This is a genomic window from Cupriavidus sp. FW305-27 (assembly GCF_058787995.1).
The window spans coordinates 56,125-113,795 of sequence record NZ_JBYTAG010000013.1; the positions used below are offsets into that span (position 1 = coordinate 56,125).

The following is a 57,671-nucleotide window of genomic DNA, read 5'->3' on the forward strand; positions in this document are numbered from 1 at the left end:
CGTACGGCATGAACGAGATCAGCATGCTGCAGCGGCTGCAGGCGCCCTCCTGGGCGCATCCGTTCGGCACCGACAACCTTGGCCGCGACATGCTGTCGCGCTGCCTGTACGGCGCGCAGCTGTCGGTGGTGATCGGCCTGAGCGCGGCCACGCTGGCCACGGCGATCTCGGTGCTGCTCGGCATCCTGACCGGCTACCTCGGCGGCAAGCTGGACCTGATCGTGCAGCGCATGGTCGATGCCTGGATGAGCTTCCCGGACCTCGTGATCCTGATCGTGGTGGTCTCGGTGCTGGGCCCGGGCAGCTGGCAGATCGTCTGCACGCTGGGGCTGCTGCTTGGCATCGGCGGCTCGCGCATCGTGCGCAGCGCGGTGGTCTCGGTGCGCGAGAACATGTATGTCCACGCCGCGCAGTCGATGGGCGCGTCCACCACGCGCATCCTGTGGCGCCATATCCTGCCCAATGTGCTGCCCCCGGTGATCGTGCTGTTCACCACCCGGGTCGGCACGGCAATCCTGGCGGAATCGGGCCTGTCCTTCCTGGGCCTGGGCGTGCCGCCGCCCGCGCCGACCTGGGGCGGCATGCTGTCCGGCGATGGGCGCACCTTCATGTTCCAGGGCCCCTGGCTGGCGCTGGCGCCGGGCATCTGCCTCACCATCGTGGTCTACGCGATCAACATCTACGGCGACGCCCTGCGCGACCTGCTGGACCCGCGCATGCGCGGCACACGCTAGCACCTGTCCCGAATTGCAGTCCCCTGCCGCTAGCGCGGTGGGGCACGGAATCTCCCGGCGGCGATGCCGCCGGGCCAACGGCAGTCGACCACGGAGGGCTTCGGTTTGAACACACAGGCATCCTCGATGTTGGCGGGCGTGGTGCTCGCATTGTGCGCGGCCACGGCCAACGCGCAGAGCGACGCGCCCAAATACGGCGGCACGCTGGAGATCGGCTCGGTCTACCCGACCATCTCGGCACTGTCATGGGACCTCGCCGACTGGAACTGGAAGCAGAACTACGACACCGGCCAGGTCTACGAGCAGCTGTTCGTGGCCGACCTGTCCAAGTCCAGGCGCCTCGGCGGCAAGTACAGCTTCCAGGCCGACGCGTGGCTGCCCGAGGACGCCATCCGCGGCGAACTGGCCGAAAGCTGGAAGTGGCTCGATCCGCAGACGCTGGAAGTCAGGCTGCGCAAGGGCGTCAGGTTCCCGGCCAAGCCCGGCGTGATGGAAGAGCGCGAACTGGTGGCGGACGACGTGGTCTTCAGCTACACGCGCCAGGCCGAAAGCGCGAAGAAGATCCCCACCTATTTCGACCACCTGGCCAAGGTGGAAGCGAAGGACAAGCATACGGTGCTGTTCCGCTTCAGCAAGTACAACGCCGAGTGGGACTACCGCTTCGGCTGGGGCTACTACTCCGGCATCATGCCGAAGGAGGTGGCCACCGCCGGCGCCGGCAACTGGAAGCACGTCAATGGCAGCGGCCCGTTCCAGCTGACCCAGTTCGTGCAGGGCAACGCCAGCACCTATACGCGCAACGCCTTGTACTGGGATACCGAGAAGGTGGGCAGCAAGGATTTCAAGCTGCCCTTCGTCGACAAGATGGTACTGCGCACCATCAAGGATGAAGCCACGCGCAACACCATGCTGCGCACGGGCAAGCTCGACGTCATGGAAGGCATACGCTGGACCTCGGTGGAAGAGCTGAAGAAGAGCGCGCCGCAGCTGCAGTGGTCGCGCTGGCTGTCCTTCACCGGGCAATACCTGGCCATGCGCGTGGACACCAAGCCCTTCAACGATATCCGCGTGCGCCGCGCGCTCAACATGGCGGTCAACAAGCAGGAGATCGTCAAGCAGTACTACGGCGGCAACGCGGAGCTGTTTGCCTATCCGCAGCACCCGGACTACGAGGGCTACTTCGAGCCGCTCAGCGCCATGCCTGAGAACGTGAAGGAGCTCTTCACCTACAACCCCGACAAGGCCCGCAAGCTGCTGGCCGAGGCCGGCTACCCCAAGGGCTTCAAGTTCAAGGTGCAGGTATGCGCCTGCGCGCCGGACCATATGGAGCTGCTGCCGCTGATTGCCGCGTACCTGGAACAGGTCAATGTGCGCATCGAGATCCAGCCGATGGAGTACGGCGCATTCCTGTCCGCGATGACGACGCGGACCAATGCGCCCGGCTACATGATGGCCAACGGCCATACCAATCCCACCACCACGATCCGCAAGAGCTTCGTGCCGGGACAGGTATGGAACGCCGCGCAGTGGGGCAACGACGCTTACACGAAGCGGGTCGAAGCCGCCTTTGAGCTGCGCGATCTCGGCAAGCGGCAGGAAGCGCTGCGCGGGCTGACGCGCGACATCCTGGCCGAGGCGCCTTATATCTGGCTGCCCACGCCCTACATGTACACCGCCTGGTGGCCATGGGTGCGCAACTACGGCGGCGAGCTGCGCGCGGGCGCGGTGCGGCCCGGGCCGATCTATGCACGCATGTGGATCGACCAGGACATGAAGAAGAAGCTTGGCTTCTGAGCCGCGCCACCCGAGGAGACACGCATGACGCAGCCCATCCTGCAGGTCAGGGACCTCACCACGCGCTTTCGCACCGATCGCGGCGTGGTGACCGCGGTCGACCAGGTCTCGTTCGACGTGGCCCCGGGCGAGACCCTGGCCATCGTCGGCGAATCCGGCTCGGGCAAGAGCGTGACGGCGCTGTCGATACTGGGCCTGATCCCCGCCCCGGGCGGTTCGATCGACTCCGGCGAGATCGTGTTCGAGGGCCAGGACTTGCTCAGGCTCGGCCCCCGCGGCATGCGTGCCATCCGCGGCAACCGGATCGCGATGATCTTCCAGGAGCCGATGTCGTCGATGAACCCGGCGCTCACCATCGGCAAGCAGATTGCCGAGCCCATCCACCTGCATCGCGGACTGCCCTGGAAGACCGCGCTGGGGATGGCCGGCGAGCTGCTCGGCAAGGTCCAGATCCCCGAGCCCCAGAGCCGGCTTTCAGCCTATCCGCACCAGTTTTCGGGCGGCATGCGGCAGCGCGCGATGATTGCCATGGCGCTGGCCTGCGAGCCGCGGCTGATCATCGCCGACGAGCCCACCACCGCGCTCGACGTCACCGTGCAGGCCCAGATCCTGGACCTGCTGAAGGACCTGGCCGAGCGCATGGGCACGGCACTGATCCTGATCACGCATGACCTGGGCGTGGTGGCGCGCTATGCCGACCGGGTTGCCGTGATGTACGGCGGCAGGCTGGTGGAAACCGCCTCCGCCGAGGCCCTGTACCGGCAGCCCGCCCACCCCTACACACGCGGGCTGATGGCCTCCGTGCCGCGCATTGACGGCGACACCCGGGAGCCGCTGGTTCCCATCGAAGGCCAGCCGCCCGACCTGACTGCGCTGGGCCCGGGCTGCGCCTTCCTGCCGCGCTGCAAGCAGGCGATCGACCAGTGCCGCAGCGCCCGGCCGCCGTTGCTCGGCGTGCCGGACGCGGCCACGCGGCAGCTTTCCGACCAACATTTCAAGGCGTGCTTCCTCCATGAACTCCATTGAAGCGATAGCGGAGCCGGCAACGGGCAACGGCGGTGTGCAGGCGGGCATGCAGCATGACGTGCGGGCCGACGTGCAGAGTGGCGATGAGATCCTGCGCATCGACGACCTCAAGGTGCATTTCCCGGTCACGCGCGGCGTGCTGCTCAAGCGCCAGGTGGGCTCGGTCAGGGCGGTCGACGGCGTGTCATTCACGCTGCGCCGTGGCGAGACCCTGGGCCTGGTCGGCGAAAGCGGCTGCGGCAAGTCCACCACCGGGCTTGCCATCCTCAAGATGCTGGCCGCCAGCGCCGGACGCATCGCCTTCCGCGGCGCCGACCTGGCCAGCTTCACGCGGGCGCAGGAGCAGCAATTCCGGCGCAGCGTGCAGATGGTCTACCAGGATCCCTTCGGCTCCCTGAACCCGCGCATGAAGGTCAGCGACATCATCAGCGAACCGCTGGAGGTGCATGATTTCCCCGGCGGTCGCAGCGCCCGCCGCGCGCGCGTGGCGGAGTTGCTGGACATGGTCGGGCTGCTGCCCTATATGGCGGACCGCTACCCGCACGAGTTCTCCGGCGGGCAGCGCCAGCGCATCGGCATCGCCCGCGCGCTGGCGCTCGGGCCCAGCGTCATCGTCTGCGATGAGCCGGTGTCGGCGCTCGACGTGTCGATCCAGGCGCAGGTGGTCAACGTGCTGATGTCGCTGCAGCGGCGGCTTGGCCTGTCCTACCTGTTCATCGCGCACGACCTGGCCGTGGTGCGGCATATCAGCGACCGCATCGCGGTGATGTACCTGGGCCGCATCGTCGAGATCGCGAGCCGCGAGGCGCTCTACGCCCGCCCCCGCCATCCCTACACCCAGGCGCTGCTGTCGGCGGTGCCGGTGGCCAGCGTGGAAGGCGAGCGCAGCCGCAAGCGCATCGTGCTGCAGGGCGAGGTGCCGAGCCCGATGAATCCGCCGTCGGGATGCCGCTTCCATACCCGCTGCCCGGTGGCGATGGCGCGTTGCCGCAGCGAAGACCCGGCGCTGCTGGCGCAGCCGGATGGCCAGATGGTGGCCTGCCACCTCTACACTTGAGCGTGTGCTAGCGCTCAGGGCTCCGAGAGGATCCCCATCAGCAACGGCCGCACGAACAGGTCAGCGGCGTTGTCCGCATGGGCATCGCGCACCCAGCGGGACAACTCCACCGCGGCATTGATCATGCCGTTGACCTGCAGCGCGGCAATGGACTGGTCCAGTGCCCGGATCGAGCCATCCTGCATGCCCAGCACCAGGAAGCGCACGATCCGCGCCGACAGCCGGCTCATGGTCAGCATCTTCTCCTTGCGCATGTCCTCGGGCAGCGCGCCATAGATGGTCAGGCGCAGCAGCGGCCCCTGGCTGGAGAACTGGTATTGCACCAGCGCCCGCGACACCGCGCACAGCTTGTCCCAGCCAGTGCCCGGGCCGTTCTCCACCAGCGTCTGGGTATTGCGGATCACTGCAAACATGCGGTCGACGCAGGCCGAGATCAGGTCGTCCTTGTTCTCGTTGTGGTGATAGAACGCGCCCTTGGTCAGGTTCAGCCGCGCCGAGATGCGGTCGGCCGACGCGCCGCGATAGCCCTGCTCGTTGAGCAGCTCGGTCGCGGCGCGCAGGAACGCCTCCTGCGTGGTCTCGGGCCTGTCCGGCGCAGGCAGCAGCGCGGATACGTCCATCTGCGCATGCCAGCGGGCCGACGGCGCGGCAATGCCGTGCAGCAGCACGTCGACCACGGTCTGCGCCACCTTCGGATAGTCCTCGGGCTCATAGCGCTCCACCCACGACATCGCGCCGGTCGCCAGCGACAGCAGCAGGTGAGCGCGCGCGCTCAGCGCACTGCGCTGCGCCGGATCGGCCGGCGGGCGCTCGCGCAGCAGCTGGCGGATGCGGCGGAACATGTCGGTGTAGGCGTCGAATGCGATATCGGCATGGCTGTCCGGCAGCGCCCGGATCTCGCGAAAACTCATCAGTTCAGGCCGCTCGCCGGTGGCGGTGCGCGCCAGGCGCTCGAAGAACAGCGCGATGAAGGCCTTTACCCGTTCGCGCGGCGCCGGCTGCTGCTGGGCCGCACTGGCGATGTCCACCATCTCGCCGATGGCGCGCAGCAGGCACGCCACCACCAGGTCTTCCTTCTTGCGGTAGTAGTACGTGATGCTGTTGGTGCTCAGGCCCACGTCCTCCGCCACATCCGACAAGGTGGTGCCCCGTACGCCCTGGTGATTGAAGCGCCGCGCGGCGGCGTCCAGGATGGCCTCGCGCTTTTCGACATAGCGGCGGGTCAGGCGGGCTTGCGCGGGGTCCTTGGACATGGCTGGGGGATGTGGTCGCGCAATATTGCGAGTGGACGTGGTGAGGCGGCACAGTGCCTGCGCGGATTATAGCGGGCGCCCCGCTCCCTGCCCGCCAATGCAAAAGCCCGCCAGTGACGGCGGGCTCGTGCTTGCTGCTTGCCGGCGTCAGTTCACCCGCCGGTTCATCCCTTCCCAGAACGGCTCGCGCAGCTTGCGCCGCAGCAGCTTGCCCGATGGGTTGCGCGGCAACGCCTCGACAAACTCGATGCTCTTGGGCACCTTGAAGCCCGCCAGCCGCTGGCGCGTCCACGCGATGATGCCGGCCTGGTCCGGCGCCTGTCCCGGCTTGAGCACGACGATGGCCTTGACCGCCTCGCCCCACTTCTCGTCCGGCACACCAACCACCGCCACGTCGGCCACCTGCGGGTGGCCGTAGATCGCGCTTTCGACCTCGGCCGGATAGACGTTCTCGCCGCCGCTGATGATCATGTCCTTGACGCGGTCATGGATGTACAGGTAGCCCTCGGCATCCAAGTAGCCCGCGTCGCCGGTGCGCAGCCAGCCTTCGGCGTCGATGGTGCGCGCGGTCTCTTCGGGCTGCTTCCAGTAGCCGGCCATGTTGTGCTGCGAGCGCACCACGAGCTCGCCGACCTCGCCGGGCGCGAGCTGGCGGCCTTCATAGTCGACCACCTTGATCTCCACGCCAGGCAGCGGCTTGCCCGCGGCACGCATGCGCGGCACTTCCTCGGTGGTGTGGTCCTCGGGCGGCAGCGCCACGATGGTGCCGGTGGTCTCGGTCATGCCGTACTGCTGCACGAAGCCGCAGCCGAACACCTCGATGCCCTCGCGCAGCAGCGCCGCGGGAATCGGCGCGGCGCCGTACAGCAGGTACTTCAGGCGCGAGTAGTCCACCTGGCGCGCGCGCGGGTCGCGCAGCACGATCTGCATCGCGGCCGGCACCAGGAACAGCTTGCTGATGCGTTCCTTCTCGATAAAGTCGAGCACCGCGCGCGGATCGAACTCGCGCGCGACCACGCCCTTGGCACCGGACAGCAGGTTGCGCAGGCCCCAGCCGGAGCCGCCGATATGCGCCACCGGCATCGCCACCAGCGAAACATCGTCGGCGACCCAGTGCGACCAGAGCAGGTTCTCGCGCTCGCTGACTTCGGTGCCGATGGTCAGGTTGCGGTGCGTGAGCATCGCGCCCTTGGGCCGGCCGGTGGTGCCGGATGTGTACAGCTGCAGCAGCACGTCATGCGCGGCTGGCTGGTGCGCGGGCGGCGTGTCCGGCTGCGCGTCGCGCCAATCGGTGTAGCACTGCCACTCGCCTTGCCCGGCGCACGGCTCCATCACCACCACCTTGCGCACCATCGGCAGCGCGGGCAGCAGGTTCCGGACCATTGCCGCCGATTCCGCCCCGACGAAGAGCACCACGGCATCGCAATGGCCGAGGATGAATTCCACCTCGGGCGGCGCCAGGCGCCAGCTGGCCGGCGTCATCACCGCGCCGATCTTGGACGCGCCAAGCAGCAGCTCGAAATAGTGGTCGCTGTTCTTGCCGATATAGCCAATGCGCTCGCCGACCCCGGCGCCTTCAGCCAGCAGGGCCTGGGCCACGCGATTGGTGTTCCGCTCGAACCCGGCATAGGTGGTCTGCCGGCCTTCGAACGCATACGCCACCGCCTCGGGCCGCAGGCGCGCGAAGTGGCGTACCGCGTGGGGCAGTGTCGTCAGATAGCTGAAGTCCATCCGCGTCTCCTGATTTTGAGAGTGTCCGGACCAGCGGTGCGCGGGGCCCGGACACGACGATGTGCTGGCGCTACGCTCAGCGCGGCGCCATGCGGATGGCGCCGTCGAGGCGCACCGACTCGCCGTTGAAATAGCCGTTGCGACACATCTCGACGGCCAGCGAGGCGAACTCTTCCGGCTGCCCCAGGCGCTTGGGGAACGGCACCGAAGCCGCCAGCGCGGCCTTGACGTTCTCTGCCGCGCCCTGCAGCAGCGGGGTATTGAAGATGCCCGGCAGGATGGTGTTGACGCGAATGCCTTCGCCCGCCAGGTCGCGCGCGATCGGCAGCGTCATGCCGACCACGCCGGCCTTCGATGCCGAGTACGCGGCCTGGCCCATCTGGCCGTCCTGCGCCGCCACCGACGCGGTATTGATGATCACGCCGCGCTCGCCGCCGGCGCTGTCCAGCGTCAGCATGCCCGCGGCCGAGCGCGCGATGCAGCGGAAGGTGCCGATCAGGTTGATCTGGATGATGCGCTCGAAGGCATCGGTCGGGAAATGCTTGATCTGGTCCGGCGCTTCCTTGGAACGCGAGGCGGTCTTGATGGCGTTGCCGGTGCCGGCGCAGTTGACCAGGATGCGTTCCTGGCCGATGGCGGCGCGCGCCCTGGCAAAGCCGGCCTCGACCTCGGCCTCTGAGGTGACGTTGACCTGGCAGAACACGCCGCCCAGTTCACGCGCCAGCGCTTCGCCCTTCTCCACGTTGAGGTCGAACAGCGCCACGCGCACGCCCTGCGCTGCCAGCGCACGTGCCGTCGCCGCGCCCAGGCCCGAAGCGCCCCCCGTCACCACTGCCGATACCGATGCATTGAGTTCCATATGTATTTCCCTTGTCTCTTGTTCCTGGCCCGGCCGGATCCAGCGCGGCCCCGCGGTCTGATAAAGCCGGCAGGCGCAAGAATCGCCTGTACCGGAGTGGGGTCGAGATTCGTGGATCGGCCGTTGCCACGCATCGTCCGAAGCGACGAATGAGGATGGCGCGGGCCTGCGGCGCGCTCCGGCACCCGGCGCGACCGATGCGCTACAGTGACGCGATCGACGGCCATTCCGGCGCCGCCCGGCACCGGCAACCGACTACGGACCATGCACAAACCCGAACACCACGCCCCCACCCCTGCGCCCCGCTGGCATGCCGCCTTGCAGCCGGTGCTGCGTGCGCTCGCCATGCTGGCCGCGCTGTTGACGCTGCTGTGCGCCATCCCGGCGCACGCCACCCCGGCCGGCTCCCTCGCGGCACTGCTGGGCAAGGCGGAGAAACCCGCGGCGCCGGCCAGCGCACCCGCCGCCAGCGTGCCGCTGGCGCAGTCGCTGGACCAGGTGATCGCCACGCTGCAGAACGACGGCGAGCGGCGCGCCCTGGTGGGCCAGCTGCAAACCATGCGCCAGGGGCTGGGTGCCTCCGGGGCCGCGCCGGCCTCCGCCGCGACAGCCCCAGCCGGCGCCTCCGCGCCCGGCCTGATCGGTGCCGTCGCTGAAGTGCTGGACGAGGTCGATTCCCATCTGCGCGAGGATCGCGGCCCGTGGCAGTTCTGGCGCTGGCGCACGCGCTTCGCGGGCGAGGAATGGCACGCCGCGCTCACCCACAACGGCATCGGCACGACGCTGGCCTCGCTGCGTGAATTCGCGCTGGTGCTGGCAGTCTGGGCGGTGAGCGGCGGGGCCTTGTGGGAGATCGGCCACCGCATCCGGCGCCGGCGCGCGGGCAAACCCACGCGCGCCGAGCGCGGCAAGCTGCCCGAGCTGCCATCGTGGGTCGACGTCGGCGTCTTCATGCTGCGCCATATCGGGCCGTGGGTGGTGGCATTCGGGCTGACGTTGCTGCTGGCCCAACACATGTTTGCCCAATCGCCAGCCAGCGTCGCCGCCGTGCTGGTGGCGTATGCGATCGTGGCCGGTGCGATCGCGGCAGCGGTGTGCCAGGTCATCTTCACGCTGTTCCGCACCGCGCACCGGCAGCTGGCGGTGCGGCAACTGCTGGCGCACTCACCGTGGCTGCTGTTCTGCACAGGGGCGCTGGCAGCACTGGGCGACGGCGCCACCGACAGCCGCGTGATCGCCGTGCTCGGCACCAACCTGTGCGCGCTGGTGGCCACCGTGGCCAATATCGCCGCGGCCCTGGGCATCGGCGCGTTCGCGCTGTGTTTCCGCCGGCAGATTGGCCAGCTGATCGGGCTGCGGCCGCTGGCCTTCCGCCAGGCGCGCCCGGCCGTGACCGACCTGCTGCGGCTGGCCGGCCAGGCCTGGCACCTGCCGGTGCTGGCAGTGGTGGTGGCATCGGTGGTCGGCACCATCCTGGCCACCGGCAATGCGGATGTGTTCCTGCGCCGCACGGTGGCGTCGGTGGCGCTGTTCCTCGCCGGGCTGCTACTGACGATGGTGGTGGGGCACTCGCCCAAGGCCACCGCGCGCGCGCCGCGCATCCGCGACCGCCGCCGCTCGGCCTACCTGCAGCGCTTCGGGCGCTTTGCGCTGGCGCTGGTGCGCGTGCTGATCTGGGCGGTCTTCATCGAGATGGTGATGCGCGTCTGGGGCACGTCGCTGGTGCGCCTGGCCGAGTCGTCCGCCGCGGGCCGCCATCTCACCGAGACGGTCTTCAGCGTCACCAGCACCGTGCTGCTGGCCTGGCTGGTCTGGCTGCTGATCGACACCGCCATCATGCAATCACTGTCGCCGGCGCACGGGCGCGGCGCGCAGCCCAGCCTGCGGGCCAAGACCATCCTGCCGCTGGTGCGCAACGCCTCGTTCATCGGCCTGCTGGTGATCACGGTGATCGCGGTGCTGGCCAACCTGGGCGTCAACGTGACGCCGCTGCTGGCCGGCGCGGGCGTGGTCGGCCTGGCCATCGGCTTCGGCGCGCAAAGCCTGGTGCAGGACCTGATCACGGGGCTGTTCATCGTGGTCGAGGACTCCATCGCCATCGGCGACTCGATCGAGCTGCCGGACCACGCCGGCGTGGTCGAAGCCATGACCATCCGCACGGTCAAGCTGCGCGACGGCCGCGGCGCGCTGCACACGCTGCCGTACAGCCAGATCAAGGCAGTCAAGAACCTGTCGCGCGGCTATGGCTACGCGGTGTTCAACATCGGCATCACCTACCAGAGCGACCTGGACCAGGCGCTGGAGCTGATCCGCACCACCGGCGCCGAACTGGCGCGTGACCATCGCTACGCGCGCAACCTGATGTCGGGGCTGGACGTCCTGGGGCTGGACCGGTTCGACCCGAACGGCCCGGTGGTGATGGCACAGTTCAAGACCCGGCCGCTGATGCAGGCCGAGATCACGCGCGCCTTCAATGCGCGGCTCAAGCGCAATTTCGACGCCAACGACATCCGCATGGCATCGCCGAGCCTGACGATCCAGGTGGATGGCGGCGCGGCGCAACTGCTGGATCCGGAAACCGCCAACGAAAAAGCCACCCAACGGGCGGCTGATCCGACAATTCAGGGACAGTAGCAACGCGGTTGGCGCGGGCGTTCCCCTTCACGACGGAGGCGGCGCCTGCCACGGATTGAGCACCTGCAGCCCGGCCGCTTCAAAGGGCGACACGTCCCGTGTCGCGACCATCATGCCGTTGGCCGCGGCAATCGCGGCGATGTAGCCATCCGGCGCGGGAAGGCCGCGGCCACGGCTTCTGGCGGCAACGGCGAGTTCCGCATAGTGCCGGGCCGCATTCGTGTCGAACGGCAAGATGCGCCCTTCGAACAGCGTCACCAGGCCGTCCAGCGCAGCGGCCAGCATGGCGCGGCGCCTGTCCGCCGGCAGCGCGCCGATGCCGAACAGCAGTTCGGCCAGCGTCACACTGGACAGGTACAAGGTCTCGGCGGCCTGGTCGTTGAGCCAGCCGCGCACGGCGTCGGCCGGTTCCGGCTTCATGGCCTCGGAAATAACGTTGGTATCCAGGACGATCATTCAAACCTCACCGGCTCGGCCGCTGCCTTGTCCTTGCCCTGCCCGATCGCTTCAACGTCCGCATTCGACAGGCCGATCTCGCGGCCAAGCATCGCCAGCGCATCGCCCAGGCGCACGCGCTTCTGCGGCATCACCGCGCTGGCCAGGATCTGACGCACCTCAGCCTCGGTACTGCGTCCGTTCCGGGCGGCACGGACCCGCAGCGCACGATGCACGTCGTCGGGCACATTTCTAACGGTCAGGATCGGCATGATTGCCCTCATTAATGCAGTCAATGACTGCATTATTATGCCAACGCTGTCACCCAAGCAAGTACTGTGCTCTTGCTGCGTTGAACCTGTGGCACAAGCGCCAACAGAATCGTGGCGCATGTGGAACGTCGCGCACTATTTCAGTGCTGAAAATTCCTTTTTTTCCGGGGCGCTACCATCGCGCTGCGGCATGATCACGTCCCTGCCTGGCCTGGCGGGGAGTTACGCCGTGCAATCCGTATTTTCCCCCCCGATACGGGGGATAAAACAAACAACATTGTTTGGCATGATTGCGTTACGGCGGACATGACGGGACAATGCGCGCCGCCAGCAGCATCCGTATCGGCGCAGATGCAGAACGCCAGAACGGAACCGATAACACAAAAAGATGTAGCCACTTGCCGTGGCACAGAGCAATAGGCGTTTGCCACCGGGGGGATCTGAACATGGGCGAACACCCGACTACGGACGAGGACTTCCATCGTCTGGTCGACTCAATCTACGAGTCCGCGCTGGACGTTGCGGCCATGCCCGCCGCCCTCGACCTCTTTTCCCGATACACCTGCACAGGCAGCCCGCGTTACCTGATCTGGGACAAGCTGGCCGGCCACGCCCGCCTTGGCGTGACCCCGCACGGCTGCTTCACCAGCGGCGCCAGCATGCCCGACTGGCTGCCCGGTCCGCTCGACCTGCCCCATGCGGGCGCTTGCTGCGCCCCCAATGACGCCCCCGCGCTGGCCTGCGACGGTGCCGCCGCGCTGGTGGCCTCGCACCATGGCGGCATGGCGGATGCGGCCACGGCTGCGCTGGCCTGCAGCGGACTGGAACAAGGCATCCGCCTGATCGAGAACGCCGAGGTTTGCGTGCTGATGAGCGGCACCAGCGCGGGCAGCATCAGCGTGGGCCAGCGCGAGCGGCGCCTGGCCCACGTGATGCCGCACTGGGTGCGCGCGGCACGGATGCAGCAGCGCAACTTCGAGCTGAGCGGACTGGCCAGCCTGGGACTGGCCGGGCTGGATACGCTGGACTTCGGCGTGATGGTGCTGCAGGCCGACCTGCGCGTGCGCTATGCCAACAGCTGGGCCGAGGCGCTGGTGCAGGCCGACGGCCACCTGTCGCTGCAGGGCGGCGTGCTGCGCGCCCACAGCGAGACCCTGCAGGCGGTGCTGCGCAAGCTGCTTGACGGTGCCATGCGCGCGCGCGGCACTGAGGCGGCCTCCGGCTCGTGGATGCACATCACCTCCGGCGGACAGCCGGTGCCGATCATCGTCACGCCGCTGGTGTCGCGCCAGCCGGTGGAGGGCCCGTGGCAGCTGCCGGCCGCGATGATGCTGTTCGGCAACTCGGAATCGCGCTCGGTGCTGGATGCCGGCGTGCTGACCTCGCTGTTCGGGCTGTCGCGCAAGGAGAGCATTATCGCGGTCCGCCTGGCTGCCGGCGAAACCCTCAACGAGATTGCCGAGCGCGAATTTCTCTCTCCCCACACCGTGCGCGTGCATATCCGCGACACGCTGCGCAAGACCGGCACGCATCGCCAGTCAGAGCTGGTGCGGCTGCTGCACCTGCTGCCGGGCGTGAACCTGGAGCGCGCCAGCGTGACCCCGGCTGTGCGGCCGCGCGCGCCGCGCCCGCGCGCCGCCTGAGGCGCCGCACCACCCCGCATCAGTTCACTGCCGCCTGCGCCGCCGCCAGGAAGCGCTGCACCTGGCGGTCGCCGTCATCGGGCCGCGCCGCCAGCGCAATGCCGATGCGCCCGGCCGGCCGCGGGCTGGACAATGGCAGGAAGCGCACGCGCCGGTTGGCGTAGCGCGCCGCCACGCTCGGCACCAGGGCCACGCCAAGCCCGCTCTCGACCAGGCTGACCTGGGTCTGCACCTGCACCGCCTCCTGCGTGACACGCGGCACAAAGCCCGCCTGCTGGCACAGCAGCATTGCCACCGCGTGCAGGTTGGGCACCTGCGCCGCCGGATACATGATGAAGGGCTCGTCCGCAAGCGCGCGCAGCGGGATGGCGTCTGCGCCTGCCAGCGGACTGTCAGCCGGGACTGCCGCGACAAAGACGTCGTTTTCCAGCGGCGTCAGCGAATAGTTGCCGGTGTTCAGGATCGGAAAGCGCACCAGGCCGGCGTCGATCTGGTGCTTTTCCAGGCGGTCCAGGATCGCGGCGGTGGTGGATTCATGCAGGATCAGCTCGATGCCGGGATGCGCCGCGCGGAACGCCGGGATCAGCTTGGGCAGCAGCGCATACGTCGCCGAGCCGATAAAGCCGATGCGCAGCGCGCCGCGCTCGCCCTGCCCCGCGGCGATCGCGGCGGCACGTGCCTGCTGCGCATGGAACAGTGCACGGCGCGCATCGTGCAGCGCAGCCTCGCCCGCCTGCGTCAGCCTCACCCCGCGCGAGGTGCGCACGAACAGCGCCGTGCCAAGCTGGTCCTCGAGCTTGCGGATGGAAATGGAAAGCGGCGGCTGCGCCATGTGCAGGCGTTCAGCGGCGCGGTGGAAGTTGCCCGTCTCGGCCAGGGCGACGAACTGCTGCAGCTGGCGGAAGTCCATGGCTCGTTAATATCCTGTGAATATCGATTTCTAAAAAACTAATATTAGACCAAGCCTCGCCTGCTGATCTACCCTGTGCCCCACAGTCAACAAGATCGGAGACAACATGCTGCCGCTTGCAGGCATCCGCGTGGTCGACCTGTCCACCGTGGTGATGGGGCCGTATGCCAGCCAGTGGCTGGCCGACCTTGGCGCCGAGGTGATCAAGGTCGAGCCGCCCGAAGGCGATTCCACGCGCCGCACCGGCCCCGCCGCCGAGCCCGGCATGGCGGCCATTTTCCTGGGCGTGAACCGCAGCAAGCGCAGCGTGGTGCTGGACCTGAAGCAGCCGGCCGCGCAGGCCGCGCTGGACCGCGTGCTGGCCGGCGCCGACGTGCTGATGCACAGCATGCGCCCGCAAAAGCTGGCCGCACTGGGGCTGGCACCCGACGACGTGCGGGCGCGCCACCCGGAGCTGGTCTTTGTCAGCCTGCTCGGCTTTGCCGAGGAAGGCCCCTATGGCGGCCGCCCGGCGTACGACGACATCATCCAGGGCCTGTCGGGCAATGCCGCCCTGATGGCGGCGCAAACCGGCGACAGCCGCTACTTCCCTACCATCGCCGCGGACAAGACCAGCGGGCTGGTGGCCGCGCTGTCGGTCTGCGCGGCGCTGGCCGGGCGCGCGCGGCGCAATGCCGATGGCGGCAGCGGCCACGGCACGCTGGTCGAAGTGCCGATGTTCGAATCCATGGTCGCCTTCAACCTGGTCGAGCACTTCTACGGCCGCCATTTCGAGCCGCCGCGCGGCCCCAGCGGCTATCCGCGCGTGCTGGCACCGCTGCGCCGCCCGTACCGCAGCGCCGACGGCTATGTCTGCATGATGCCGTACACCGACGCGCACTGGTGCGACTTCTTCCACGCCGCCGGGCGCCCCGAGCTGGCCGCCGATGCGCGCTTTGCCGACATCGCGGCACGCACGCGGCATATCGAGACGCTGTACGAGCTCACCGGCGAAATCGTGCACGGACAGACCACCGCGCACTGGGTTGAGCTGTGCGAACGCCTGCAGATCCCGGTGGCGCGCATCAATGAACTCGACGACCTGCCGGCCGATCCGCACCTGGCCGCCACTGGCTTCTTCGAAACCGTCGAAGACCCGGCCATGGGCACGCTGCGTTTTCCCGGCGCGCCGGTGCGTTTCGACAGCCAGCGCGCGCCGCTGGGCATCCCGCCGCGGCTGGGCGAGCACACCGCGAGCGTGCTGGCCCAGGCGGGACTGTCCGCAGAAGCGATCGCGCAATTGCAACTAAGCGGTGCCGCACGCTGCGCACCCGCCAAGGAGACACCATGAAGCATGCAGAACTGCCCCGCCTCGGCCAGGGCTTCTACTGGCAGGACCTGCAGGAGGGCCAGGCCTTCCGCACCTTCGCCCGTACCGTGACCGAGACCGACCTGGTCAATTTCATCTCCGTCACCGGCATGGTCGAGGCCATCTTCATCGAAGCCGGCTATGACGGTGGCGCCATCCAGGGCCGGCCGGTGCCGGCGGCGCTGACCTACACGCTGATCGAGGGCTTCATCCTGCAGACCATGATCCAGGGCACCGGGCTGGCCATGCTGGAACTCACGCAGCAGATCCACGCCCCGGTGGTGGTGGGCGACACCATCCACGCCACCGTGACCGTGACCGGCATCCGCCCCACTTCGCGCAACGGCCGGGCGGTGGTGGATTCGCGCATCGAGGTGTTCAACCAGCGCGGGGAGCAGGTCATGACCTACACCGCGCGCCGGTTGCTGGCGGGACGCTGAACCCACGGCGGCATCCGCCGCGTGGCTGCATGGATGGAGGAGACAAGCACATGAAGGCAAAGACTTTCATCACGACACTGGCTGCCGCGGCAGCCATCGTATTGCCGGCGATGCTGGCGCAGCCGGCGGCGGCGGCCGATGCCGCCTACCCGTCGCACCCGATCCGCATGGTGGTGCCGTTCCCGCCGGGCGGCCCGACCGACCTGGTGTCGCGCGTGATCGCACGGCGCATGAGCAAGACGCTCGGCCAGCAGGTGCTGGTCGACAACCGGCCCGGCGCCAACGGCAATATCGGCGCGGAGATCGTCGCCAAGGCGCCGGCCGACGGCTATACGGTGCTGTACAACACCTCGTCGATCGCGCTGAGCCCGGCGCTCTACCGCAAGCTCAGCTACGACGTGAAACGCGATTTCGCGCCGGTGGCGCTGACGGCAATGGTGCCGCTGGTGCTGGAGGTCAACGCGCAGCTGCCGGTACAGAACGTGAAAGAGTTCATCCAGTACCTGAAGGCCAACCCCGACAAGCTCACCTACGGCTCGGCCGGCAACGGCAACGTGACGCACCTGGCGGCCTTCATGTTCCTGCAGGCCAACGGTCTGTCGGCGGTGCATGCGCCCTACAAGGGCAGCGCGCCGGCACTGACCGACCTGGCCAGCGGACAGGTGCAGTTCATGGCCGACACCATCAATTCATCGCTGCCCTTCATCCGCGACAAGCGCATGCGCGCGCTGGCCGTCACCAGCACCACGCGCAGCGCCCAGTTGCCGGACGTGCCCACCCTTGCCGAAACCGTGCAGCCGGGCTTCGAGGTCGGCGCCTGGCAGGGCATGATGGTGCCGGCCAGGACACCGGCCGAGATCGTGCGCAAGCTCAATGCCGCCGCCACCAAGGCGCTGGCCCACCCCGAGACGCGCGCAAGCCTGGCCGCGCAGGGGGCGGAGCCGCGCGGATCGACCCCGGAGGCCTACGCCGCCTACCTCAGCGCGGAAATGACGCGCTGGCAGAAGGTCGTGAAGGATTCAGGCGCGACGCTGGACTGAGACCGCTGGCACCAGCCAATACCAGACACAGGATTTCACCGTGACCGCATTGCTTTCCACTTTCGGCCTGACCTCCCTGCCGCCGCACGCCGTGGCGTTCCGCGGCGAGGTGCGGGCCTTTCTCGATGAACACCTGCCCGCGCTGCCGCCGGAAACGCGCGCGCGCTCGTGGATGGGCTTTGACGCCGCCTTCAGCCGGGCGCTGGCCGCGCGCGGCTGGGTCGGCATCACACTGCCGGCGCAGTTCGGCGGTGCGGGCCTGGACCCGTTTTCGCGTTTCGTGCTGGTGGAAGAACTGCTGGCCTGCGGCGCGCCGGTGTCGGCGCACTGGATCGCCGACCGCCAGAGCGGCCCGCTGATCCTGCGCTACGGTAACGACGCGCAGAAGGCGCGCTACCTGCCCGCGATCAGCCGCGGCGAGGCCTTCTTCTGCATCGGCATGAGCGAGCCCAACTCCGGCTCGGACCTGGCCAGCGTGGCCACGCGCGCGGTGCGCCAGGCGGACGGCAGCTGGCGCCTGAACGGCCGCAAGATCTGGACTACCAATGCCGACCGCTGCCACTTCATGATCGCGCTGGTGCGCACCTCGGGCATGCCGCAGGACCGGCAGGCCGGACTGTCGCAGTTCATCGTCGATCTGCACGCACCGGGCGTGACGGTGCGGCCGATCCACGACCTGGCGGGCGACGCGCACTTCTCCGAAGTCACCTTCGACGACGCGGCGCTGGCCCCGGACGCGCTGGTCGGCCAGGAAGGCAGCGGCTGGGAGCAGGTCAACGCCGAGCTGGCGTTCGAGCGCAGCGGCCCGGAGCGCCTCTACTCCAGCGTGGTGCTGCTCGACACCTGGCTCGACGCCATGCGCCGGCTGCCGCCGGCACGCCGCGACACGGTGACCGCGGGCCGGCTCGCCGGCCACCTGGCGGTGCTGCGCGCCATGTCGCTGGCCGTCACGTCGCGGCTGGCCGCCGGTGAAAGCCCGGTGGTGGAGGCCGCGCTGGTGAAGGACCTGGGCACGACCTTCGAGCAGTCGATCCCCGCGCTGGTGGAAGCCGCGCTCGGTGATGAACCCGCCCTGGCGGCCGATGGGGCGCTGTACCGCACCCTGGCCTATGTCACGCAGATCGCGCCGTCGTACTCGCTGCGCGGCGGCACCCGCGAAATCCTGCGCGGCATGATCGCGCGCGGGCTCGGCCTGCGCTGAATCCGCCCCCGTCGACCGCCATCCTGAACGAGATACCCCATGCATAACGCCTATTCCGACGCCCTCGACGCGCTGCTGCGCGACTGCTGCCCACCCGCCACCGTGCGCGCGCTGGAACAGCAGGCCGACCCGCAGCCGCTGTGGCAAGCGCTGCTGGAAAGCGGCTTTGCCGATTGCCTGCTGCCCGAATCAGCCGGCGGTGCCGCGCTGCCGCTGCGCGAGCTGGCGCCGGTGCTCTTTGCCACCGGCCGCCACGCCTTGCCGTTGCCGCTGGCGCAGACCATCTTTGCGCGCGCGCTGCTGCAGGCGCATGGCATCGCCCTGCCCGCCGGCCCGGTCGCACTCGCCGGCTTTGAAGACGGCGCCGGCGCGGCGCTGGTGGCCGACGCCCGCCATGCGCAGTGGTTCCTGCTGCAGGACGGCGAGCGTTGCCTGCTGCTGTCGGCGGCCGATGCCCGCGCCGAAGCGACCGGCGCCCATCACGACCTGACGCTGCGCGTGCCGCGCCCTGACGCCTCGGCGCCAGCGGCGTTTTCACTGCCCGCCGGCACCCTGCGCACGCTGGGCGCCTGCCTGCACACGGCGCAGCTGGCCGGCGCGCTGTCGCACGTGCTCGACCTGACCCTGCAGTACGCCAACGACCGCCAGCAGTTCGGGCGCGCCATCGGCAAGTTCCAGGCGATCCAGCACCAGGTCAGCGAGATGGCCGAGCATGTCGCCGCCGCACGCGTGGCCGCACAGCTGGCCTGCGACAGCGGCACCGGCACGCCCGACCGGCTGCGCGCGGCCATCGGCAAGCTGCGCGCCAGCGACGCGGTCACGCCGGTGGCCGCCATCGCTCACGCCGTGCACGGCGCCATCGGGATCACTGAGGAATACGACCTGCAACTCTATACGCGCCGGCTGCATGCGTGGCGCGTGGCGGACGGGTCAGAGCGCTGGTGGAGCCGGATGCTGGGCGAGCAGGTATGCGCCAGCGCCGGCCGCAACGCGGTGGAGCTGGTGCGCGAATGGTGCGAGCCCGCGCCCGCCGCCTGAGCGGCCGGGCCTAACCCCGGCAATCGCGGGATCAGGCGGCCAGGCTGAGGCCGCCGCCGTGCGGGCGGCGGTGGCGCCGCTCCGGCTTGCACTCATATTTCAGCTCGGTGCGGCCGTCCTCGTAGGCGACCTCGAGCCGCACGGTGAAGCCCCACAGCCGGGTCACGTGCCGGATCACCTCGTCGAAGTTGTGCGCCAGCGGCCGGCGGTCGTTCTGCAGGTGCCGCAGCGTCAGCGAGCGGTCGCCGCCCACGTCGACATTGGTGACCTGGATATTGGGCTCCATGCTGGAGAGGTCATATTGCGCCGCCATCAGCTGGCGGATCGCGCGGTAGCCTTCATCGTTGTGGATCGCGGTGACGCGCAGCTTGCCTTCGCGGTCATCGTCCAGCACCGAGAACAGCTTCAGCTCGCGGATCACGCGCGGCGACAGGAACTGCAGCAGGAAGCTCTCGTCCTTGAAGTTGCGCATGGCAAAGTCCAGCGTCTTGCGCCAGTCGCTGCCGGCAAACTCCGGGGCCCAGCGGTAGTCCTCTTCGGTCGGGTTCTCGCACATGCGGCGCAGGTCCTGGAACATCAGGAAACCGACCGTGTAGGGATTCATGCCGCTGTAATAGGGGCTGTTGTACGGCGGTTGGTAAATCACGTTGGTATGCGCCTGCAGCAGCTCCATCATGAACGCATCGTTGACCAGCTTTTCCTCGTACAGCTGGTTGATGATGGTGTAGTGCCAGAACGTGGCCCAGCCTTCGTTCATGACCTTGGTCTGGCGCTGCGGATAGAAATACTGCGCGATCTTGCGCACGATGCGCACGATCTCGCGCTGCCACGAGGCCAGCTTGGGCGCGTTCTTCTCGATGAAGTACAGCAGATTCTCCTGCGGCTCGGGCGGGAAGATGATTTCCCCCTCGGACGCCTCGTCCTCCGACGCCAGCGCATGCGGCCGGTGCTTGGGCAGGGTGCGCCACAGGTCGTTGACCTGCATCTGCAGGTAGTTCTCGCGATCGGCCTGGCGCGCCTTTTCCTCGGTGATGGACAGCTTCTTGGGCCGCTTGTAGCGGTCCACGCCATAGTTCTGCAAGGCGTGGCAAGAGTCCAGCAGCAGTTCAACCTCACGCTCGCCGTAACGCTGCTCGCACTCGGCCACGTAGTTCTTGGCAAACAGCAGGTAATCCACGATGGCGTCCGCGTTGGTCCAGGTGCGGAACAGGTAGTTGCCCTTGAAGAAGGAGTTGTGGCCGTAGCAGGCGTGCGCGATCGTCAGCGCCTGCATCGGCATGGTGTTCTCCTCCATCAGGTAGGCGATGCAGGGATTGGAGTTGATGACGATCTCGTAGGCCAGCCCCATGTGGCCGCGCTGGTAGCTGCGCTCGGACGCCAGGAAGTGCTTGCCGTAGGACCAGTGGCTGTAGCCGACCGGCAGCCCCGCCGACGCGTAGGCGTCGAGCATCTGCTCGGCGGTGATGATCTCGATCTGGTTGGGATAGGTATCCAGCCCGAATTCGCCGGCGATGCGGGCGATCTCGCGGTCATACCGTTTGATCAGCTCGAAGGTCCATTCCGAACCCGTGGAGAGATAAGCCATCTTCGCCCCTTGTTGCCCGGGCAAGGCGCCAGACCCGTCCGGCGCGCACGGCATCGCCGCGCCGCGTGGTCCGCGTTGCCTCGCCATTTGCCTTCACTGTGGCCCCCCGCGAGGAAGGCCAGGATCGGCGCCAACCTATGCTGCGCGCTTCTGGAACAGGTCGTGCAGCACCGGGTAGATCTCGTCCGCACCGATGATGCGCTGCATCGCAAAGTGATCGAACTGTCCCTTGACCGTCAGATACTCTTCCCAGAGGTTCTGCGGCTCTTCCGATGCGACTTCAACATATGCATAGTACTGGACCAGCGGCAGGATCGAATCGCGCAGCAGGCGTCCGCACAACTCGGAATCACCGGCCCAGTTATCGCCGTCTGACGCCTGCGCGCAGTAGATATTCCACTGGCTGGGCGGATAGCGGTCGTGGATCACTTCCACCATCAGCTTCAGCGCACTGGATACCACGGTACCACCGGACTCGCGCGAGTGGAAGAAGTCTTCCTCATCGACTTCCTTCGCCACCGTGTGATGGCGAATGAACACCACGTCGATGCGCTCGTAGTTGCGCTTCAGGAACAGGTACAGCAGCATGAAGAAGCGCTTGGCCAGGTCCTTGCGGCTCTCGTCCATCGAGCCGGACACGTCCATCAGGCAGAACATCACCGCCTGGGCCTGGGGGCGCTTCTTCAGCACGCGGTTGTTGTAGCGCAGGTCGAGCTTCTCGATAAACGGCACGCGGTCGATGCAGGCACGCAGGTGCCGCATCTTCTCCATCAGCTCGAGCGTGCCTTCGGCGTAGGGGCCGTCCTTTTCCAGCGCCTCGCTGTAGTCCAGCTCCAGCTCGCGCAGGCGCTTCTGGTAAGGGCTGGACAAGGCGATGCGCCGCCCCAGCGAACTGCGCATGGTGCGCAGGATCGACAGGTTGGACGGCGTGCCGTCGATGGAAAAGCCGGCGCGCACCTTGCGCACCTCGGCGATCTTGGCGAGGTGGCGCTTGGCCAGGTCCGGCAGCGCCATGTCCTCGAAGAAGAAGTTCAGGAAATCCTCGCGCGACAGCGTGAAGACGAAATCGTCTTCGCCTTCGCCGCTGTCGCTGGCGCGCGAACCGGTCCCGCCACCGCCCTGCTGCTGGCGGTCGAAGGAATCACCCTTGACGAATTTCTTGTTGCCAGGGTGAATCCACTCGCGCCGCCCGCCCGGGCCGTGGTGGAAGATCGGTTCGGAGATGTCCTTGACCGGAATGGACACCTGGCCGCTCTGCTCGATGTCCATGATCTTCCGGCCGGACACCGCCTTTGCCACCGCTTGCCGGATCTGCTCGCGGTAGCGCTTGATGAAACGTTGCTGGTTGACGGCACTCTTGTTGCCGCCGTTCTCGCGCCGATCGATGACCGTAGCCATATGTTGCCCTCGTTGAGAGACCTGTTCCGCGGCGCCGTTACGATGACTTTCTTACGCGCAGATACCACTCCACCAGAAGTCTCACTTGCTTGGGCGTGTACCCCTTCTCGACCATGCGGTTGACGAAGTTCTCGTGCTTATCCTGGTCTTCGCGCGAAGACTTGGCATTGAACGAGATCACCGGCAGCAGGTCCTCCGTGGTGGAGAACATGCGCTTCTCGATCACCATCCGCAGCTTTTCATAGCTGGTCCAGACCGGATTCTTGCCACTGTTGTTGGCCCGCGCCCGCAGCACGAAGTTGACGATCTCGTTGCGGAAGTCCTTCGGGTTCGAGATACCCGCGGGCTTTTCCACTTTCTCAAGCTCGTCGTTCAGCGCGTTGCGGTCGAGGATCTCGCCGGTATTGGGATCGCGGTACTCCTGGTCCTGGATCCACAGGTCGGCGAACACCACATAGCGGTCGAAGATGTTCTGCCCATACTCCGAATACGACTCCAGGTAGGCGGTCTGGATCTCCTTGCCGATGAACTCCACGAACGGAGTGGTCAGGTACTCCTTGATGTACGACAGCAGCTTGGCTTCCTGCTCCGGCGGGAACTGCTCGCGCTCGATCTGCTGTTCGAGCACGTACAGCAGGTGCACCGGGTTGGCCGCCACTTCGGTGTTGTCGAAGTTGAAGACCTTGGACAGAACCTTGAACGCAAAGCGCGTCGACAGCCCGTTCATGCCTTCGTCGATGCCGGCGTAGTCGCGGTATTCCTGGTACGACTTCGCTTTCGGATCCACGTCCTTCAGGCTTTCGCCGTCATAGACGCGCATCTTCGAGAAGACATTGGAGTTCTCGGGCTCCTTGATGCGCGTAAGCACCGCGAACTGCGCCATCATCTTCAGCGTGTTGGGCGCGCACGGCGCGGCCGACAGCGAACTGCTGCGCAAGAGCTTGTCGTAGATCTTCACCTCGTCGGACACGCGCAGCACGTACGGCACCTTGACGATATAGATCCGGTCCAGGAAAGCCTCGTTGTTCTTGTCCGACTTGAAGGTCGTCCACTCGGCCTCGTTCGAGTGCGCCAGGATGATGCCGTCGAACGGGATCGCGCCGAAGCCTTCGGTGCCCTTGTAGTTGCCTTCCTGTGTTGCCGTCAGCAGCGGGTGCAGGACCTTGATCGGCGCCTTGAACATTTCAACGAACTCGAGCAGGCCGCGGTTGGCCAGGCAGAGCCCGCCGGAATAGGAGTACGCGTCCGGATCGTCCTGCGGAAAATCTTCCAGCTTGCGGATGTCGACCTTGCCGACCAGCGAGGAAATATCCTGGTTGTTTTCGTCGCCAGGCTCGGTCTTCGAGATCGCAATCTGCGACAGCACCGAAGGGCGCAGCTTGACCACCCGGAACCTGGTGATATCGCCGTTGAACTCGTGCAGGCGCTTGACCGCCCATGGCGAGGCAATGGTGTTCAGATACCGGACCGGAATGCCGTAGTCCTCTTCCAGGATCTTGCCGTCCTCCTCTGGCGCGAACAGCCCCAGCGGCGACTCATGGATCGGCGAACCCTTGAGCGCGTAGATGGGGATCTCCTCCATCAGCGCCTTGAGCTTTTCAGCGAGCGAGGACTTGCCACCACCCGGAGGCCCGAGCAGGTAGAGGATCTGCTTGCGCTCTTCCAGGCCCTGCGCCGCGTGCTTGAAGAACGAGACGATCTGTTCGATCGTGTCCTCCATGCCATAGAAGTCGCGGAAGGCCGGATAGATGCGGATGACCTTGTTGAAGAACAGGCGGGACAGCCTGGGGTCATGGTGGGTATCCACCAGCTCAGGCTGGCCGATGGCGGCAAGCATGCGCTCTGCAGCAGTCGCGTAGGCAGTCGGATCCTTCTTGCAGATCTCCAGGTACTCCTGGATGCTGTATTCCTCTTCCTTGCGAGCTTCGAAGCGCGTAGCGTAATGGCCAAAAATGTCCATACCTCACTCCCGTCAGAGTTCACGTCCGAGGCGTGCTACCCCTAAGGCTTCGCGCAACGTTCGCGGCACACCACCCCGGCCTGGCGACCTGTCATGTTGCGAAGTCTTTACTTCATCATAGTCAAATAACGGCGATGGTGGAATCCGAGTTGACAAATCTCGCATCGATGCAACGTCTGTTTCGTTGCTGCATTTTCTGCATGAATTCGCTTCAGCTTTTGGCTGCATTCCGCTCGGGCCTTGCCCCCGCACGCGACGGGCCATTGACCATGCTTGTGAAACACCTTACACCTTTCCCGCCATCCGTGCACATCCGGTTTTGTAACCATACGCACGAAGGCCGGCACTGGTGTCGGCTTTCGTTTTTCCGCATTTTCTTACGCGTTTGCGCGCACTAGCACGCGCACACTGCTGATAGCAGGCGCGTCAAAGCGTGCGCGCGACCAGCTCCTTCATGATCTCGTTGGAGCCGCCGAAGATCTTGCTCACGCGTGCATTCGCATACATACGCGCGATCGGGTATTCAAGCATGTAGCCGTAGCCGCCGTGCAACTGCAGGCACTCGTCGATGACCTGGCAGTTCTGCTGCGTGCACCACCACTTGGCCATGGCGGCCGTGGCAGCGTCGAGCTTGCCGTCCATCAGGCGCAGCATGCAATCGTCGACGAAGGTCGCGGCAATGGTGGCGACCGTCTTGCACTCCGCCAGCTTGAAGCGCGTGTTCTGCAGATCGGCCAGCGGCTGGCCAAACACCTTGCGCTCGCGCACGTATTCGGTGGTCAGCTCGATGGCGCGCTGCATGGTCGCCACGGCCCCGAGCGCAATGATCATGCGCTCTTGCGGCAGCTGCTGCATAAGCTGGTAGAAACCCTGACCTTCCTGCGTGCCCAGCAGGTTGTCGCACGGCACCAGCACGTCGTCGAAGAAGAGCTCGGCGGTGTCTTGCCCTTTCTGCCCGATCTTCTCGAGAATGCGGCCACGACGGAAACCCGGCAGGTCGCGCGTCTCCACCATGACCAGCGACACGCCGCGCGAACCGGCTTCCGGATCGGTCTTGGCCACCACGCAGACCAGGTCGGCGTGATACCCGTTCGTGATGAAGGTCTTTGCACCGTTTATGCGATAGCAGTCTCCGTTTTCGGTCTGTTCGCGCACCGCGCGGGTGCGTATCGCTTTGAGGTCGGAACCGGCGCCAGGTTCCGACATGGCAATGGCCGCCACCATTTCGCCGCTGGCCATTTGCGGCAGCCATTTCTTCTTCTGCGCTTCCGTGCCGTAGTTGAGCAGGTAATGTGCCACGATGCCGCTGTGCACATTATTGCCAAGGCTGGTGCAGACGGCGCGCGACATTTCCTGGGTGATGACGGCCTCGTGGGCAAAGGTGCCGCCACCGCCGCCGTATTCCTCGGGGATGCTGGCGCACAGCAGCCCGATCTGGCCGGCGCGGCGCCAGACCTCGCGGTCGATATAGCCCTGGTCGGCCCAGCGGGCCTCGTTGGGCGCCAGTTCGCGCTCGATGAAGCGGCGCACGGTTTCCTGGAACATCCCCAGGTCTTCGGTCATCCAGGGGGTCTGGCGTACGGCAGGCGCCGTGTGCTGGTCGTGGGATCCCATATGGTGTGCTGGTATCAGGGTAAACGAGAAAATGAACAGGCGACCGGTACTGTCCGGCCAGCACCCGCCTGTATACGTAAACGACAGACTGGCGAGGCAGCCGGATGCTGCGGGGCAGCATGACCGGCGCCGCCGCTCAGTCCGGCCAGCGGTAGCGCAGCGGCTGCTTGGCCATGAAGCGGTCGGCAGCCTCGCGGCGATAGGCAGTGGAGAAGGCAATGCCCTGCCCGTCCGCTTCCATCGCCAGCATGGTGTGCAGGTCCTGGTTCAGCGAGGCGTTCAGCGCCTGCTTGGTCAGGCCCACCGCCACCGGCGAGGCCTCGGTGAAGGCCTGCGCCAGCGTCCGCGCACGTTCCTGCAGGCTGTCCGCCGGCACGATTTCCATGACGATGCCAAGGTCTTGCGCGGCCTGGGCGTTCAGCTCGCGCATCGAGAACATCAGCGCCTTGGCCCGCTGCAGGCCGATCATCCGCGGCAGCGTGTAGAACACGCCACAGTCGGGGACCAGCCCCATGCGCAGGAACGGGAGCCCGAAGCGCGCGCGCGGCGTGGCCAGGATGATGTCGGCCGTCAGCGCCAGGCTGAAGCCCGCGCCATAGGCCGCGCCGTCCACCGCGGCGATGACCGGCACGTCGAGCTGGATCAGGTCTTCCAGCCAGCCGTGCACCTTGTGCAGGCGCTTGCGGCCCTGCTCGGCATTGATCTCGACCTGCATCGAGCTGATGTCGCCGCCCGACGAGAAATCGGTGCCGGCGGCGGTCAGGATCAGCGCGCGCACGCTGTCGTCGGCGCGTACCCGGCGAATCACTTCGCCGATCTCGTCGCGCATCGGCAAGGACAGCGCGTTCTTGCGCGCCGGCGAGTCCAGCGTCAGCGTGGCGATGCCGTCCTCGACGGCGAAGCGGATGGTTTCCATCGGTAGGCTCCGGGAGGCGGGTTTCAGTCGAGCTGGATATTGGCGTCGCGCACGATCTTGGCCCACTTGGGTGTGTCGCCGGCGACCACGGCCGCCAGTTCCTGCGGCGTGGACCCGACCGGCTGCAGGCCCATGCCGGCCAGCTTCTGCGTCACTTCGGGCAGGCGCACGATGCGCGCGGTCTCTGCCGCCAGCTTCGCCGTCACATCCTTGGGCGCATTGGCCGGCAGGAACAGCCCGTACCAGCCGTTGGGCTCGAACCCCGGCAGGCCCAGTTCAGTGAAGGTCGCCACATTGGGCAGCGCCTTGTAGCGCTGGGTGCCGGTGATGCCGAGGATCTTGAACTTGTTGCTGCCCAGGTAGGCGTTGGCCGAGGTCACGTCGACAAAGGCGCTGTCCACCTGGCCGCCGAGCAGGTCGCTCATCAGCGGCGCCGCCCCCTTGTAAGGGATATGCGCGAGCTCGATGCCTGCCTGCTGCTTGAGCAGCTCGCCGTGCAGGTGCGACGAGGTGCCGTTGCCGTAGGAGCCATAGCTGAGCTTGCCCGCCTTGGCCAGCGCCAGGAACTCGCGCATATTGCTGGCGGGCACGCGGTTGGGCACCACGAACAGGTCGGACGACTTGGCGATCTGCGAGACCGGCGTGAAGTCCCTGGCCACGTCGTATGGCGTGCGCTTGTACAGGGCCGGCGCCTGGATCAGGGCCGTGATCGCCAGCAGGATGGTGTAGCCGTCGGCCGGCGCCTTGGCGACGGTGTCGTTGCCCAGCATGCCGCTGGCGCCGGGCTTGTTTTCGACCACCACCGGCTGGCCCAGGCTTTCGGCCAGGCGCTGGCCGATCAGGCGGCCCACGGTGTCGGTGCCGCCGCCGGCCGGGTACGGCACGATCATGCGGATCGGCTTGCTCGGATACGATTGCTGCGCGAAGGCGCTGCCCGCGCCGCCGAGGATGGCCGCGCCGGCCAGGGTGCCGGCCTGTGCCAGCCAGTTGCGTCTGCTTTGCTGCATGCTGTCTCTCTTTGCTGAATTCGCCGCTGGTGTCAGGCGCTCGGGTGGTCCGCCTGCATCTCGCGCTCCTGCAGGGCGCGCCACAGGATCTTGCCGGTGGCCGACTTGGGCAACGCGTCGACCACGTCGACGATGCGCGGCACCTTATACGCGGCCATATGCTCGCGGCACCAGGCCATGATGCGTTCGGGGTCGGCGTCGGCCGTGCCGCGTGCTTCCGGGCGCAGCGCCACCACGGCCTTGACGGTCTCGCCGCGGCGCTGGTCGCGGGCGGCGATCACGCAGGCTTCGTGGATGGCCGGGTGCCCGTACAGCAGGTTCTCCACCTCGGCCGGCCAGACCTTGTAGCCGGACGCGTTGATCATGCGCTTGAGGCGGTCGCGCATGAAGAAGTAGCCTTGCTCGTCCATGAAGCCGAGGTCGCCGGTGCGCAGGAAGCGCTTGCCGCCGATCTCGATGAAGGTGGCAGCGTTGGCTTCCGGGTTGTTCCAGTAGCCCAGCATCACCTGGCCGCCGTGGACCACGATCTCGCCGGTCTCGCCGCAAGGCAGTTCCTGCAGCGTCTCGGGATCGACCACGCGTGCGTCCACGCCGAAGGTGGCGATGCCCAGGCATTCGCGCTTGGGCTGGTTGCGCGGGTTGGACAGGATGAAGGCCGCGGTCTCGGTCATGCCGTAGGCCTCGACGTAGGGCAGGCCGAAGCGTTCCTGCAGCATATTGGCCACCGCTTCGGGCATGGCCGCGCCGCCGCCGCCGACGTAGGCCAGGCTCGACAGGTCGCGCGCGTCGATTCCCGGCTGCGAGAAGAAGTCCACCATCATCGCCGGCGGCGCCCCCCAGACCGAGACGCGGTAGCGCTCGAGCAGGTCCGCGGCCAGCGCGCGGTCCCAGCGCGGCATCAGCACCACGGTGGCGCCCAGGTAGAGCGGCGAGTTCATGCAGTTCTGCATGCCCAGCAGGTGGAACATCGGCGCCACGGCCAGCACCACGGATTCGGGCGTGGCGCCGCGCCAGATCACCGCACCGGCCGCCGCGGTCATCAGCGTGCCGTGGCTATGCATGCAGCCCTTGGGATGGCCGGTGGTGCCGGAGGTATAGGCCAGCATGCACAGCGTGTCGTAGCCGGCCTGGTGCGGCAGCGGCCGGTGCCCGGCGGCGCTGGCCGCGTCCCAGGCCACCGGCATGGCGCCGGAGGGCGCGGCCTGCGGCGCGGGCGGCGCTTCGCGCAGCCAGGCCGGCACCGCCAGGCCGCCGTCGTCGCGCAGCATGCCGGCGTAGTCGTGCAGGATCACATGGCGCAGCGCCGGGCCGTGCAGCGGTGCCACGCGCTGGTACAGCTCGCTGCCGGCAAAGGCGGCCACCGCGCCGCTGTCCTGGACCACGTGGGCAAGTTCGGCCTCCAGCCACATCGGGTTGGCCGGGACCACCACGCCTTCGGCGCGCAGGATCGCGTAGTAGGCAATGATGAACTGCGGGCAGTTCTGGCTGAACAGCAGCACCCGGTCGCCCGGCTCGATGCCGCAGGCCTGCTGCAGGTAGCCGGCCATCCGTTCGATCTCGTCCTGCAGCTGGCCGTAGGAAATCGCGGTGCCGAAATACTGGATCGCGGTCTTGTCCGGATAGCGGTGCGCCGCCGCCTCGACGTTATAAAACAGGCTGGTGCGAGGCGTATGCAGCGTGGCCGGCAGGCCGGGCGGCCAGGCGGGGGAGCGGAACGGCTCGCGGGTACTTGTAGCAGGCTTCATATGCAGCAATCGATGCAGGTCAAACGGGAATGGCTTAATCCAGGCGGATGTTCCTGGTGCGGATCACCTTGCCCCAGCGGACATAGTCGGCCTGGATGGTCTGGGCAAACGCGTCCGGCGTGCTGCCGGTCAGGATCACGCCAAGCTCGTTCATGCGCTTGCGCACGTCGGGCTGGGCCAGCACGCGGTTGACGTCCGCCGAGAACTTCTCAACGATCGGCCGCGGCGTGGCGGCCGGCAGCAGCAGCCCGAACCAGCCCATCGCATCCATGCCTTCAATGCCGGCTTCGCGGAAAGTCGGCACATCCGGCAGTTGCGGCGCGCGCGCGGGGCCAGTCACCGCGAGGGCGCGCAGGCGGCCGGTGGCGACGTGGGGCTTGGCGCCCATCACCGAGATCACCGCCGCCGGCACCTGGCCGCCCAGCAGGTCGTTCAGCTCCGGAGCCTCGCCCTTGTATGAGACATGGAGCATGTCGATCTTGGCGGCCTCGTTGAAGACCTCGCCGTACAGGTGGCCGCTCGAGCCGGCCCCGAACGAACCGTAGGAGAACTGCTTCGGCTTGGCGCGAACCTGCGCGATGAAGTCTTTCAGGTTGGTGGCAGGCACCGCATTGCTGTTGACGGCGAACACCAGGTTGGTCGTGCCGAGCTCGGACACCGCGGCGAAATCCTTCACCGGGTCATAGGGCGCCCGGGCATACAGGCTTGGCGCCTGCACCAGCGGCGTGATCGTCAGCAGCGCGGTGTAGCCGTCGGCCTCGGCACGGGCGACCACCTCGGCGCCGAGCATGCCGCTCGCACCCGGGCGGTTTTCCACCACCACCGGGCGCTTCCAGGCCTTGCCCAGCCCTTCGGCAATGGCGCGGGCCAGCACATCGGTGGCGCCACCTGCCGGGAAGGGCACGACCATGCGCACGGTGCGCGCCGGGAATTCGCTCTGCGCGAGCGCGGCGCCCGCCCCCAGCATCCCGGCGGCAACGCCGCTCCACGCCAGCAATCCGGCCCCAAAGCGCCACAGCGCACTACGACGATCTGCCTGCATGTGTTGTTGTCTCCATTGTTTTTCCTGAGGCGGGGAACGGGTGGTTGCCCCGTTTCTGGTCCCGTCCGGGCCGGTGCGCCGGCCTTGTATCGGTATCAGCCGGAGAGTGCGCGATGCTGCGGTGCGTGGACAATGACCAGACAAGCCAAAATGATTGGCCGAATCGCTCAGATGGAAGGCAGCCTTTGGCAAATCCCGATTGTGCGGTGCGGCCGCGGCTTGCTAAGGTGCCGGGACGATGTGGCGAAACGTCCTGGAACGCCCGCGGAGCCAGCCGTTCCGCGGTGCCGGCGCCGACGCGCCACCGTGATGAGGAGACCCATGCATACCGCTGTCCTGTCATCGCCGCACCCGCCCGTGCCAGGCAAGCTGCACCTCGCCGGCAGCGCACTGCCGCCGGCGCCCGGGCACGGCCGTGTCCCGGGCCGCACCGAGGCCCCGGCCGGCACGGCGCCGCAGGCCTCGGCGCGCCACACCATTGCGATCCAGCATGTGGATCACATCCTGCTGGGCCCGCGCCGGCTGGGCCACGACATTGCCGCGCTGCTGCGCCGGGCCGGGATTTCGCCGGCGCTGCTGGCCTCGCCCAATGCGCGCGTCACCCAGGGCCAGTACGCGGCGCTGATCCGCACGCTGCGCCGCGTCATGCGCGATGAACTATGGGGGCTGCTGGACCGGCCCGTGACCCCGGGCGTGTTTGCGCAGGCGTGCCGCAACCTGATCCATTGCGCCACGCTGGAAGACGCCATCCGAGCCGGCTTGCGGCTGTACCGGCTCCATATCGACGCCTTCGCGCCACGCCTGCATGTCAGCGCCGACGGCAAGGCCGCCTCCGTGGTGCTGCATCCCCGTGCGCCGGCCTCGGCCTGCCGCAGCTTTGCCGAATCGACTTTCGTGTTCCATGCCTACGCGCTGCTCAGCTGGCTGGTGGCCGGCCATATCCCGCTGGCGCGGGTCGACCTGAGCGCGGCGCCGTCGCAGGGCGGCCCCGAGACCGAGCGCGTCTTCAAGGCCGCCGTGCATTACGGCCAGCCTGTCTCCGTGCTGCATTTCGATGGCGCCAGCCTGCGCATGCCGGTGATGCAGGACGCCGCCAGCCTGCGCGAGTTCCTGCGCGAGACGCCGCGCAACCTGCTGATCCGCTACCGCGACAACAGCTGCCTGGCCGAGCGCATCCGGCAGCACTTGCGCTCCCACCTGGATGACGAACTGCCGTCGCTGGAGCAGATGGCGCAGATGCTGCGGCTCACGCCCCAGACCCTGCGCCGCCGGCTGCGCGACGAGGGCAGCGGCTACCAGAGCATCAAGGACAGCCTGCGCCGCGACGTGGCCATCGGCATGATGGAGCGCCCCGGCATGACGCTGCAGGACGTGGCGCTGCGGCTTGGCTTCTCAGAACCGAGCACGTTCCACCGGGCCTTCAAGAAATGGACGGGCGTGGCGCCGGGAGAGTATCGGATGCGGGGATTGCGGGGAGAGGCTTTGCCGCGCTGATGCGGGCCGGGTCAGGATCTCCGGTGGCCGGCGGCTGAAGCATGGCTGCCGGCTTGCCCGGCACCGTCCCCCCGCTACCTCTGTCCCACCGGCGGCGCTGCCCGCTGCCCTACCTGCACCATCCCCGTCTGGGGCGGCGGCACCTGCAGGGTCGCCAATAGCAAGCCCATGCCGGCAAGGATGCGGTACTGGCTGGCCAGTTCGTTGTACTTGCCGGTCACGTAGGCCGTGCTGGCGCTGAAGTACTCGTTCTCGGCATTCAGCAGGTCAAGCAGGCTGCGCTGCCCAATCCGGAATTGCTTGCCGTAGCTGACGCGCGTGGCATCGCTGGCCTCCACGTATTGCTTGAGGCTCACCAGACGGTCCTTCGCCGTCAGGTGGGCGTTATAGGCCTGCGATACGGCCTCCTGCACCTGTCTGCGCAGACGGTCCAGATTCTGCTCTGCTTCCTGGACCTGGTAGCCGGCCTCGTTGATGCGCGCCTTGTCGGCGTTGCCGCGAAACAGGTTGTAGCGCACGCGCAGCATCACGCTGCGCTCGTCGGTGGTGCCGAGCACGCGGTCGCGGTCGCGCGCCACGCCGACCTCGAGATCCAGCCTTGGCCACAACGCGGCCTTGGCCAGCGAACGCCCGGCCTGGGCTTCGGCGATATCGGCCTGCCCGGCACCCAGCGCGGGGTGATTGGCGTTTGCCACCTGCTGCGCCTCCCGTTCGGTGGCAGGCAGCAGCGTCGACAGCGAGTCCGGCCTGGACAAGACCTCCGGCGGCGCGCCGACCACGCGTAAATAGGCTGTCATGGCGTCCTGCAAGCTGCCCTGCTCCGCCCGCAGGCTGGCCTTGGCCAGCGCCAGGCGGCTTTCGACCTGATAGAGATCGGCGCGGCGCAGCACCCCGTTGTCGGCGCCAAGCCGGATCTGGTCATAGATGTGCTGGTGCGCTTCCAGATTGGCCAGGCCGATGGCCACGGTTTCCTGACGCCGCAGGACCTCCACATAAACGCCGACCGTGCGCAGCGCGATGTCTTCGGCAGTCGCGCCGACCCGATAGGCCGCGCCGTCGATCCGTGCGCCCTGGCGCTCCACATCGCTGCTGGTGGCAAAGCCGTCGAACAGCATCTGCGAGATCGTCACGCCGGCGGCGTGGCTGGCATAGGAAGAGTCGGACAGGCCCATCAGCCGGGTGCTGTGGCTGTCCAGGCGTACGCGACCGGTGGCGGCATTGACATCGACCCGCGGCAGGTAACCGGCGCGCGCCTGCGTCAGCCCCTCGTCCGCGGCCAGCCGGCGGCTGCCCGCCGCCAGCACTTCGGGATTGGTATGCACGGCTTGCTCGACTGCCTGGCGCAGCGCCTGGGCTGCCGCGTGATGCGGCACCACCATGGCGGCCCATAGCAGTACATGTGCCAGCCGGCACCATGTCGTGGTCATGCTTCCCCCGCTCGGGCGCACCCGCTGCCGCGCATCGCGCTGGCCGGCGCCTGCGCGATACGGGAAGCGGTGCGCTACCCGTTTATTATGGTTTTCAACTGCGCCGGATTCCGGCTTTACTGCCGCCCTGCATTTCCCTCTCTGAATCCGCCACCGATCGCCCGCCTCAGGCGGTGTGGAGATTGCCGTTGCTCAACAGCGTGTTGAGATCGAGCCCGACCACGCCCTGCAGCACCGCCACGTCCTGGAATGCAGCCGCCGTGCCACTGCCGTCACGATCCAGGCTGACCACGGTGTTGCCACCCACCTCCGAAAGGCGGACGAACTGCGCCGCATTGGCAGGGTTCACGCCAACACCGGAAAGCAGATCGGAAAGATCCAGCACATCGCCACCGGAAGCCACGGGAGCCGCACCGAAGTCGGTGATGGTGTCGACCGAAGCGGGGTCCGCGCGCAGAAAGCGAAAGGTGTCGCTGCCATTGCCGCCGGTCAGTGTGTCGGCGCCGGCGCCGCCGGTCAACACGTCGTTGCCGGCGCCTCCGACCAACACGTCGTTGCCCGCGCCGCCACGCAGCACGTCGTTGCCGGCAGAGCCGGTGAGGTTGTCGTTGAAGGCGGAGCCGATGACGCCTTCCATGTTGCTGTAGCTGTCGGCACCGAGGCCAGTCACGCCCGGGCCTGCCGTGGTGGGGCTGCCGCTCTGCGTCAGCGTGAACACAACCCCGCCGGTGGCATCGGAGAAATCAAGCAGGTCGATGCCGTCGCCGCCGTTGATGGTGTCATCGCCCGCGCCACCGCGAATGACGTCGTTGGCGGAGCTGCCGGTCAGCGTGTCGACAAACGCCGAGCCGATCACGCCCTCCATGTTCGCGTAGCTGTCGGTACCTAGTCCGGGCGTCGCGCCCACAAGCACCTTGACGAGGGTGCTACTTTGGATCAACGTGAAGGAGACCGCGCCGGTGGCATCGGAGAAATCCAGCATATCTATGCCCACCCCCCCGTCGATGGTGTCGTTGTCGGCGCCACCTCTCAAGACGTCGTCGCCGATCCCGCCGTTGAGGGTGTCGTTGTCGGCGCCCCCTCTCAAGACGTCGTCGCCGTTCCCGCCGTTGAGGATGTCGGTACCACGTCCGCCAATGAAGATGTCACCCGCAACGGCACCAGTCATGCTGTCGGGATTGCTGCCACCCTCCAGATAGGAAGCCTGGTAGCTGGCCTGATCAAGCGAAAAGCCGTTTTTGTCCACGACATTGACGGTCACCGTCGCCGTGCTGCTGCCACCTGCCCCGTCTTCGACGGTATAGCTGAAGGTTGCCACCCCCTTGCTGTTGGGACTGTCGAACGCGACGAAGCTGTAATTGCTTTCGGTGACAAGCCTCAGGCCGGAAAGCGTGCTTGAGGTCAGACTGAGCGGGTTTATGGACAAGGCCCGCCCGTCGATATCGACGTCGTTGCCGAGCAGCGCGCTCACCGGAATCAGGATGTTGTCGGTGTTAGTCGAAACATAGACAACGTCCTCGGCTGCCACCGGCGCGTCATTGACGGGATTGACCGTAATCGCCACCGTATCGGTATCGACCAAAGCGCCATCGCTGGTCTGGATCTGCACCGACGCGGCGCCCGCATAATCCTTCTCGCCAAGGAAGCTCATTCCATTCAGCGCAGCATTGATTGCCGCATCGCTGCCCGTGAATGTCATGGTGCTGTCCGCGGTGCCGTCGCCCGACAGGAACTGCAGCCCGGCAACGCCATTCAGCGTGATCGCGCCGTGGCTTGCGCTCAGCGTCACGGTGTGGCTCGCGTTGTCCACGTCAGAGATGCTGAGTGCATTGCCGCTGGCCGTACGGAACACCAATGGCGTATCTTCGTTGACCACCTGCGCAAGGGGAACGGCATTCACCGCAGCATCGTTGGCACCTGTGATGTTGACGGTGATCGCCTGGGTGGCACTGAGATCGGCCGACTGTACGGACAGCGAGTCGGTCACATGCTGGCCCGCGGCGAGGGACTGCGCCTTGCTGTTGTCCAGCGTGTAGGTCCAGGCGCCGGTGCCGCTATCGAAGGTGAAGGCGCCGTATTGGCCGACCAGGCTCGCTGGCGGCACGGCGGCAAAGTGCGCATCGCCGGTATCGACATCGTTGACCGTCAACGTGCCGCGGGCGGAGGGGTCGCCGGGAATGGCATTTCCTGCCCCGCCGGCTTCGGTCACTGAGGTGTCCTCGCTGGCTGAAGCCGTGATCGTAGCGTAGTCGTTTGCGCCGGTGATGTTGACGGTGATGGTCTGCTGCGCCGTGTGGTCGGCCGAAGCCACCGTCAGCGAATCACTGACCTGCTGGCCCGCGATCAGCGCATCGGCCATGGTGTTGTCCAGCGTATAGGTCCAGGCGCCGGTGTTGCTGTCGAAGGCGAAGGTGCCGTACTGCCCGACCAGGCTGTCCGGCGCCACCGCGGCGAAGTGCGCTTCACCGGCATCGACGTCAGTAACCGTCAGCTTGCCGCTGGCGGAGGCGTCGCCGAGGTCGGTGTTGCCTGCGCCGCCGGCTTCGGTGACCGCCTTGTCCTCACTGGCCGAGGCCGAGATGGTGGCGTGGTCGTTGGCACCGGTGATGTCGACCTTGATGGTCTGCTGCGCGCTCTGGTCGGCGGAGGACACCGTCAGCGAATCGCTGACCTGCTGGCCCGCGATCAGCACATCGGCCTTGGTGTTGTCGAGCGTGTAGCTCCAGGCGCCGGTGTTGCTGTCGAAGCTGAAGGTGCCGTACTGTCCTGCCAGACTCTCCGGCGGCACTGCGGCAAAGTGCGCTTCACCGGTATCGACGTCAGTGACCGTCAGCTTGCCGCTGGCGGATGCGTCGCCGAGGTCGGTGTTGCCTGCGCCGCCAGCCTCGGTTACCGCCTTGTCTTCGCTGTCCGAGGCCGTGATCGTGGCTCCATCGTTGGCACCAGTAATCCGGATGCTCAGCGATGAAGCCGCGCTGGCCTGCCCGTCGGACACCTCATAGTTGAACGTGTCCTGGACTTGCTGGCCCTGCCGCAATGCCTGCACCTGGCCATTGCCGTTGTCCAGCTCATAGCTGTAGCTGCCGTCGGCGTGGAGCGTCAGCGTGCCGTACTGGCCGGCATAAGTGCCGGGATTGGCCACGGCCAGCACGTTCCCCGCATCGACGTCGCTGTCGTTCGACAGCACATTGCCGGTGATCGGGTTCGGAGAGTTGTTCTCGCCGATCGCGTGGGTATCGGCCACTGCCGTTGGCGCATGGTTGTCGTAGCCAGCGAAGTCCGACTTGGTCAGTTCGTGCAGGCCGTTGAGCTTGATGACCATTTCCGCCGTGGCGGGATTGCCGTCGACATCCACGTAGACATAGGTATTGCCCCCCGATTGCTGGAACCAGGCTCCGTGGGCCGTGGGCTGGCGGCCACCCCATTCAAAGCCAGTGTCGCCCAGCACGGGCCGCAAGTCGAGGTGGTCCACGCCGCGCTGGAAGTCGGTGATCACATCCATGCCGGCCGCGGTGGAGTCGGAGACGGCGTTATAGACAAAGACGTCGGCGCCGCTGCCGCCGCTCAGGGTGTCGCCGCCTGCCCCGCCGGCGATCTTGTCGTTGCCGCCTTCACCGTAGATGGTGTCCTTGCCGCTGCCACCGGCAATGATGTCGTCGCCGCCCAGGGCGGCATTGTTGCCGTTGTCCCCGTAGATCAGGTCGTCGCCGTTGCCGCCATAGATGCGGTCGTTACCCGGCCGGGCTGACTCATGGCCGGCACCGAGCAGGTAGTCGGCGTAGCTGTCATAGCCGTCGCCATACAGCGTATCGCCGCCATTGTCGCCGGTGTAAAGCGCCGACGAGCCGTCGATGCTGCCGATCACGTCATCGCCGCCGCCGCCATAGACCGCGTCGGTGCCGTTGCCACCCGACAAGTTGTCATTGCCGAGCCCGCCGAAGACCCGGTCCTTGCCGTTGGCGCCCAGCAGCGTGTCGTCGCCGCTGCCGCCTTCGACGATATCGTCGCCGTTGCCGGCATCGACATAGTCGTTGCCATCGCCGGCGCTGACGTAGTCATTGCCATTGCCGCTCAGGATGGTGTCGGCGGACGTGGTGCCGCTGATGCTGTCGCTGCCGTTGCTACCTGTCAGGGTTGCCATGATCACTCTCCGTCCTGAATGCCAGCCTGCTGGCCATGCCTTGCTTGTTGTCGTCGTGGGCAAACCGCCCGCTCTTATCGTTCCCGGAACGCCAGTTCCCTGGTCTTGATGATGGGCTTGAGCAGGTAATGGAGCACCGTCTTCTGCCCGGTCAGCACATCGACCGTCGCCACCATGCCGGGCAGGATGGGCACCTGCACGGCACTGCCGCCTGGCCGGTTGTCGCGCGTGCGCACGCGCACCAGGTAGTAGCTTTCCGGGCGCTCGCCCGGGCGCTCCGGTGTCAGCGTATCGGCGCTGATATGCTCCACGGTGCCGGCAAAGCCGCCATAGATCGAAAAGTCATAGGCCGACAGCTTGACCACCGCCGGCTGGCCGGGCCGCAGGAAGGCAATGTCGGCAGGCCGCACGCGCGCCTCTACCAGCAGCGTGTCTTCCAGCGGGACGATCTCCAGCAGATCCATGCCGGGCTGCACCACGCCGCCAACGGTATTGATCTTGATCTGCTTGATGACGCCCGCAAGCGGGGCGCGTACCAGGGTACGGTCGACGCGGTCCTGCAGCGCGGTGTTGGTGGCGCTCTGCGCGGCCTGTTCGGCCTTGGCCTGGTTGAGCTCTTTCATGGCCTCGGCACGATAATGCGTGCCCAGTTCGTCGGCTTTTTGCTGGCTCTCGCGGTAGGCGGCCTCCAGGCGCGGCATGGCGAGCCGCGCGGCCTCGAGCTCGCCTTTCAGGTCATTGGCCTGGCGCTCCAGCCGCAGCAGGTCGACCTCGGACACGACGCCCTGCGCCATCATCGGGCGCATCATGGCCAGCTCCTGTGCCACCAGCCGATGGCTCTGCCGCAGTTGCTGCTCGCGCGAGCGCTTCTCGGTCAGCTCCTGCCGCCGCTGCTCGGACTGCTGGCACAGCACGGCGAGATTGGCATCGAACGCGCGCTTGCGTGACTCGAACAGCGCGCGCTCCTCGGACACGAAGCGGCGGCCCTCGGCATCGGCCGGCGCGCTCGCCACGAACGCCGTGCCGTCGGCCTCGGCGCTCAGGCGCGCAATGCGTGCCACCAGCGCATCGTCCCTGGTGCGGCCTTCCTGGTATGAAGCCGTGAAGCGGGTATCGTCGATGCGCATCAGCGGCTGGTCCTTGTTCACCACCTGCCCCGGTCGCACCATGATCTCGGCGATGATCCCGCCTTCGAGGTTCTGCACCACCTGCACCTGGCTCGACGGGATCACCTTGCCCTCGCCCACGGCCACCTCGTCCACCCGCGCCAGCGCGGCCCAGGCCAGCGCCACCAGCACGAAGACCAGGGCGGACCAGAGGATCCAGCGCGTGAAATAGCGCGGTTGCGCCATCGTGGCCGCATCGCGCTCGCACATGAAGGCGGTGTCGTCGGCACGTGGCCTCAGCGCGGCGATCAGGCGCCGCACTGGCCCCATGCGTTGCGGATCAGGCTGAAGCGACATGGAGCTTCCTCCCCGCGAGCGCGTTCAGGACTTCGGCCTTGGGACCATCGGCGACGATACGGCCCTGGTCCATCACGATCAGGCGATCGACCAGGCTGAGCAGCGAGCCGCGATGCGTGACCAGGATCAGCGTGCGCCCGCCCAGCGCTAAGGCCAGGCGCGCCTTGAACTGCTCCTCGGTGCGGTTGTCCATGGCGCTGCTGGGTTCGTCGAGCAGCAGCAGCGGCGGCTGCAGCAACTCGGCACGGGCAATGGCAATGGCCTGGCGCTGGCCGCCCGACAGGCCTTCGCCGCGCTCTCCCAGGCGCAAGTCATAGCCGTCCGGCAGGCGATCGACAAAGTCGCTCACGCCGCCCAGGCGCGCCGCGCGCAGCACCGCTTCGTCGTCGGTGTACGGGGCGCCCATCACGATGTTGTCGCGCAGCGTCCCGCTGAACAGCATCACGTCCTGCGGCACATAGCCGATGTCGCGCCGCAACGCGGCCGGGTCCAGCTGGCGCACCTCCGCGCCGTCGACCAGCACGGTGCCGGCATCCGGTGCGTACAGGCCAAGGATCAGCTTCTCGATGGTGGTCTTGCCTGAGCCGATGCGGCCTATCAGGCCAACCCGCTCGCCGCTGGCAATGCGGAACGAGACCCCATCCAGTGCCGCGATGTCGCGGCCCGGATAGCGAAAGCTGACCTGCCGGAACTCGATCTCGCCGCGCAGCGGCGGACGGTGCAGGAAATGCTTGCCGGGCGGGCGCTCGACGGGCAGCGCCATCATGCGGTCGATACCGGCCAGCGCGGTGCGCGCCTGGTGATAGCGGGTGGTCAGCCCCACCACTTGCGACAGCGGCGCCAGCGCGCGGCCGGCAAGGATGGTGCAGGCAATCAGGCCGCCCGTGGTCAGCCGGTCGTCGGCGATCAGGTAGACGCCGATCACCACCACCACCAGCGTGGCGGCCTGCTGGGCGAACAGCGAGAAGTTGATCACGCAGGCGGAGAGCAGCCGCGCGCGCAGCCCCAGTTGCGCCATCTGCCCGACCACCTGCTCCCATTTGCGCTGGGCGGCACCTTCGGCACCGCTGGTCTTGACGGTCTCCAGCCCCACCAGGGTTTCGACCAGTGCGGCCTGGCGCTGGGCCGCGCAGGCGCTGCTGGCGCGCACCGCGCGCGACAGCGGTCCCTGCAGCAGCAGGCTGGTGCCGATCACCAGCGGCACCGCCAGCAGCGGCACCCAGGCCAGCGGGCCACCGACCCAGAACATGGCCGCAATGAAGACCGCGGCGAACGGAAGGTCGACCAGGGTCGTGATGGTGGCCGAGGTCAGGAACTCGCGCACCGACTCGAATTCATGCAGCTGGCTGCTCAGGCTGCCCACCGACGCCGGCCGCGCCTTCATCTCGATGCCCAGCACCTTCTCGAACACCGTCGCGGAGACCGTGACATCGATGCGCCGGCCCGCTACGTCGACAAAATAGCCCCGCAGCGTGCGCATCACCAGCTCGAAGCCAAGCACCAGGCCCACACCGATGGCCAGCGCCCACAGCGTTTCCAGCGCATGGTTCGGCACCACACGGTCATAGACGTTCATGGTGAACAGCGGCATGACCAGCGCGAACAGGCTGAGCAGCAGCGAGGCAACCAGCACCTCGCCATAGAGCGGCCACGACTGGCGCATCACGCCCCAGAACCATCCATGTGGCGACGTCGGCCCGGCATCGTCCGCCGCCTCGAAGCGGTGCGCGGGCCGGACAAAGATGGCATGGCCGGTGTACCGGGCCAGCAGGTCTTCCTGGCGGACCGGCTGCTCGCCGTCGCCCCACTCCGGCTGCGAGACCAGCAGCATGCCCACGTCGCCACGGCGCAGCATTACGCAGGCCTCGCCCTGGTCGAGCAGCAGGATGGCGGGCAGCACCAGGTCCGGGATGTCGCCCAGCGGGCGCTTGACCAGCCGGGCCGACATGCCCGCGCGTGCGGCCGCGCGTGGAAACAAGGCAGGGGTCAGGCGCTCCGCCTCCAGCGGCAGGCCCGCAATCAGGGCTTCGGCCGCGACTGGCCGCTGGAAGCGCCGGGCCAGCCAGAGCAGGCACGCCAGCAGCGGATCATCGGGGCGCGCGTGCCGACCTGCCGGATCCGGCAGGTTCCAGCCGGTGTCCTCGATGTTCCTTGCGGGCGCGGCGGCGGCATGCATGGCAACGGCCCCCGCCCTTCAGAGCGGCGCGTGGCGAGTGACCCGCCCTTGCGCACATAGCGTTGCACGGCCTGCGCATACCGCGCCCCCTGCGCAATGCATGTGCTCGTTGCATCCAGCCATGGTTTCCCCCCGGTCCCATTGGTTCGACGTTTCCGGGAAGAATATGTGAAGGGGCCCTGCGCGCCCATACTGCGGATGGATCAGATGGCGCAACAAAAGGACCGGGCGGGGTCATCCTTTTGGCGTTTCACGCAAGAAACAGAACCAAGACGAGCACCGCCATGACCGCCTTACTCAAGCTGGATTTCACCCTCGAAGCGCGCCTGGAGCTTGACACCCGCCAGTTCCAGCGTCACCGACACCGGCAAGTGCTCGTTGCCGGCGATGGTACCGTCGGCCATGGCCCTGGCTATCGCCTGTTCGATCTCGCGCTGTGAGCTGACGCCGACCACCTTCAGGAACTTGCGGATGCTGAGGTTGAAGGTCTCTTCGTTCATGGCTGTCTCCTGTGGGGAACCCGGGAATCACGGTTCGGGCCGCTACCCAGACAGCCTAGGCGATGGGGGGACTTTGTGCAGAGGCCTGGTGATCCGCCCGGAAGCAGGCAGTGCCCGGCAGTTGCCTGCCAGGCATCCGTCACCAATCAGACCACGCCTTGCTCGCGCAGCCTGGCGATGCGCTCGGCCGACATACCCAGCACCGATTCCAGCACCTGTTCGGTATGCTCGCCCAGCCGCGGCGGCGGTGCGTCGTATTGCACCGGGGTTGCCGACAGCCGCAACGGGCTCTTGACGGTCGGGCACAGGCTGCCGTCGTCGCGCACCAGGTCGACCTGCAGCTCGCGATGCCGCACCTGCGGGTCTTCCAGCACCTGGCCGTAGTCGTTGATCGGCCCGCACGGGATGCCCTGCGCTTCCAGCGCCTGCACCCAGTGCGCCGTCGGCCGCGTGCGCATATGCGCCTCGAGCAGCGGCACCAGCGTGTCGCGATGGATGATGCGGCCGGGGCCGGTGGCAAAGCGCTCGTCGGCGGCCAGGTCGGGACGCTCGACGCCGCGGCAATACGCCTGCCACTGCCCGTCGTTACCGGCCGCCACGATCATGTAGCCGTCGGCGGTGGCGAACACATGGTAGGGCACCATATTGGCGTGCGCATTGCCGTAGCGCGGCATGGCCTTGCCGGTCACGCGCTGGGCGATGATCGGCGTGGCGCCGACCGCCACCACCGCATCGAGCAGCGCCATGTCGATATGCTGGCCCTCGCCGGTGCGCTCGGCATGGCGCAACGCGGCCAGCACGGCCACGGTGGCATACATGCCGGTAAGCATGTCGACCACCGCCACGCCCACCTTCTGCGGCCCGCCGCCGGGCAGGTCGTCGCGCTCGCCGGTGACGCTCATCAGGCCGCCCAGGCCCTGGAAGATGAAGTCATAGCCGGGCTTGTGCGCGCTCGGCCCGGTCTGGCCGTAGCCCGTGATCGAGCAGTAGACGATGGACGGGTTGACCGCCTTGAGGCTGTCATAGTCCAGCCCGTAGCGCTTCAGGTCGCCGACCTTGTAGTTCTCCAGCACGATCTGCGACTTGGCCACCAGTTCGCGCACAATCTCCTGCCCTTGCGGGCTGGCGATATCGAGCGTCACCGACTGCTTGCCGCGGTTGGCGCCGGCAAAGTAGGTGGCGTCGCGCGACGGCTGCCCGTCCGCACCGGGCAGCCAGGGCGGCCCCCACGAACGGGTGTCGTCGCCCGCGCCGGGCCGCTCCACCTTGATGACTTCGGCGCCCAGGTCCGCCAGGTTCTGCGCGCACCAGGGACCGGCCAGGATGCGCGACAGGTCCAGCACCCGCACGCCGGCAAGCGCGCCGTGCGCCGCGGCCTGGCTGCCCGCCATCAGATCGGGTCCCAGCTGATCACATCGGGCGAACGCTCCAGCTTGAAGAAGCTGTTGCGCATCGCCGGCATGGCGATCTCGCCCACGGTTTCAGGCGTCCAGCCATCGCTCATGTGCACCGAGCGCACCGGGCGCGGCTGGCTCATCAGGATGATCTCGTTGGCACGCACCGCGAAGATCTGGCCGTTGACTTCGCTGGCGGCCGGGCTGGCAAGGTAGACCGCCACCGGCGCGATCTTGCCGGCTTCCATCTTCTGCAGCTTGGCCACGCGCGCTTTCTCTTCCGGCGTTTCGGCCGGGATCGAGCTGGTCATGCGGCTCCAGGCGAACGGCGCGATGCAGTTCGAGCGCACATTGAAGCGCTGCATGTCCAGCGCGATCGACTTGGACAGCGCGGCAATGCCCAGCTTGGCCGCCGAGTAGTTGGCCTGGCCCAGGTTGCCGATCAGGCCCGAGGTCGAGGTCATGTGCACGTAGGCGCCGCTCTCCTGGTCCTTGAAGTAGCTGGCCGCGGCGCGGCTGACGAAGAAGGTGCCGTGCAGGTGCACGTCGATCACCGAGCGCCATTCTTCTTCATTCATCTTGAAGAACATGCGGTCGCGCAGGTTGCCGGCGTTGTTGACCACGGCGTCGATGCGGCCGAAGTTGTCCAGCGCGCATTGCACGATGGCATTGGCGCCGTTCCAGGTCGACACGCTGTCGGTATTGGCCACGGCCTCGCCGCCGGCGGCGCGGATTTCCTCCACCACGCGCTGAGCGGGGCCGGCGTCGCCGCCCTCGCCGGTCATCGACACGCCGAGGTCGTTGACCACCACCTTGGCGCCGGCGGCGGCCAGTGCCAGCGCAATGCCGCGCCCGATTCCACCACCTGCGCCCGTCACCAGCGCGACCTTGCCTGCCATCAAACCGCTCATTGCGTTGCTCCTCTGAATACTTTTTGTGCGGTCACCGACCGCAAACCCGGCGAAACACCCCTGCGCCGCGGGCATTCGCCCGCCGGTGCGGTCAATCCGGATGTCCACGCCGCAGTGGATACGATAAATTGACGGCCGAGACTTTGGAATTCACGAATCACAAAACTGGCCTTTGGCCTGACGGAAGCCCATGCATTACGACCTGACCGACCTCCGCCTCTTCCTGAACGTTGGCGAGACGGAGAACCTGACCCGCGCGGCCGAACGCAGCTTCCTGTCGCTGCCCGCGGCCAGCACCCGGATCAAGCAACTGGAAGAGGCGTTCCAGACACAATTGCTGATCCGCCAGGTCAAGGGGGTGCGCCTGACGCCGGCGGGCGATGCGCTGCTGCGCCACGCGCGCGAGGTCTTCCGCGAACTGGAATGCCTGCACGCCGACCTGCGGCCCTATGCCAAGGGCGTCAAGGGCCGGGTGCGGCTGCTGGCCAACACCACCGCCACCAACTCGTTCCTGGCCACCGGCGTATCGCGCTTCCTGAGCGAGAACCCGGACGTGGACATCGAGCTGGAAGAGCACCTGTCGCAGGAAATCGTCTCGGCCATCAGCGCCGGCGCCGCCGACCTGGGCATCGTGGCCGGTGAAGTCGCCACCCAGGACCTGGACGCGATGCATCTGTGCAGCGATGAGCTGATCGTGATCGCCCCCGTCAACCACCCGCTGCCGGCCTTCAAGCGGCTGCATTTCGCCGACCTGCTCGATACCTGCCGCTTTGTCGGCCTGAACCAGTTCAGCGCGATCCAGTCGTTCCTGGACCGCATCGCCGGCGGCATGGGCAAGCGCATCAGCCTGCGCATCCAGGTGGGCAGCTTCGATGCCGTATGCCGCATGGTCGAGGCCGGCGCGGGCATCGCCATCGTGCCCAACAGCTGCGCGCGCCGCTACGCCAGCCGCAAGGTGCTGCGCTTTATCCAGCTGGAAGACGAATGGGCCAAGCGCGAGCTGCGCCTGGTGCGCCGCCCGGGGCGCGAACTGCCCCAGTTTGCCGAAACCCTGATCCAGTACCTGGTCGACGCGGCGCGCGAGCCCGTGTAAATCAGGGAAGCCGCCGACCGTTCAGCCGGCGGCCAGCCCGCCGCCCTGCACCACCAGCCCCGCCAGCGGGCTCAGCGACACCGCCATCACCACCAGCAGCAGGCCCATGGCGAACACACCGGGCCAGCTGGTGCGGCCACAGCGCGCCAGCGAGTCGTGCACCAGTTCCGGTGAGAAATGGTACTCGCGCAGGTGCCGGATGGTCGCCTCGGCATGCCAGCGGTAGATCTGGTTGCCATACATGCCCAGCAGCAGCGCCATGGCATACAGCATCGGCCGGACCGCCAGCGGCATCTTCAGCCCGAACAGCGCGTGCAGCACCGGTTCGGCGCAGACGATCAGCGCATAGACCCCCACCTGCCAGTACATGCGCCGGTAGGCCATCCAGAACGGCCCCAGCAGGCACGCCGCCCAGTTCCACGACATGCCGCCGCGTGCCTCTGCCAGGGACCAGCGCTGGCTGTAGTACGCATAACGCGGCCCCACGAATGCGGCCAGCGCCGCATCGTCACGGATCGATGATTTCATGGCTGCCTCCCCCTGCTCTGCCACGGCCGCGCCTGTGGATCGCGGCGCAACCTGTGCCACAGCATAGGGCGCAGCGCGCGCGGGCAGCGTGCGCTGGCGCGCATTACTGTGGGAAATGACGCAAATTGGCGGGCAAGCGAACAGACCGGCGCACGCCGGGCGGCACGGCGTGCCGGATGCACCGGGCGCGGGTGCGCTATTTCCAGCGCTGCAGGACCTGCAGGATGACCAGCGTGAAAATGGTGGCGATCACCGCGGTGGTATCGCGACCCAGGCCGGCAGCCACGCCGATGGCCGCGACCATCCAGATGCTGGCCGCGGTGGTCAGGCCCTGGATGTGAGCTTCGTCGCTGTGCTTCAGGATCGCGCCGGCGCCAAGGAAGCCGATGCCGGCAATCAGCCCCTGCAGCACGCGGCTGATGTCGGCCAGCGGCGTCCCTGCCTGCAGCGGCACCAGCACGAACAGCGCCGAGCCCAGCGCCACCAGCATATGGGTGCGCAGCCCCGCTGCCTTGCCGGAGGCCTCGCGCTGATAGCCGATCAGGCCGCCCAGCAACACTGCCATGAACAGGCGTGCCAGGATGCGGGTGGCCTCGCCAGCGTCCGGCACATCGGCGAACTCGGCGCGCAAGACACTGTAGATCTCGGACCAGACCCCGTCCATGGCTCGTCTCCGGGTGCTTGGGTACAGACCTGAGCGTAGCACGGGATGGCCTGCCGGCAACCGGGCCGGCGGGCCCCAAGGCGCTCGCGCCACACCGCGCGGGCCGTCCGCCAGGCGCTTGCGGCTGCGTCCTACACCGCAAGCGGAAGCTCGCCGACAGTGCCGCCATGACGGCATTCCTATATTGGAATCACCGATTACCGTCATCGACAGGAGTTGCACCATGCCCTATATCCTTGCCTGGCTACTTGGCGTCCCGGCCTTCATCCTGGTCCTGATCTGGCTCTTCATGCACTGATTCCCAGGCCCGGCCTGCCAGCCATCCCCGCGCAAGAGGCCGCTGCGCCGGCCTCTTGCGCAACTGCGGGCGCCCCGGCGCCGCATGCAGCTTCCGGCCCCCCCCCGCTTCCGGCCCACCTAAGCCGCTCTTTCGCAAATCCGAATTTCAGCGTGCCGGGGGCTCGGGAATAATGGCCCCATTCAATCCGAGCGGGGCTACCCCATGCACGCACATCAGGATCCAGACCAGCTCTACCCCGAAATCCGCGAAGCGGTGCGCGACCTCTGTGCCGGCTTCGATTCGGCGTACTGGCAACGGGTGGAAGAGCAGAACGCCTTTCCTGAGACCTTTGTCCAGGCTCTGACCCAGGCGGGCTGGCTGTCAGCGCTGATCCCCGAAGCCTATGGCGGCTCGGGCCTGTCGCTGACAGCCGCCTCGGTCATCATGGAGGAAATCAACCGCAGCGGCGGCAATTCCGGCGCCTGCCACGGCCAGATGTACGTAATGGGCTGCCTGCTGCGCCACGGCTCGGAAGCGCAGAAACAGCGCTGGCTGCCGGGCATCGCCTCGGGCGAGCTGCGCATGCAGTCGATGGCCGTGACCGAGCCCACCACCGGCACCGACACCACCAAGCTCAAGACCACCGCGGTGCGCCAGGGCGACAAGTACATCGTCAATGGCCAGAAGGTATGGATTTCGCGCGTGCAGCATTCGGACCTGATGCTGCTGCTGGCACGCACCACGCCGCTGGACCAGGTCAAGCGCAAGTCCGAGGGCCTGTCGGTGTTTGTGGTGGACCTGCGTGATGCCATCGGCAAGGGCCTGACGGTCAAGCCGATCCGCAACATGGTCAACCACGAGACCAACGAGCTGTTTTTCGACAACCTCGAAGTCCCCGCCGGAAACCTGATCGGCGAGGAAGGCAAGGGCCTGAAGTACATCCTTGATGGCCTCAACGCCGAGCGCATCCTGATCGCCGCCGAGTGCATCGGCGACGGCTACTGGTTTGTCGAGCGCGCCAGCAACTATGCGCGCGACCGCATCGTGTTCGACCGCCCCATCGGCCAGAACCAGGCCGTGCAGTTCCCGATCGCGCGCTCCTACATCAATGTCGAGGCCGCCAGCTTGATGCGCTACAAGGCCGCGCAATTGTTCGACGCCGGCAAGCCATGCGGCAAGGAAGCCAATATCTCCAAGCTGCTGGCCGCCGACGCGTCGTGGGAAGCGGCCAACGTCTGCCTGCAGACGCACGGCGGCTTCGGCTTTGCCGCCGAGTACGACATCGAACGCAAATTCCGCGAGACGCGCCTGTACCAGGTGGCGCCGATCTCGACCAACCTGATCCTGTCCTACGTGGCCGAGCATGTGCTCGAGCTGCCGCGTTCGTTCTAAGGCCCTACATGTCCCATTCCCCCAAAGGCATCCGTCCGCTCGACGGCATCCACGTGGTCTCGCTCGAGCACGCCGTGGCCGCTCCCTTCGCCACGCGCCAGCTGGCCGACCTGGGCGCGCGCGTGATCAAGGTCGAGCGCCCCGGCGCGGGCGACTTTGCCCGCGGCTATGACGAGACCGTGCATGGCCAGGCCTCGCACTTCGTCTGGCTCAACCGCGGCAAGGAAAGCCTGACGCTGGACCTGAAGCAGGAAGCCGCGCAGAAGGTGCTGCACCAGTTGCTGGCCGATGCCGACGTGCTGGTGCAGAACCTGGCCCCCGGCGCCGCCGCGCGCATGGGCCTGGACTTCGACACCCTGCACGCCCGCTACGGCAAGCTGATCGTGTGCGATATCTCGGGCTATGGCGATGCCGGCCCCTATCGCGACAAGAAGGCCTATGACCTGCTGATCCAGGCCGCCGCCGGCCTGATCGGCATCACCGGCGGCCCCGACGAGCCCTCGCGCGCGGGTATCTCGATTGCCGACATCGCCGCCGGCATGTACGCCTACACCGGCATCCTGTCGGCGCTGCTGCAGCGCGGGCGCACCGGCGAGGGCGTGCGCGTGGAAGTCACCATGCTCGAAGCACTGTCTGAATGGATGGGCTACGCACTCTACTTCGGCCACTACGGCGGCACGCCGCCGGCGCGCTTCGGCGCCTCGCACCCGGCCATCGCCCCGTACGGCGTGCACCGCACCGGCGACGGCGGCAGCGTGATCTTCGGCCTGCAGAACGAGCGCGAATGGCGTGCCTTCTGCGAGAAGGTGCTGGAGCAGCCCGAGCTGCTGCAGGACGAGCGCTTCGCCACCAACTCAGGCCGCGTCAAGAACCGCCCCGCGATGACCACAATCATCGAGCAGCGCTTTGCCGCGATGACCGTGTCGCAGGCGGAGGCGCTGCTTGACGCCGCCCAGATCGCCAACGCGCCGATGAACGATATCGAAGCCGTCTGGAACCACCCGCAGCTGGCCGCCCGCAACCGCTGGCGCGAAGTCGCGGTGCCCGGGGGCACCATCGGCGCACTGCTGCCGCCGGCCAACCTGTCGGGCGTGGAGCCGGTGATGGGCGATGTGCCCGCGCTGGGCGCGCACAGCCGCCAGATCCTGGCCGAGCTAGGCTACGCCGACAGCGACATCGCCGCGCTGGCGGACCAGCAGACCATCTGAGCCAATGCCGGCGCCCGGGAAGACCGGGCGCTTTTTCCTTTTCCCGCAAGCCCCTACTCAATCTCCGGAGCCGGCATGAGCCAACCCGCAGACAACACCTACCCGACCCGCCAGCTGTGCGACTTCCTGGCCGACCTCAAGCTGGCCGACGTGCCCGCGCCCGTGATCGAGCGCACCAAGGACCTGTTCCTGGACTGGATCGCCTCGGCCATCGCCGGCAAGGATGCCCCCGCCGTGCGCAAGCTGCAGGAGTTCGCCGCGGCCATGGGCCCGGCGCAAGGCGGCGCCGAAGTGCTGGTGGACCGCCGCCGCACCTCGCCCTACTTTGCCGCGCTGATCAACGGCGCCTCCTCGCACGTGGTCGAGCAGGACGACGTGCACAACAGCTCGGTGCTGCACCCCGCCGCGGTGGTGTTCCCTGCCGTGGTGGCAGCCGCGCAGGCCGAGGGCAAGACCGGCGCCGAAGTGCTGCTGGCTTCGATCGCCGGTTATGAGGCCGGCATCCGCATCGGCGAATTCATGGGCCGTTCGCACTACCGCGTGTTCCACACCACCGGCACGGTGGGCACGCTGGCCGCCGCCGCGGCTGTGGCCAAGCTCTACGGCCTGGATGCCGAAGGCATCAACCAGGCACTGGGCTCGGCCGGCACGCAGGCCGCGGGCCTGTGGGAATTCCTGCGCGACGCCGCCGACTCCAAGCAGCTGCATACCGCCAAGGCCGCGGCCGATGGACTGCAGTCAGCCTGGCTCGCGCGCGCCGGCTTCACCGGCGCGAAGCAGATCCTGGAAGGCGCACAGGGCATGGCCGCCGGCATGTCCAGCGATGCCAACCCCGCCTGCCTGACCGACGGCCTGGGCACGCGCTGGGCCACCGCCGAGACCTCGTTCAAGTTCTTCGCCTCATGCCGCCACACGCACCCGGCCGCCGATGCGCTCAAGGCTCTGATGCAGCGCGAAGGCATCGGCGCCGACCAGGTCGCCAGCGTCACCACGCACGTGCACCAGGGCGCCATCGACGTGCTCGGCCCGGTGGTCAACCCCACCACCATCCACCAGGCCAAGTTCTCGATGGGCACGGTGCTGGGGCTGGTGGCCGTGCACGGCCATGCGGGTCTGGGCGAGTTCGAGCAGCATGCGCTGCAGGACCCGAAGGTGACCGCCTTCCGCGGCAAGGTCGGCATGGAACTGGATGCCGAGATCAACGCCGCCTACCCTCGCCAGTGGATCGGCCGCGTTACCGTCACGACCACCGACGGCCGCACACTGGCGGCGCGGGTCGACGTGCCCAAGGGCGATCCCGACAACACCCTGTCGCGCCCGGAACTGGAAGCGAAGGCGCTGCAGCTGGGCGCGTTCCGCCACGGCGCGAGCGAGGCCGAGATGCGCGCCATCATCCAGCGCGTGTGGGCGCTGGAGCAGGCCCCGAACGTCAACGACTGGCTGCCCGCCGCAGGCTGAGGACCAAGACATGTCCACTGCAGTCACCTACCTGTTCGTGCCGGGCGACCGGCCGGAACGCTTCGACAAGGCCGCTGCCGCCGGCCCCGATGTGATGATCCTGGACCTCGAGGACGCGGTCCATCCGGACGCCAAGCCCGCCGCGCGCGCAGCCATCGCCGCGTGGCTGGCCGGACTGCCCGCGGCCAATGCCTTTGTCCGCATCAACGACAGCGCCTCGCCGTCCTTTGCCGCCGACCTGGCCTGGCTGCGCGCGCTGCCCCCGGGTACCGCGCTGGCAGGCCTGCTGGTGCCCAAGGCAGAAGATGCCGCCGCGCTGGCCACCATCGCGCAGGCCCTGCACGCGATCAACCCGCAGGGCGAACTGGTCGCGATCATCGAAACCGCGCTGGGCCTGCATCAGATCGACGCCGTGGCCACCGCCACCGGCGTGGCACGTCTTGCCTTCGGCTCGCTCGACTATGCGGTCGACCTGGGCTGCAGCCATACGCGCGATGCGCTCGCCTTTGCACGCGCGCGCATCGTGCTGGCCTCACGCGTGGCCGGGCTGCCGCCGCCGGTCGACGGCGTGACCACCGCACTGAAAGACGAAGCCGTGCTGGCCAGCGACGTTGCCTATGCGCGCGAACTCGGCTTTGCCGGCAAGCTCTGCATCCACCCGGCCCAGCTGGGCGCGGCGCGCGCAGGCTTCCTGCCCAGCCCCGAGCAGCTCGACTGGGCCCGCCGCGTGCTGGAAGCTACCGCCAGCGGCAGCCATGCAGTGCAGGTCGATGGCAAGATGGTCGACCGGCCCGTGATCGAGCAGGCCCGCCGGCTGCTGGCACTGGCGCAATAACCCGCCTTCCGGCCACTTTCACGCATTACAAGGCTTACTGTCATGACTGACGCCACTCCTGAACTCGAACGCCTGCGCGGCTGGATCGGCCGCAGCGAATCGCGCACCGAAACGCTGTCGCCGGAACCGGTGATCGGCCTCGCCGCCACCTTCGACCTCGACCCCGAGGCCGTCGCCGCCGGCCCGCTGCCGCCGCTGTGGCACTGGCTCTACTTCCTGCCGCGCGCGCCGCAGCGTGAACTGGGACGCGACGGCCATCCCACCCTCGGCGGCTTCATGCCGCCGGTGCCGCTGCCGCGCCGCATGTGGGCCGGCAGCGAACTGAGCTTCAGCCATCCGCTGCATATCGGCGATACCGTCACGCGCACCTCCACCATCAAGGACGTGCAGTACAAGACCGGGCGCACCGGTGAACTGTGGTTTGTCGCCGTCGATCACGAGCTGACCGTCAACGGCAAGACCGCGGTCAACGAGCGCCACGATATCGTCTACCGCGCCATGCCCGACCCGTCCAGGCCGCAGCCGCCGCGCCCGCGCCTGGAGCAGGCCGCGCAGTGGCAGCGCACGCTGCAGGCAGATCCGGTGATGCTGTTCCGCTACTCGGCACTGACCTTCAACGGCCACCGCATCCACTATGACCGCCAGTACACGCGCGAGGTCGAGGGCTACCCCGGCCTGGTGGTGCACGGGCCGATGCAGGCCATGCTGATGCTGGACCTGGTGGCGCGCGAGCAACCGCAGGCGCGCGTGCGCCGCTTTGGCTTCCGCGGCCTGGCGCCGCTGTTCGACCAGGACACCATCATCGTTGGCGGCGCGGCTGATCCGGCGCAGGCTGGGCGGCTGGTGCTGTGGACGGGGGACGATGCCGGCGGGCAGGCGATGCAGGGGTGGGCGGAAGTGGAAAGTTAAGAGCCTGAAGCCTTATCTGCTCCGCTGGTTTGCTCCCCTCTCCCGCTTGCGGGAGAGGGGGCACACAAACGGTCGGTCAAGTCCTGCGGTGCCCACAATTGACACCAGCGGGACCTGCCATCTCAGTGAATCAGCGACCGACCGCGATTGGTTACCCGACCATCGCCTCCTCAATTCCCTCCGCGACTTCTTCTACCCTGTCGGCCAGCAATCCAAGGGAGGCCCGGCAGAGCGCTCGCAAGGCTCCAACGTAACCGGCTGCAAGGCTACGCTCCCCTCTTCCTGTGCGTCACATTCGCTGTGCGTAACCAACGTCAGTACGCAGGCCGTGCCTCGCGCAACCGCATCGGCTTGATCCAAGAGATTCAATAGCAAGAGTTGCCGAGGAACAGGCAGCGCGTCCTCACGCGCTGCGCGGCGGGTTTCGGGACTGAACCGCGAAAGGGAATCATCGAGTCGGGGCGGGGTGAAGGCGTCGGGTTCAATGCCGGATTGGGACATTGCTGACCTCCATAGCGTAGAAGAGGAGGTAACGTTGATCGGGTTCTCACTCCCGGCTCCTGCTGTATTAGCAGCCCATCCAGTCTAGAGAACCCTGCCGTTCACAATCAAGGCGCAGATTGTGAAGGATCGATACGCTAAGTTGAGCGTCAGTTGCCGACATCCACAGAGCGGAGAACTCCACGCCTTGGCGAAGGCACGCATCACGGCTCACAGGCGATGCCTTGATGGCATTCAAGAAGGTATTTCGGCAGATTTGTGGTGGTGGCTCTTGGAGAGGCCCCGGTTTCGCCCCTAAAGGGGCGAGTCGCTTTCTGTCGCTCGGACAGAAAGTGACCCGCCCAGCAGGGCGGAACAGGGCCGTCGACCTACAACAACATCGAACCAGCCCCCAAGCCCCTCCCCCCTCAATCCGCCTGAATCTTCGCCGCCTTCACCACCCCACCCCAAAGCGCCAGCTCCCGCTGAATCCGATCTCCCAGCGCCTTCGGCGTGCTGATATTCACGTCATACCCCCCAGCCGTCATCCGTTGCCGGAAAGCAGCATCCTCCCCAACCGCCTTCTGCGCCTTGACCAGCTTGTCGACCACATCAGCCGGCAGCTTCTGCGGCCCCACCAGCGCATACCAGCCGGTCAGGTCATAGTCCTTCTGCCCCGACTCGATCATGGTCGGCACGTTCGGCAGCGCCGGGTTGCGGGTCTTCGACGTGACCGCCAGCGCCCGCACCTTGCCGCCATTGATATGCCCGATGGCCGTGCCGGTAATATCGAACATGAACGTGACCTTGCCGCTCATCACGTCAGCCATGGCCGGCGCATTGCCCTTGTACGGCACATGCAGCATCTTCACGCTGTTCATTTGAGCCAGCAATTCCGCGGACAGGTGGTTCGATGCCCCAATGCCGGCCGAGCCGAACGAGACCCCCTCAGGATGCTTGCGCGCATAGTCGACCAGCTCGCCCACGTTCTTCGCCGGGAAGTCCTTGTTCACCAGCAGCACGTTGGTGTAATCGGTGATCAGGCCGATGTAGGTAAAGTCCTTGACCGGATTGAAATTGACCGAGTGCTGGATCAGCGGCGTCATGGTCATGGTCGGGCTGGCGACGAAATACAGCGTGTAGCCGTCCGGCGCCGCCTTGGCGGTCATGTCGGCGGCGATCGCGCCGCTGGCGCCCGCGCGGTTATCCACCACCACCGGCTGCTTGAGCACGCGCCCGAGTTGCTCGGCATAGATGCGCGCGGCTGTGTCGACCGGGCCGCCGGGCGCGTAACCCACCAGCAGCTTGATCGGCCGCGACGGGTAGGCGTCGGCGGCCCACGCCGCGCCCTGCAGCAGCAGCGTGGCGGTCAGGGCTGCCAGTGTCGTCCATGTCTTCATTATTGTCTCCTCCAGGTATGGCTGATATTGCCCGGGGCCGGCGGGCCCGGCGGGCGCTTAATCGAGCATGGCGCGCAGCGGCTGCTTGAGCAGCTTGCCGCTCGCCGTGGTCGGAATCACGTCGACGGTGCGGACCTCGGCCGGGCGCTTGTACGGGGCCAGGCTCTCGCGCAGGTAGGTGTCCAGCGCCTTGCGGTCAAGCTCGGCGCCGTCCTGCATTTCAATGAAGGCCACCACTTCCTCGTTGCCGTCGCCGGTGGTGCGTCCGACCACGGCCGACTGGCGCACGCCCGGGAAGGCATTGATCACAGACTCGACCTCGATCGGGTAGACGTTGAAGCCGGAGCGGATGATCAGGTCCTTGGAGCGGCCGGAGATAAACAGCGCGCCGTCGGCATCCAGGTAGCCCAGGTCGCCGGTATTGAGCCAGCCGCCGGGCAGCAGCGCCTCGGCGGTCTGCTCGGGGTTGCGGTAGTAGCCCAGCATCACGCCCGGGCCGCGCACGCGGATCTGGCCGCGCTCGCCGGCGGGAAGCAGCTTGCCTTCGGCATCGGTGATCTCGATCTCGACGCCTTCGACGATATAGCCGGCCGAGCAGTCGGCGCGCGGGGCTTCCATGCGCGTGATGAAGAGCGAGCCGGCGTATTCGGTGATGCCGTAGCCATGGTGCAGCGCCTGGCCGAACAGGGTTTCGACCTCGCGCTTGAGCGTGGGGTCCAGCGGCGCGCCGCCGGTATAGAGGTAGCGCAGGCGCGGATAGGCGCCGGGCTTCGCGCCGACGGTGGGCGCCACCGCCATGATGCGCGTGAACATGGTCGGCACGCCCTGCAGGATGGTGACGCCGGGCGATGCCAGCGACTCGAACACTTCATTGGCGTCGAAGCGCGGGCGCAGGAACAGGCTGGCGCCCGCATACAGCGTGGCCATCAGCACCGTGGCAATGCCGAAGATATGCGACATCGGCAAGGCGCCGTAGGCCACGTCGGCCGGGCCCATGTCGCGCGAGGTGGCAGAGATGCGCGCAAACTGGGTCAGGCCCGCATGCGGCACCATCACGCCCTTGGGCGCGCCGGTGGTGCCGGAGGTATAGATCAGCGTGGCGACGCTGCGGGCCAGCCCGGCCGGCTCGCGCTGCGGCGCGGTGGCCGCGCGCACCACCCGCATGCCAGCGTCGAACACCGCGCAGCCGGTGGCCTGTGCGCCCAGCCGCTCGCCGTGCGCCGCGGCCACGTCGGAGACATGGCCGGTGAACAGCACCAGCGCCGGCTGCGCATGATCGCGGATATTGTCGATCTCGCGCGCGGACAGGCGCGCATTGACCTGGATCGGCCAGGCATGCAGCAGGCTGCTGGCGAACAGCGTGACCACCATCTCGTTGCAGTTCTCGCCGACCACCATCACGCGGTCGCCCTCGCCCACGCCCCGCGCCGCCAGCCAGTCGCGGGCGGCCTCGATGCGCCGCCACAGCTCGCCGTAGCTGATGACGGCGCCGTTCTCGTGCAGGCACGGCGCGTCGGGCGTCTGCGCGGCCCAGTAGCGGGGGATGTCGTGGATGTATTCGGGGCGGAAGGAAGACATGGTGCTGGTGGGTCTCTCGATGCAGGCTGACTCGGATATGCGGCGGAATACACCCGGCCACATGAAACTGGCTGCATCAGTTTGCTGCAAGCCCCGTGCCGCAGCCATTTGGAATTCACTAAGGCCGTGTTCGTCAACGCCACTGGCCAGCCGCAGTTCGCCCCGCCACCACCCGGCGCAGGTGGTTCCGCCTCCACGAAGGACGGCTTTATCATTGATGAAGCAAAGAATCGCGCCCGGCCCCTACAATCGGCCGGCACAGTGAGGGCCGCCGCTTTGACGCACTGCACAACCAGACAGGGCAAGAAGCGCCGCGCGGCCCGCGTACCACAGGGGACATTCAGATGGATTTGCGTTTCACCGCCGAGGAACAGGCCTTCCGCGAGGAGGTCCGCGCATTCGCGCAGGCCAGCCTGCCGGAAGACATCCGCAACAAGGTTCTCAACCACCAGCGCGTGGAAAAGGACGACTACATCCGCTGGCACCGCATCCTGCAGGCGCGCGGCTGGGGTGCGCCGACCTGGCCCAGGCAATGGGGCGGCACCGGCTGGACCGCGCTGCAGCGCCTGATCTTCGAGATCGAGACCTTCCGCGCCGGCGCGCCGCGCCTGCTGCCGTTCGGCCTGACCATGATCGGGCCGGTGCTGATGAAGTACGCCAGCCCCGAGATGCAGCAGCGCTTCCTGCCGCGCATCCCCAATATCGACGACTTCTGGTGCCAGGGCTACTCCGAGCCGGGCTCGGGTTCCGACCTGGCCTCGCTGAAGACGCGCGCGGTGCGCAAGGGCGACAAGTACATCGTCAACGGCCAGAAGACCTGGACCACCATGGCCCACTTTGCCGACTGGATCTTCTGCCTGGTGCGCACCGACCCGGAGGCCAAGGCCCAGGAAGGCATCTCGATGCTGCTGATCGACATGAAGTCGCCCGGCGTGACGGTGCGCCCGATCAAGACGCTCGACGGCGGCCATGACGTCAACGAGACCTGGTTCGAAGACGTGGAAGTGCCGGTCGGGAACCTGGTCGGCGAAGAGAACCGCGCCTGGACCTATGCCAAGTACCTGCTCGGCCATGAGCGCACCGGCATTGCCGGCATCGGCCACTGCCACCGCGAGCTGCGCCTGCTCAAGCACTACGCCAGCCAGGCCACCGACGGCGCCGGCCGCCCGCTGATCGAAGACGTGCGCATGCGCGACAAGATCGCCCGCGTCGAGATGGACATCATGGCGCTGGAAATGCTGCTGCTTCGCGTCGCCACGCAGGCCGCCGGCACCCCCGGCCCCGAGGCCTCGATCGTCAAGATCCGCGGCTCCGAGGTGCAGCAGGACCTGGGCATGCTGATGATGGAAGTGGCCGGCCCCAACGCCTGGCCGTATTCGCCGGACTGGCTTGAGCCGGGCGCGACGCAGCCGGTGGCGGGCCCCGACTGGGCCGCCCCTGCCGCCTCCACCTACTACGACATGCGCAAGACCTCGATCTACGGCGGCGCGACCGAAGTGCAGAAGAACATCATCTCCAAGATGATCCTGGGTTTCTGAAGGGATAGCTGACATGGACTTCACCTACAGCGAAGAGCAACAGATGCTGGCGGACAGCCTGCGTCGCTTCATCGATACCGAATACACCTTCGAGGCCCGCCGCAAGAGCGCGCGCGCAGG

General features: G+C 67.3%; 45 protein-coding genes (2 of these 45 only partly in view). 20 read left to right on the forward strand and 25 right to left on the reverse strand.

Features of this window, described 5'->3' with window-relative positions:
* The 4 genes from AC3WRI_RS08740 to AC3WRI_RS08755 all read left to right on the forward strand — a co-directional run.
* Positions 1-734, forward strand: partial view of an ABC transporter permease gene (locus tag AC3WRI_RS08740; protein ID WP_010811699.1) — the 3' portion only. Its footprint begins 184 nt before the window's first position; the window shows 734 of its 918 coding nt (coding positions 185-918); the start codon falls outside the window, past its left edge; its stop codon occupies positions 732-734.
* 126 nt (positions 735-860) lie between these two features.
* Entirely contained in the window at positions 861-2,528 is a 1,668-nt protein-coding gene (locus tag AC3WRI_RS08745; protein ID WP_010811700.1) for an ABC transporter substrate-binding protein, read from the forward strand.
* A gap of 24 nt (positions 2,529-2,552) precedes the next feature.
* Positions 2,553-3,554: an ABC transporter ATP-binding protein gene (locus AC3WRI_RS08750; RefSeq protein WP_058697848.1), complete on the forward strand. Its 1,002-nt coding sequence runs from the start codon at positions 2,553-2,555 to the stop codon at positions 3,552-3,554.
* Positions 3,555-3,600: 46 nt separating this feature from the next.
* Positions 3,601-4,611 (forward strand): ABC transporter ATP-binding protein, encoded by a 1,011-nt coding sequence (locus AC3WRI_RS08755; protein ID WP_492293138.1) that lies wholly within the window; start codon positions 3,601-3,603, stop codon positions 4,609-4,611.
* Positions 4,612-4,625: 14 nt separating this feature from the next.
* On the opposite strand, the gene AC3WRI_RS08760 is transcribed toward AC3WRI_RS08755, so the two are convergent.
* From AC3WRI_RS08760 to AC3WRI_RS08770, 3 genes are all read right to left on the reverse strand, one after another.
* A complete protein-coding gene (locus tag AC3WRI_RS08760; RefSeq protein WP_010811703.1) occupies positions 4,626-5,864 on the reverse strand; it encodes a TetR/AcrR family transcriptional regulator in 1,239 nt (412 codons plus the stop codon).
* A 147-nt stretch (positions 5,865-6,011) separates the two neighbouring features.
* Positions 6,012-7,595, reverse strand: a complete 1,584-nt coding sequence (locus AC3WRI_RS08765; protein WP_010811704.1) for a fatty acid--CoA ligase — start codon at positions 7,593-7,595, stop codon at positions 6,012-6,014.
* 76 nt (positions 7,596-7,671) lie between these two features.
* Positions 7,672-8,454 carry an SDR family NAD(P)-dependent oxidoreductase gene (locus tag AC3WRI_RS08770; RefSeq protein WP_011616767.1) on the reverse strand — a complete coding sequence of 261 codons (783 nt, stop codon included), beginning with the start codon at positions 8,452-8,454 and terminating at the stop codon, positions 7,672-7,674.
* 264 nt (positions 8,455-8,718) lie between these two features.
* Between AC3WRI_RS08770 and AC3WRI_RS08775 the strand changes: the two genes are divergently transcribed.
* Complete coding sequence (locus AC3WRI_RS08775; RefSeq protein WP_058697847.1) at positions 8,719-11,088, forward strand: mechanosensitive ion channel family protein; 2,370 nt, start codon at positions 8,719-8,721, stop codon at positions 11,086-11,088.
* Positions 11,089-11,115: 27 nt separating this feature from the next.
* Here the strand turns inward: AC3WRI_RS08775 and AC3WRI_RS08780 are convergent, their stop codons facing one another.
* Together AC3WRI_RS08780 and AC3WRI_RS08785 are read right to left on the reverse strand one after the other, a co-directional pair.
* Positions 11,116-11,544, reverse strand: coding sequence for a type II toxin-antitoxin system VapC family toxin (locus tag AC3WRI_RS08780; protein WP_011616765.1), 429 nt, complete (start codon positions 11,542-11,544; stop codon positions 11,116-11,118).
* Positions 11,541-11,795: a FitA-like ribbon-helix-helix domain-containing protein gene (locus tag AC3WRI_RS08785; RefSeq protein WP_010811708.1), complete on the reverse strand. Its 255-nt coding sequence runs from the start codon at positions 11,793-11,795 to the stop codon at positions 11,541-11,543. Before AC3WRI_RS08785 ends, AC3WRI_RS08780 begins: the two co-directional genes overlap by 4 nt.
* Before the next feature lie 446 nt (positions 11,796-12,241).
* On the opposite strand from AC3WRI_RS08785, the gene AC3WRI_RS08790 reads away from it, so the two are divergent.
* A complete protein-coding gene (locus AC3WRI_RS08790) occupies positions 12,242-13,438 on the forward strand; it encodes a helix-turn-helix transcriptional regulator (RefSeq protein WP_010811709.1) in 1,197 nt (398 codons plus the stop codon).
* Between the two features lie 19 nt (positions 13,439-13,457).
* Here AC3WRI_RS08790 and AC3WRI_RS08795 read toward each other — a convergent pair whose 3' ends face one another.
* Positions 13,458-14,348, reverse strand: a complete 891-nt coding sequence (locus tag AC3WRI_RS08795) for a LysR family transcriptional regulator (RefSeq protein WP_011616764.1) — start codon at positions 14,346-14,348, stop codon at positions 13,458-13,460.
* A gap of 106 nt (positions 14,349-14,454) precedes the next feature.
* On the opposite strand from AC3WRI_RS08795, the gene AC3WRI_RS08800 reads away from it, so the two are divergent.
* Genes AC3WRI_RS08800 through AC3WRI_RS08820 form a run of 5 tightly spaced genes read left to right on the forward strand, consistent with a single transcriptional unit; the run spans position 14,455 to position 19,415 of the window.
* Complete coding sequence (locus AC3WRI_RS08800) at positions 14,455-15,678, forward strand: CaiB/BaiF CoA transferase family protein (RefSeq protein WP_010811711.1); 1,224 nt, start codon at positions 14,455-14,457, stop codon at positions 15,676-15,678.
* Positions 15,675-16,136 (forward strand): MaoC family dehydratase, encoded by a 462-nt coding sequence (locus AC3WRI_RS08805; protein WP_010811712.1) that lies wholly within the window; start codon positions 15,675-15,677, stop codon positions 16,134-16,136. The genes AC3WRI_RS08800 and AC3WRI_RS08805 overlap by 4 nt, the downstream gene beginning before the upstream one ends.
* A 50-nt stretch (positions 16,137-16,186) precedes the next feature.
* Positions 16,187-17,176, forward strand: a complete 990-nt coding sequence (locus AC3WRI_RS08810; protein WP_492293121.1) for a tripartite tricarboxylate transporter substrate binding protein — start codon at positions 16,187-16,189, stop codon at positions 17,174-17,176.
* Between the two features lie 40 nt (positions 17,177-17,216).
* Positions 17,217-18,377, forward strand: coding sequence for an acyl-CoA dehydrogenase family protein (locus AC3WRI_RS08815; RefSeq protein WP_011616762.1), 1,161 nt, complete (start codon positions 17,217-17,219; stop codon positions 18,375-18,377).
* 39 nt (positions 18,378-18,416) lie between these two features.
* Positions 18,417-19,415 (forward strand): acyl-CoA dehydrogenase family protein, encoded by a 999-nt coding sequence (locus AC3WRI_RS08820; protein WP_011616761.1) that lies wholly within the window; start codon positions 18,417-18,419, stop codon positions 19,413-19,415.
* A gap of 31 nt (positions 19,416-19,446) precedes the next feature.
* Here AC3WRI_RS08820 and AC3WRI_RS08825 read toward each other — a convergent pair whose 3' ends face one another.
* The 8 genes from AC3WRI_RS08825 to AC3WRI_RS08860 form a co-directional block, all read right to left on the reverse strand.
* The gene (locus tag AC3WRI_RS08825; protein ID WP_010811716.1) at positions 19,447-21,000 is read right to left on the reverse strand and encodes a SpoVR family protein; all 1,554 of its coding nucleotides are present in this window, start codon (positions 20,998-21,000) and stop codon (positions 19,447-19,449) included.
* 135 nt (positions 21,001-21,135) lie between these two features.
* Positions 21,136-22,398, reverse strand: a complete 1,263-nt coding sequence (locus AC3WRI_RS08830; protein ID WP_010811717.1) for a YeaH/YhbH family protein — start codon at positions 22,396-22,398, stop codon at positions 21,136-21,138.
* 37 nt (positions 22,399-22,435) lie between these two features.
* A complete protein-coding gene (locus tag AC3WRI_RS08835; RefSeq protein ID WP_010811718.1) occupies positions 22,436-24,358 on the reverse strand; it encodes a PrkA family serine protein kinase in 1,923 nt (640 codons plus the stop codon).
* A gap of 426 nt (positions 24,359-24,784) precedes the next feature.
* Positions 24,785-25,972 carry an acyl-CoA dehydrogenase family protein gene (locus AC3WRI_RS08840; protein ID WP_037024190.1) on the reverse strand — a complete coding sequence of 396 codons (1,188 nt, stop codon included), beginning with the start codon at positions 25,970-25,972 and terminating at the stop codon, positions 24,785-24,787.
* A 136-nt stretch (positions 25,973-26,108) separates the two neighbouring features.
* The gene (locus AC3WRI_RS08845) at positions 26,109-26,888 is read right to left on the reverse strand and encodes an enoyl-CoA hydratase/isomerase family protein (RefSeq protein ID WP_010811720.1); all 780 of its coding nucleotides are present in this window, start codon (positions 26,886-26,888) and stop codon (positions 26,109-26,111) included.
* 23 nt (positions 26,889-26,911) lie between these two features.
* Complete coding sequence (locus AC3WRI_RS08850; protein ID WP_010811721.1) at positions 26,912-27,895, reverse strand: Bug family tripartite tricarboxylate transporter substrate binding protein; 984 nt, start codon at positions 27,893-27,895, stop codon at positions 26,912-26,914.
* Between the two features lie 32 nt (positions 27,896-27,927).
* Positions 27,928-29,640: a long-chain fatty acid--CoA ligase gene (locus AC3WRI_RS08855; protein ID WP_492293123.1), complete on the reverse strand. Its 1,713-nt coding sequence runs from the start codon at positions 29,638-29,640 to the stop codon at positions 27,928-27,930.
* A gap of 34 nt (positions 29,641-29,674) precedes the next feature.
* Positions 29,675-30,682: a tripartite tricarboxylate transporter substrate binding protein gene (locus AC3WRI_RS08860; protein WP_011616758.1), complete on the reverse strand. Its 1,008-nt coding sequence runs from the start codon at positions 30,680-30,682 to the stop codon at positions 29,675-29,677.
* Between the two features lie 321 nt (positions 30,683-31,003).
* On the opposite strand from AC3WRI_RS08860, the gene AC3WRI_RS08865 reads away from it, so the two are divergent.
* Positions 31,004-32,176, forward strand: coding sequence for an AraC family transcriptional regulator (locus AC3WRI_RS08865; RefSeq protein WP_492293124.1), 1,173 nt, complete (start codon positions 31,004-31,006; stop codon positions 32,174-32,176).
* Positions 32,177-32,250: 74 nt separating this feature from the next.
* Here the strand turns inward: AC3WRI_RS08865 and AC3WRI_RS08870 are convergent, their stop codons facing one another.
* The 7 genes from AC3WRI_RS08870 to AC3WRI_RS08900 form a co-directional block, all read right to left on the reverse strand.
* A complete protein-coding gene (locus AC3WRI_RS08870; protein ID WP_058697843.1) occupies positions 32,251-33,603 on the reverse strand; it encodes a TolC family outer membrane protein in 1,353 nt (450 codons plus the stop codon).
* 166 nt (positions 33,604-33,769) lie between these two features.
* Positions 33,770-37,744, reverse strand: a complete 3,975-nt coding sequence (locus tag AC3WRI_RS08875; protein ID WP_492293126.1) for a beta strand repeat-containing protein — start codon at positions 37,742-37,744, stop codon at positions 33,770-33,772.
* Positions 37,745-37,818: 74 nt separating this feature from the next.
* Complete coding sequence (locus tag AC3WRI_RS08880) at positions 37,819-39,207, reverse strand: HlyD family type I secretion periplasmic adaptor subunit (protein ID WP_492293128.1); 1,389 nt, start codon at positions 39,205-39,207, stop codon at positions 37,819-37,821.
* Entirely contained in the window at positions 39,191-41,383 is a 2,193-nt protein-coding gene (locus tag AC3WRI_RS08885) for a type I secretion system permease/ATPase (RefSeq protein ID WP_492293129.1), read from the reverse strand. The genes AC3WRI_RS08880 and AC3WRI_RS08885 overlap by 17 nt, the downstream gene beginning before the upstream one ends.
* A gap of 293 nt (positions 41,384-41,676) precedes the next feature.
* Positions 41,677-41,883, reverse strand: coding sequence for a DUF6494 family protein (locus tag AC3WRI_RS08890; protein ID WP_010813946.1), 207 nt, complete (start codon positions 41,881-41,883; stop codon positions 41,677-41,679).
* Positions 41,884-42,029: 146 nt separating this feature from the next.
* Positions 42,030-43,274: a CaiB/BaiF CoA transferase family protein gene (locus tag AC3WRI_RS08895; RefSeq protein WP_492293131.1), complete on the reverse strand. Its 1,245-nt coding sequence runs from the start codon at positions 43,272-43,274 to the stop codon at positions 42,030-42,032.
* A complete protein-coding gene (locus AC3WRI_RS08900; RefSeq protein WP_010813948.1) occupies positions 43,274-44,188 on the reverse strand; it encodes an SDR family NAD(P)-dependent oxidoreductase in 915 nt (304 codons plus the stop codon). The genes AC3WRI_RS08895 and AC3WRI_RS08900 overlap by 1 nt, the downstream gene beginning before the upstream one ends.
* 190 nt (positions 44,189-44,378) lie before the next feature.
* Between AC3WRI_RS08900 and AC3WRI_RS08905 the strand changes: the two genes are divergently transcribed.
* A complete protein-coding gene (locus AC3WRI_RS08905) occupies positions 44,379-45,281 on the forward strand; it encodes a LysR family transcriptional regulator (RefSeq protein WP_010813949.1) in 903 nt (300 codons plus the stop codon).
* A 21-nt stretch (positions 45,282-45,302) separates the two neighbouring features.
* Here AC3WRI_RS08905 and AC3WRI_RS08910 read toward each other — a convergent pair whose 3' ends face one another.
* Both AC3WRI_RS08910 and AC3WRI_RS08915 read right to left on the reverse strand, forming a co-directional pair.
* Complete coding sequence (locus AC3WRI_RS08910; RefSeq protein WP_010813950.1) at positions 45,303-45,809, reverse strand: DUF2628 domain-containing protein; 507 nt, start codon at positions 45,807-45,809, stop codon at positions 45,303-45,305.
* 196 nt (positions 45,810-46,005) lie between these two features.
* Positions 46,006-46,473: an MgtC/SapB family protein gene (locus AC3WRI_RS08915; RefSeq protein ID WP_010813951.1), complete on the reverse strand. Its 468-nt coding sequence runs from the start codon at positions 46,471-46,473 to the stop codon at positions 46,006-46,008.
* Positions 46,474-46,975: 502 nt separating this feature from the next.
* On the opposite strand from AC3WRI_RS08915, the gene AC3WRI_RS08920 reads away from it, so the two are divergent.
* The 5 genes from AC3WRI_RS08920 (at position 46,976) to AC3WRI_RS08940 (ending at position 52,555) form a co-directional block, all read left to right on the forward strand.
* Positions 46,976-48,145, forward strand: coding sequence for an acyl-CoA dehydrogenase family protein (locus AC3WRI_RS08920; RefSeq protein ID WP_010813952.1), 1,170 nt, complete (start codon positions 46,976-46,978; stop codon positions 48,143-48,145).
* An 8-nt stretch (positions 48,146-48,153) separates the two neighbouring features.
* Positions 48,154-49,353: a CaiB/BaiF CoA transferase family protein gene (locus tag AC3WRI_RS08925; protein ID WP_454750729.1), complete on the forward strand. Its 1,200-nt coding sequence runs from the start codon at positions 48,154-48,156 to the stop codon at positions 49,351-49,353.
* Positions 49,354-49,428: 75 nt separating this feature from the next.
* Entirely contained in the window at positions 49,429-50,811 is a 1,383-nt protein-coding gene (locus tag AC3WRI_RS08930) for an MmgE/PrpD family protein (protein ID WP_492293133.1), read from the forward strand.
* 10 nt (positions 50,812-50,821) lie between these two features.
* Entirely contained in the window at positions 50,822-51,646 is an 825-nt protein-coding gene (locus AC3WRI_RS08935) for an HpcH/HpaI aldolase/citrate lyase family protein (RefSeq protein ID WP_058697838.1), read from the forward strand.
* Between the two features lie 42 nt (positions 51,647-51,688).
* Positions 51,689-52,555, forward strand: coding sequence for an HTD2 family dehydratase (locus AC3WRI_RS08940; RefSeq protein WP_010813956.1), 867 nt, complete (start codon positions 51,689-51,691; stop codon positions 52,553-52,555).
* A 908-nt stretch (positions 52,556-53,463) separates the two neighbouring features.
* On the opposite strand, the gene AC3WRI_RS08945 is transcribed toward AC3WRI_RS08940, so the two are convergent.
* Entirely contained in the window at positions 53,464-54,435 is a 972-nt protein-coding gene (locus AC3WRI_RS08945) for a Bug family tripartite tricarboxylate transporter substrate binding protein (RefSeq protein ID WP_010813957.1), read from the reverse strand.
* A gap of 57 nt (positions 54,436-54,492) precedes the next feature.
* On the reverse strand, positions 54,493-56,013 hold the full coding sequence (locus tag AC3WRI_RS08950; protein WP_492293136.1) for a class I adenylate-forming enzyme family protein: 1,521 nt from the start codon (positions 56,011-56,013) through the stop codon (positions 54,493-54,495).
* 344 nt (positions 56,014-56,357) lie between these two features.
* Here AC3WRI_RS08950 and AC3WRI_RS08955 point away from each other — a divergent pair, with 344 nt between their 5' ends.
* Together AC3WRI_RS08955 and AC3WRI_RS08960 are read left to right on the forward strand one after the other, a co-directional pair.
* Positions 56,358-57,551, forward strand: a complete 1,194-nt coding sequence (locus tag AC3WRI_RS08955; RefSeq protein ID WP_010813959.1) for an acyl-CoA dehydrogenase family protein — start codon at positions 56,358-56,360, stop codon at positions 57,549-57,551.
* Between the two features lie 13 nt (positions 57,552-57,564).
* Positions 57,565-57,671 carry the 5' end (the start) of an acyl-CoA dehydrogenase family protein gene (locus AC3WRI_RS08960; RefSeq protein ID WP_062804632.1) on the forward strand. 1,021 nt of this gene lie beyond the right edge of the window, so 107 of the gene's 1,128 nt are visible here — the first part of the coding sequence; its start codon is at positions 57,565-57,567; the stop codon falls past the right edge of the window.

Bases quoted from the DNA above. Each gene is read 5' to 3' on its own strand.
- AC3WRI_RS08825 (WP_010811716.1), bottom strand. From the start codon at position 21,000: ATGGCTTATCTCTCCACGGGTTCGGAATGGACCTTCGAGCTGATCAAA.
- AC3WRI_RS08940 (WP_010813956.1), top strand. From the start codon at position 51,689: ATGACTGACGCCACTCCTGAACTCGAACGCCTGCGCGGCTGGATCGGC.
- AC3WRI_RS08795 (WP_011616764.1), bottom strand. From the start codon at position 14,348: ATGGACTTCCGCCAGCTGCAGCAGTTCGTCGCCCTGGCCGAGACGGGC.
- AC3WRI_RS08925 (WP_454750729.1), top strand. From the start codon at position 48,154: ATGTCCCATTCCCCCAAAGGCATCCGTCCGCTCGACGGCATCCACGTG.
- AC3WRI_RS08935 (WP_058697838.1), top strand. From the start codon at position 50,822: ATGTCCACTGCAGTCACCTACCTGTTCGTGCCGGGCGACCGGCCGGAA.
- AC3WRI_RS08760 (WP_010811703.1), bottom strand. From the start codon at position 5,864: ATGTCCAAGGACCCCGCGCAAGCCCGCCTGACCCGCCGCTATGTCGAA.
- AC3WRI_RS08745 (WP_010811700.1), top strand. From the start codon at position 861: ATGTTGGCGGGCGTGGTGCTCGCATTGTGCGCGGCCACGGCCAACGCG.
- AC3WRI_RS08850 (WP_010811721.1), bottom strand. From the start codon at position 27,895: ATGCAGCAAAGCAGACGCAACTGGCTGGCACAGGCCGGCACCCTGGCC.
- AC3WRI_RS08780 (WP_011616765.1), bottom strand. From the start codon at position 11,544: ATGATCGTCCTGGATACCAACGTTATTTCCGAGGCCATGAAGCCGGAA.
- AC3WRI_RS08910 (WP_010813950.1), bottom strand. From the start codon at position 45,809: ATGAAATCATCGATCCGTGACGATGCGGCGCTGGCCGCATTCGTGGGG.
- AC3WRI_RS08915 (WP_010813951.1), bottom strand. From the start codon at position 46,473: ATGGACGGGGTCTGGTCCGAGATCTACAGTGTCTTGCGCGCCGAGTTC.
- AC3WRI_RS08870 (WP_058697843.1), bottom strand. From the start codon at position 33,603: ATGACCACGACATGGTGCCGGCTGGCACATGTACTGCTATGGGCCGCC.
- AC3WRI_RS08865 (WP_492293124.1), top strand. From the start codon at position 31,004: ATGCATACCGCTGTCCTGTCATCGCCGCACCCGCCCGTGCCAGGCAAG.
- AC3WRI_RS08855 (WP_492293123.1), bottom strand. From the start codon at position 29,640: ATGAAGCCTGCTACAAGTACCCGCGAGCCGTTCCGCTCCCCCGCCTGG.
- AC3WRI_RS08890 (WP_010813946.1), bottom strand. From the start codon at position 41,883: ATGAACGAAGAGACCTTCAACCTCAGCATCCGCAAGTTCCTGAAGGTG.
- AC3WRI_RS08845 (WP_010811720.1), bottom strand. From the start codon at position 26,888: ATGGAAACCATCCGCTTCGCCGTCGAGGACGGCATCGCCACGCTGACG.
- AC3WRI_RS08955 (WP_010813959.1), top strand. From the start codon at position 56,358: ATGGATTTGCGTTTCACCGCCGAGGAACAGGCCTTCCGCGAGGAGGTC.
- AC3WRI_RS08765 (WP_010811704.1), bottom strand. From the start codon at position 7,595: ATGGACTTCAGCTATCTGACGACACTGCCCCACGCGGTACGCCACTTC.
- AC3WRI_RS08810 (WP_492293121.1), top strand. From the start codon at position 16,187: ATGAAGGCAAAGACTTTCATCACGACACTGGCTGCCGCGGCAGCCATC.
- AC3WRI_RS08860 (WP_011616758.1), bottom strand. From the start codon at position 30,682: ATGCAGGCAGATCGTCGTAGTGCGCTGTGGCGCTTTGGGGCCGGATTG.
- AC3WRI_RS08885 (WP_492293129.1), bottom strand. From the start codon at position 41,383: ATGCATGCCGCCGCCGCGCCCGCAAGGAACATCGAGGACACCGGCTGG.
- AC3WRI_RS08900 (WP_010813948.1), bottom strand. From the start codon at position 44,188: ATGAGCGGTTTGATGGCAGGCAAGGTCGCGCTGGTGACGGGCGCAGGT.
- AC3WRI_RS08775 (WP_058697847.1), top strand. From the start codon at position 8,719: ATGCACAAACCCGAACACCACGCCCCCACCCCTGCGCCCCGCTGGCAT.
- AC3WRI_RS08785 (WP_010811708.1), bottom strand. From the start codon at position 11,795: ATGCCGATCCTGACCGTTAGAAATGTGCCCGACGACGTGCATCGTGCG.
- AC3WRI_RS08750 (WP_058697848.1), top strand. From the start codon at position 2,553: ATGACGCAGCCCATCCTGCAGGTCAGGGACCTCACCACGCGCTTTCGC.
- AC3WRI_RS08930 (WP_492293133.1), top strand. From the start codon at position 49,429: ATGAGCCAACCCGCAGACAACACCTACCCGACCCGCCAGCTGTGCGAC.
- AC3WRI_RS08875 (WP_492293126.1), bottom strand. From the start codon at position 37,744: ATGGCAACCCTGACAGGTAGCAACGGCAGCGACAGCATCAGCGGCACC.
- AC3WRI_RS08755 (WP_492293138.1), top strand. From the start codon at position 3,601: ATGCAGCATGACGTGCGGGCCGACGTGCAGAGTGGCGATGAGATCCTG.
- AC3WRI_RS08945 (WP_010813957.1), bottom strand. From the start codon at position 54,435: ATGAAGACATGGACGACACTGGCAGCCCTGACCGCCACGCTGCTGCTG.
- AC3WRI_RS08770 (WP_011616767.1), bottom strand. From the start codon at position 8,454: ATGGAACTCAATGCATCGGTATCGGCAGTGGTGACGGGGGGCGCTTCG.
- AC3WRI_RS08920 (WP_010813952.1), top strand. From the start codon at position 46,976: ATGCACGCACATCAGGATCCAGACCAGCTCTACCCCGAAATCCGCGAA.
- AC3WRI_RS08835 (WP_010811718.1), bottom strand. From the start codon at position 24,358: ATGGACATTTTTGGCCATTACGCTACGCGCTTCGAAGCTCGCAAGGAA.
- AC3WRI_RS08840 (WP_037024190.1), bottom strand. From the start codon at position 25,972: ATGGGATCCCACGACCAGCACACGGCGCCTGCCGTACGCCAGACCCCC.
- AC3WRI_RS08895 (WP_492293131.1), bottom strand. From the start codon at position 43,274: ATGGCGGGCAGCCAGGCCGCGGCGCACGGCGCGCTTGCCGGCGTGCGG.
- AC3WRI_RS08905 (WP_010813949.1), top strand. From the start codon at position 44,379: ATGCATTACGACCTGACCGACCTCCGCCTCTTCCTGAACGTTGGCGAG.
- AC3WRI_RS08805 (WP_010811712.1), top strand. From the start codon at position 15,675: ATGAAGCATGCAGAACTGCCCCGCCTCGGCCAGGGCTTCTACTGGCAG.
- AC3WRI_RS08800 (WP_010811711.1), top strand. From the start codon at position 14,455: ATGCTGCCGCTTGCAGGCATCCGCGTGGTCGACCTGTCCACCGTGGTG.
- AC3WRI_RS08790 (WP_010811709.1), top strand. From the start codon at position 12,242: ATGGGCGAACACCCGACTACGGACGAGGACTTCCATCGTCTGGTCGAC.
- AC3WRI_RS08880 (WP_492293128.1), bottom strand. From the start codon at position 39,207: ATGTCGCTTCAGCCTGATCCGCAACGCATGGGGCCAGTGCGGCGCCTG.
- AC3WRI_RS08820 (WP_011616761.1), top strand. From the start codon at position 18,417: ATGCATAACGCCTATTCCGACGCCCTCGACGCGCTGCTGCGCGACTGC.
- AC3WRI_RS08830 (WP_010811717.1), bottom strand. From the start codon at position 22,398: ATGGCTACGGTCATCGATCGGCGCGAGAACGGCGGCAACAAGAGTGCC.
- AC3WRI_RS08950 (WP_492293136.1), bottom strand. From the start codon at position 56,013: ATGTCTTCCTTCCGCCCCGAATACATCCACGACATCCCCCGCTACTGG.